The organism is Bradyrhizobium sp. NBAIM18, from assembly GCF_020193825.1.
Taxonomy (GTDB): Bacteria; Pseudomonadota; Alphaproteobacteria; order Rhizobiales; family Xanthobacteraceae; genus Bradyrhizobium; species Bradyrhizobium yuanmingense.
The window spans coordinates 1-56,443 of sequence record NZ_JADYVO010000001.1; the positions used below are offsets into that span (position 1 = coordinate 1).

52 protein-coding genes (1 of these 52 cut by a window edge) are annotated in these 56,443 nt (G+C 65.1%); 24 read left to right on the top strand and 28 right to left on the bottom strand.

The genetic code is table 11. The features are described 5' to 3' along the window. Positions 1-222: 222 nt before the first annotated feature. Positions 223-1,497, bottom strand: coding sequence for an acyl-CoA dehydrogenase family protein (locus I6F17_RS00005; RefSeq protein ID WP_225132210.1), 1,275 nt, complete (start codon positions 1,495-1,497; stop codon positions 223-225). Between the two features lie 211 nt (positions 1,498-1,708). Here I6F17_RS00005 and I6F17_RS00010 point away from each other — a divergent pair, with 211 nt between their 5' ends. Next, the gene (locus tag I6F17_RS00010; protein WP_036016254.1) at positions 1,709-2,488 is read left to right on the top strand and encodes an enoyl-CoA hydratase-related protein; all 780 of its coding nucleotides are present in this window, start codon (positions 1,709-1,711) and stop codon (positions 2,486-2,488) included. 252 nt (positions 2,489-2,740) lie between these two features. On the opposite strand, the gene I6F17_RS00015 is transcribed toward I6F17_RS00010, so the two are convergent. From I6F17_RS00015 to I6F17_RS00025, 3 genes are read right to left on the bottom strand one after another with little or no spacing between them, the layout of a single operon-like run. Further along, a complete protein-coding gene (locus I6F17_RS00015; RefSeq protein WP_036016253.1) occupies positions 2,741-3,118 on the bottom strand; it encodes a DUF6285 domain-containing protein in 378 nt (125 codons plus the stop codon). A gap of 3 nt (positions 3,119-3,121) precedes the next feature. Beyond that, complete coding sequence (locus I6F17_RS00020) at positions 3,122-4,108, bottom strand: phosphotransferase family protein (RefSeq protein ID WP_225132209.1); 987 nt, start codon at positions 4,106-4,108, stop codon at positions 3,122-3,124. After that, a complete protein-coding gene (locus tag I6F17_RS00025) occupies positions 4,105-4,893 on the bottom strand; it encodes an enoyl-CoA hydratase/isomerase (RefSeq protein WP_225132208.1) in 789 nt (262 codons plus the stop codon). Before I6F17_RS00025 ends, I6F17_RS00020 begins: the two co-directional genes overlap by 4 nt. A gap of 166 nt (positions 4,894-5,059) precedes the next feature. Here I6F17_RS00025 and I6F17_RS00030 point away from each other — a divergent pair, with 166 nt between their 5' ends. From I6F17_RS00030 to I6F17_RS00045, 4 genes are all read left to right on the top strand, one after another. Beyond that, positions 5,060-5,839, top strand: a complete 780-nt coding sequence (locus I6F17_RS00030; protein ID WP_036044683.1) for an SDR family oxidoreductase — start codon at positions 5,060-5,062, stop codon at positions 5,837-5,839. 106 nt (positions 5,840-5,945) lie between these two features. Further along, positions 5,946-6,326 (top strand): VOC family protein, encoded by a 381-nt coding sequence (locus tag I6F17_RS00035; protein WP_036023004.1) that lies wholly within the window; start codon positions 5,946-5,948, stop codon positions 6,324-6,326. A gap of 376 nt (positions 6,327-6,702) precedes the next feature. Beyond that, positions 6,703-7,980: an acyl-CoA dehydrogenase family protein gene (locus tag I6F17_RS00040; RefSeq protein WP_027571275.1), complete on the top strand. Its 1,278-nt coding sequence runs from the start codon at positions 6,703-6,705 to the stop codon at positions 7,978-7,980. Positions 7,981-8,093: 113 nt separating this feature from the next. Continuing rightward, entirely contained in the window at positions 8,094-8,708 is a 615-nt protein-coding gene (locus I6F17_RS00045; protein WP_225132207.1) for a flavin reductase family protein, read from the top strand. Positions 8,709-8,902: 194 nt separating this feature from the next. Here the strand turns inward: I6F17_RS00045 and yghU are convergent, their stop codons facing one another. Next, a complete protein-coding gene (gene yghU, locus I6F17_RS00050) occupies positions 8,903-9,775 on the bottom strand; it encodes a glutathione-dependent disulfide-bond oxidoreductase (protein ID WP_036044691.1) in 873 nt (290 codons plus the stop codon). A 283-nt stretch (positions 9,776-10,058) separates the two neighbouring features. Between yghU and I6F17_RS00055 the strand changes: the two genes are divergently transcribed. Both I6F17_RS00055 and I6F17_RS00060 read left to right on the top strand, forming a co-directional pair. Next, positions 10,059-11,192 (top strand): nitronate monooxygenase, encoded by a 1,134-nt coding sequence (locus I6F17_RS00055; RefSeq protein WP_225129504.1) that lies wholly within the window; start codon positions 10,059-10,061, stop codon positions 11,190-11,192. A 122-nt stretch (positions 11,193-11,314) separates the two neighbouring features. Further along, positions 11,315-12,823: an acetyl-CoA acetyltransferase gene (locus tag I6F17_RS00060; protein WP_225129502.1), complete on the top strand. Its 1,509-nt coding sequence runs from the start codon at positions 11,315-11,317 to the stop codon at positions 12,821-12,823. Positions 12,824-12,835: 12 nt separating this feature from the next. Here I6F17_RS00060 and I6F17_RS00065 read toward each other — a convergent pair whose 3' ends face one another. From I6F17_RS00065 to ltnD, 6 genes are all read right to left on the bottom strand, one after another. Next, the gene (locus I6F17_RS00065; protein WP_225129500.1) at positions 12,836-14,530 is read right to left on the bottom strand and encodes a methyl-accepting chemotaxis protein; all 1,695 of its coding nucleotides are present in this window, start codon (positions 14,528-14,530) and stop codon (positions 12,836-12,838) included. 228 nt (positions 14,531-14,758) lie between these two features. Further along, complete coding sequence (locus I6F17_RS00070; protein ID WP_225129498.1) at positions 14,759-16,447, bottom strand: CHASE3 domain-containing protein; 1,689 nt, start codon at positions 16,445-16,447, stop codon at positions 14,759-14,761. Between the two features lie 278 nt (positions 16,448-16,725). After that, positions 16,726-18,417 carry a methyl-accepting chemotaxis protein gene (locus tag I6F17_RS00075; protein ID WP_225129496.1) on the bottom strand — a complete coding sequence of 564 codons (1,692 nt, stop codon included), beginning with the start codon at positions 18,415-18,417 and terminating at the stop codon, positions 16,726-16,728. A 168-nt stretch (positions 18,418-18,585) separates the two neighbouring features. Further along, positions 18,586-19,860, bottom strand: coding sequence for a 3-oxo-tetronate kinase (gene otnK, locus I6F17_RS00080; RefSeq protein WP_036043198.1), 1,275 nt, complete (start codon positions 19,858-19,860; stop codon positions 18,586-18,588). After that, on the bottom strand, positions 19,857-20,639 hold the full coding sequence (gene otnI / locus I6F17_RS00085) for a 2-oxo-tetronate isomerase (RefSeq protein ID WP_036043197.1): 783 nt from the start codon (positions 20,637-20,639) through the stop codon (positions 19,857-19,859). The genes otnK and otnI overlap by 4 nt, the downstream gene beginning before the upstream one ends. Before the next feature lie 13 nt (positions 20,640-20,652). Further along, positions 20,653-21,570 (bottom strand): L-threonate dehydrogenase, encoded by a 918-nt coding sequence (gene ltnD / locus I6F17_RS00090; protein ID WP_225129494.1) that lies wholly within the window; start codon positions 21,568-21,570, stop codon positions 20,653-20,655. Between the two features lie 106 nt (positions 21,571-21,676). Here ltnD and I6F17_RS00095 point away from each other — a divergent pair, with 106 nt between their 5' ends. Beyond that, the gene (locus I6F17_RS00095) at positions 21,677-22,351 is read left to right on the top strand and encodes an aldolase (RefSeq protein WP_225129492.1); all 675 of its coding nucleotides are present in this window, start codon (positions 21,677-21,679) and stop codon (positions 22,349-22,351) included. Positions 22,352-22,532: 181 nt separating this feature from the next. Here I6F17_RS00095 and I6F17_RS00100 read toward each other — a convergent pair whose 3' ends face one another. From I6F17_RS00100 to I6F17_RS00125, 6 genes are all read right to left on the bottom strand, one after another. Then, positions 22,533-23,237, bottom strand: a complete 705-nt coding sequence (locus I6F17_RS00100) for an ABC transporter ATP-binding protein (RefSeq protein ID WP_225129490.1) — start codon at positions 23,235-23,237, stop codon at positions 22,533-22,535. Continuing rightward, positions 23,221-23,952: an ABC transporter ATP-binding protein gene (locus I6F17_RS00105; protein WP_225129488.1), complete on the bottom strand. Its 732-nt coding sequence runs from the start codon at positions 23,950-23,952 to the stop codon at positions 23,221-23,223. Before I6F17_RS00105 ends, I6F17_RS00100 begins: the two co-directional genes overlap by 17 nt. Further along, a complete protein-coding gene (locus I6F17_RS00110; protein ID WP_225129486.1) occupies positions 23,949-24,932 on the bottom strand; it encodes a branched-chain amino acid ABC transporter permease in 984 nt (327 codons plus the stop codon). Before I6F17_RS00110 ends, I6F17_RS00105 begins: the two co-directional genes overlap by 4 nt. Continuing rightward, a complete protein-coding gene (locus I6F17_RS00115; protein WP_225129484.1) occupies positions 24,932-25,810 on the bottom strand; it encodes a branched-chain amino acid ABC transporter permease in 879 nt (292 codons plus the stop codon). Before I6F17_RS00115 ends, I6F17_RS00110 begins: the two co-directional genes overlap by 1 nt. Before the next feature lie 171 nt (positions 25,811-25,981). Next, positions 25,982-27,226 (bottom strand): ABC transporter substrate-binding protein, encoded by a 1,245-nt coding sequence (locus tag I6F17_RS00120; RefSeq protein WP_036043192.1) that lies wholly within the window; start codon positions 27,224-27,226, stop codon positions 25,982-25,984. 89 nt (positions 27,227-27,315) lie between these two features. Beyond that, positions 27,316-28,131, bottom strand: a complete 816-nt coding sequence (locus tag I6F17_RS00125; RefSeq protein WP_225129482.1) for a putative hydro-lyase — start codon at positions 28,129-28,131, stop codon at positions 27,316-27,318. 120 nt (positions 28,132-28,251) lie between these two features. Here I6F17_RS00125 and I6F17_RS00130 point away from each other — a divergent pair, with 120 nt between their 5' ends. The 5 genes from I6F17_RS00130 to I6F17_RS00150 all read left to right on the top strand — a co-directional run bounded on the left by I6F17_RS00130 (position 28,252) and on the right by I6F17_RS00150 (position 33,265). Next, on the top strand, positions 28,252-29,169 hold the full coding sequence (locus tag I6F17_RS00130) for a LysR family transcriptional regulator (protein ID WP_036004923.1): 918 nt from the start codon (positions 28,252-28,254) through the stop codon (positions 29,167-29,169). Positions 29,170-29,201: 32 nt separating this feature from the next. Further along, entirely contained in the window at positions 29,202-30,452 is a 1,251-nt protein-coding gene (locus tag I6F17_RS00135) for a Zn-dependent hydrolase (protein WP_225129479.1), read from the top strand. Between the two features lie 12 nt (positions 30,453-30,464). Next, on the top strand, positions 30,465-31,376 hold the full coding sequence (locus I6F17_RS00140) for an NAD(P)-dependent oxidoreductase (protein WP_225129477.1): 912 nt from the start codon (positions 30,465-30,467) through the stop codon (positions 31,374-31,376). Positions 31,377-31,387: 11 nt separating this feature from the next. Beyond that, complete coding sequence (locus I6F17_RS00145) at positions 31,388-32,461, top strand: malate/lactate/ureidoglycolate dehydrogenase (RefSeq protein WP_225129475.1); 1,074 nt, start codon at positions 31,388-31,390, stop codon at positions 32,459-32,461. A gap of 165 nt (positions 32,462-32,626) precedes the next feature. After that, positions 32,627-33,265: a suppressor of fused domain protein gene (locus tag I6F17_RS00150; RefSeq protein WP_225129473.1), complete on the top strand. Its 639-nt coding sequence runs from the start codon at positions 32,627-32,629 to the stop codon at positions 33,263-33,265. 18 nt (positions 33,266-33,283) lie between these two features. Here the strand turns inward: I6F17_RS00150 and I6F17_RS00155 are convergent, their stop codons facing one another. After that, positions 33,284-34,357 carry a tartrate dehydrogenase gene (locus I6F17_RS00155; RefSeq protein WP_036004872.1) on the bottom strand — a complete coding sequence of 358 codons (1,074 nt, stop codon included), beginning with the start codon at positions 34,355-34,357 and terminating at the stop codon, positions 33,284-33,286. Positions 34,358-34,510: 153 nt separating this feature from the next. Between I6F17_RS00155 and I6F17_RS00160 the strand changes: the two genes are divergently transcribed. Together I6F17_RS00160 and I6F17_RS00165 are read left to right on the top strand one after the other, a co-directional pair. Then, positions 34,511-35,287 (top strand): SDR family oxidoreductase, encoded by a 777-nt coding sequence (locus tag I6F17_RS00160; protein WP_225129471.1) that lies wholly within the window; start codon positions 34,511-34,513, stop codon positions 35,285-35,287. 116 nt (positions 35,288-35,403) lie between these two features. After that, positions 35,404-36,822 (top strand): amidase family protein, encoded by a 1,419-nt coding sequence (locus tag I6F17_RS00165; RefSeq protein WP_225129469.1) that lies wholly within the window; start codon positions 35,404-35,406, stop codon positions 36,820-36,822. A 114-nt stretch (positions 36,823-36,936) separates the two neighbouring features. Here I6F17_RS00165 and I6F17_RS00170 read toward each other — a convergent pair whose 3' ends face one another. The 3 genes from I6F17_RS00170 to I6F17_RS00180 are packed head-to-tail and all read right to left on the bottom strand — an operon-like array spanning position 36,937 to position 40,767. After that, positions 36,937-38,442 carry a hypothetical protein gene (locus I6F17_RS00170; protein ID WP_225129467.1) on the bottom strand — a complete coding sequence of 502 codons (1,506 nt, stop codon included), beginning with the start codon at positions 38,440-38,442 and terminating at the stop codon, positions 36,937-36,939. 31 nt (positions 38,443-38,473) lie between these two features. After that, positions 38,474-39,583 (bottom strand): amino acid ABC transporter permease, encoded by a 1,110-nt coding sequence (locus tag I6F17_RS00175; protein WP_225129465.1) that lies wholly within the window; start codon positions 39,581-39,583, stop codon positions 38,474-38,476. Positions 39,584-39,585: 2 nt separating this feature from the next. Then, positions 39,586-40,767 carry an ABC transporter permease subunit gene (locus tag I6F17_RS00180; RefSeq protein ID WP_225129463.1) on the bottom strand — a complete coding sequence of 394 codons (1,182 nt, stop codon included), beginning with the start codon at positions 40,765-40,767 and terminating at the stop codon, positions 39,586-39,588. Positions 40,768-40,856: 89 nt separating this feature from the next. Here I6F17_RS00180 and I6F17_RS00185 point away from each other — a divergent pair, with 89 nt between their 5' ends. The 4 genes from I6F17_RS00185 to I6F17_RS00200 all read left to right on the top strand — a co-directional run bounded on the left by I6F17_RS00185 (position 40,857) and on the right by I6F17_RS00200 (position 44,906). After that, a complete protein-coding gene (locus I6F17_RS00185) occupies positions 40,857-41,729 on the top strand; it encodes a MurR/RpiR family transcriptional regulator (RefSeq protein WP_225129461.1) in 873 nt (290 codons plus the stop codon). A 3-nt stretch (positions 41,730-41,732) separates the two neighbouring features. Next, positions 41,733-43,082 carry an aspartate aminotransferase family protein gene (locus tag I6F17_RS00190; RefSeq protein WP_225129458.1) on the top strand — a complete coding sequence of 450 codons (1,350 nt, stop codon included), beginning with the start codon at positions 41,733-41,735 and terminating at the stop codon, positions 43,080-43,082. 12 nt (positions 43,083-43,094) lie between these two features. Further along, positions 43,095-44,105, top strand: a complete 1,011-nt coding sequence (locus tag I6F17_RS00195) for an amino acid ABC transporter substrate-binding protein (protein ID WP_225129456.1) — start codon at positions 43,095-43,097, stop codon at positions 44,103-44,105. A 162-nt stretch (positions 44,106-44,267) separates the two neighbouring features. Beyond that, the gene (locus I6F17_RS00200; RefSeq protein ID WP_225129454.1) at positions 44,268-44,906 is read left to right on the top strand and encodes an aspartate/glutamate racemase family protein; all 639 of its coding nucleotides are present in this window, start codon (positions 44,268-44,270) and stop codon (positions 44,904-44,906) included. Here the strand turns inward: I6F17_RS00200 and I6F17_RS00205 are convergent. Next, complete coding sequence (locus I6F17_RS00205) at positions 44,903-45,550, bottom strand: TetR/AcrR family transcriptional regulator (RefSeq protein ID WP_225129452.1); 648 nt, start codon at positions 45,548-45,550, stop codon at positions 44,903-44,905. The two genes, I6F17_RS00200 and I6F17_RS00205, sit on opposite strands and share 4 nt — an antisense overlap. Before the next feature lie 137 nt (positions 45,551-45,687). Here I6F17_RS00205 and I6F17_RS00210 point away from each other — a divergent pair, with 137 nt between their 5' ends. The 4 genes from I6F17_RS00210 to I6F17_RS00225 all read left to right on the top strand — a co-directional run bounded on the left by I6F17_RS00210 (position 45,688) and on the right by I6F17_RS00225 (position 49,173). Then, positions 45,688-45,897: a ferredoxin gene (locus I6F17_RS00210; RefSeq protein ID WP_018648108.1), complete on the top strand. Its 210-nt coding sequence runs from the start codon at positions 45,688-45,690 to the stop codon at positions 45,895-45,897. Positions 45,898-45,954: 57 nt separating this feature from the next. Next, a complete protein-coding gene (locus tag I6F17_RS00215) occupies positions 45,955-47,178 on the top strand; it encodes a cytochrome P450 (RefSeq protein ID WP_225129450.1) in 1,224 nt (407 codons plus the stop codon). A gap of 86 nt (positions 47,179-47,264) precedes the next feature. Further along, entirely contained in the window at positions 47,265-47,924 is a 660-nt protein-coding gene (locus I6F17_RS00220; protein WP_036043160.1) for a sulfite oxidase-like oxidoreductase, read from the top strand. A gap of 25 nt (positions 47,925-47,949) precedes the next feature. After that, entirely contained in the window at positions 47,950-49,173 is a 1,224-nt protein-coding gene (locus tag I6F17_RS00225; RefSeq protein WP_225129449.1) for a bifunctional alpha/beta hydrolase/OsmC family protein, read from the top strand. A gap of 10 nt (positions 49,174-49,183) precedes the next feature. Here I6F17_RS00225 and I6F17_RS00230 read toward each other — a convergent pair whose 3' ends face one another. Continuing rightward, on the bottom strand, positions 49,184-50,629 hold the full coding sequence (locus I6F17_RS00230) for a PLP-dependent aminotransferase family protein (RefSeq protein WP_225129447.1): 1,446 nt from the start codon (positions 50,627-50,629) through the stop codon (positions 49,184-49,186). An 83-nt stretch (positions 50,630-50,712) separates the two neighbouring features. Here I6F17_RS00230 and I6F17_RS00235 point away from each other — a divergent pair, with 83 nt between their 5' ends. After that, the gene (locus I6F17_RS00235; protein WP_225129445.1) at positions 50,713-51,627 is read left to right on the top strand and encodes a DMT family transporter; all 915 of its coding nucleotides are present in this window, start codon (positions 50,713-50,715) and stop codon (positions 51,625-51,627) included. Here I6F17_RS00235 and I6F17_RS00240 read toward each other — a convergent pair. From I6F17_RS00240 to paaE, 5 genes are all read right to left on the bottom strand, one after another. Further along, positions 51,606-52,661: a YeeE/YedE family protein gene (locus tag I6F17_RS00240; RefSeq protein ID WP_225129443.1), complete on the bottom strand. Its 1,056-nt coding sequence runs from the start codon at positions 52,659-52,661 to the stop codon at positions 51,606-51,608. The two genes, I6F17_RS00235 and I6F17_RS00240, sit on opposite strands and share 22 nt — an antisense overlap. 2 nt (positions 52,662-52,663) lie before the next feature. Beyond that, positions 52,664-53,665, bottom strand: coding sequence for a zinc-binding alcohol dehydrogenase family protein (locus I6F17_RS00245; RefSeq protein WP_225129441.1), 1,002 nt, complete (start codon positions 53,663-53,665; stop codon positions 52,664-52,666). A 64-nt stretch (positions 53,666-53,729) separates the two neighbouring features. Further along, positions 53,730-55,061, bottom strand: coding sequence for a phenylacetate--CoA ligase PaaK (gene paaK / locus I6F17_RS00250; protein WP_225129438.1), 1,332 nt, complete (start codon positions 55,059-55,061; stop codon positions 53,730-53,732). Positions 55,062-55,099: 38 nt separating this feature from the next. After that, on the bottom strand, positions 55,100-55,549 hold the full coding sequence (gene paaI, locus I6F17_RS00255) for a hydroxyphenylacetyl-CoA thioesterase PaaI (protein WP_036043143.1): 450 nt from the start codon (positions 55,547-55,549) through the stop codon (positions 55,100-55,102). Positions 55,550-55,650: 101 nt separating this feature from the next. Next, positions 55,651-56,443, bottom strand: the 3' portion of a protein-coding gene (gene paaE / locus I6F17_RS00260; protein ID WP_225129436.1) for a 1,2-phenylacetyl-CoA epoxidase subunit PaaE. Its footprint extends 290 nt past the window's final position; only the last 793 of its 1,083 coding nucleotides appear in the window; the start codon falls outside the window, past its right edge — the gene reads right to left on this strand; the stop codon is at positions 55,651-55,653.

The window sequence follows — 56,443 nt, forward strand, 5'->3', positions numbered from 1 at the left end:
CTTCAAGGCTTCGGTGGGCATCGATCCGATCGATCGGCGGCCCAGTTCGGGTGGCCACCCGGGCTGGGCCATTCCTCATGGAACATGGCCATCCTAACCCGGCGCGCTAATACAAGGGTGGGCAAAGGCGCGCCCTTCGCGCGCCGTGCCCACCGTTCTTACGATGCGACGGAGTGGTGGGCACGCTTCGCTTTGCCCACCCTACGAGAGCGGTGCGAGCCTCTAATGCTTCCCCGGCCCCATATACCCGAACAGGAATCCCGCCACCTTCCGCATCTGGATCTCCTCGCTGCCTTCGGTGATGCGGTAGCGCCGATGGTGGCGATAGATGTGCTCGAACGGCTTGTGGCGTGAGTAGCCCATGCCGCCATGGACCTGCATGGCGCGGTCGGCGGACTCGCAGCAGAGGCGGTTTGCCCAGTAGTTGCACATCGAGACCCGGTCAGACAAGGTGCGCTCGATCTGCTCCTCGTCGAGCTGGTCCATCTCCCAGGCGGTCTTGCGGATCAAGAGGCGCAGCATCTCGGCTTGGGTCGCAAGCTCGACCAGCGGGAACTGGATCGCCTGGTTCTCGGCCAGAGCCTTGCCGAACGGCTTGCGCTCACGCGCGTATTTCACACTCTCGTTGATGCAGTAGACCGCGGCGCCGAGCGAGCTTGCCGCTTGCCGGATACGGTTCTGGTGGACGAAGCATTGCGCCAGCGACAGGCCGCGGCCGACCTCGCCGAACAGCGCATCCTCCGGCACGAAGACGTCGGTGAAGCTGACGCGCGGATGGTCGGTCGGCATGTTGAAGGTCCACATGTACTCCTCGACCCTGACGCCGGGACTCTTGGCCGGCACCAGGAAGCAGGTGATGCCGCCGGCATCGCCATCGTTGCCGCTGGTGCGCGCGAACAGCGCGCAGTGCGTGGCGACGTGCATGCCTGTCGTCCACATCTTCTCGCCGTTGATGATCCAGCCCTTGACGTTGTCGCGGGTAGCTGCCACCGCGCGCGTCTCCATATGGGTGGCGTCCGAGCCGTGATGCGGCTCGGTCAATCCAAAGGTGATGCGGTACTTGCCTCTGATCGAGCCGTCGATCATCGCCTTCTGGTCGTCGCGGCCGTAGCGGTCGAGCATGGTGACGACGGGGAAGTTGCCGACGACGGAATGCTCGTTCTGGAGGTCGTTATGCAGGCCGAGGCCCTTTGCGGCAAAATGCTCGCGGATTACGGCCATCCAGAGGTTGGAGCCGTCCTTGCCGCCGTATTGCTTCGGCACCGGAAAGCGCAGATGCCCGGCGGCGTCCGCGAGGTCCTTGGCCTTGCGCAGCAAGGCCTCCCATTCATGGCGCGGCAGCCCGCCATTCTCGAAATCGGTGCGCGCCCATTCGCGGCGATGGTCGAAGAAGCGGATGTTGTCATCGGCCTGTTCCAGCGGCTTGATCTCACGTTCGATGAAGCGGTCGAGCTCTCCGAGATAGGCGACGAGATCGGCAGGCAATGAGAAATCCACAGGTTCTCTCCCGGATTGATTTTATCGTTTTGCGTTAAGGCGCTGGGCGCATTCTTGCTTGGTGCGATTAAGGTGAGAAGAGCGCGTGCAAGTCAAGCAAGCCGAGATGTGGGGAGCGCAAGGCGCGCCCGCGCAATTCGATGGTGCTCTGGCGCTCCCGCACGGTAGTATGGCGCCAATATTCCTTCGAAAGAACATCCGGGAGCGCGCGATGGAGCTGAAATTCTCAAAGGTGGAACGCAAGGGGCCGATCACGATCGTGACGCTGTCGCGGCCCGAGGTCTACAACGCGCTGCACACCGATGCGCACTTCGAGCTTCAGAAGGTGTTTGACGATTTCTCCGCCGATCCCGAGCAGTGGATCGCGATCGTCACGGGCAGCGGCGATAAGGCGTTCTGCGCCGGCAACGATCTGAAGTGGCAGGCAGCGGGGGGAAAACGCGGCTGGGACAAGGGCGGCTTCGCCGGCCTCACCTCACGCTTCGACTGCGACAAGCCGATCATCGCAGCCGTGAACGGCGTCGCCATGGGCGGCGGCTTCGAGATCGCGCTGGCCTGCGACCTCATCATCGCCGCGGAGAACGCGACCTTCGCCCTGCCCGAGCCGCGCGTCGGCCTTGCCGCGCTCGCCGGCGGCCTGCACCGGCTGCCGCGGCAGATCGGGCTGAAGCGCGCCATGGGCATGATCCTCACCGCGCGCCATGTCAGCGCCAAGGAAGGGCTCGAGCTCGGTTTCGTCAACGAGGTGGTGCCGCAGGGCGAGGCGCTCGCGGCCGCGCTGCGCTGGGCCGAGATGATCGCCAAGAATTCGCCGATGTCGATCCGGGCCTCGAAGCAGGCGATTCAGAAGGGGCTTGGCGTGTCGCTGGAGCAGGCGATCGCGGAGCAGCGGGATTATCCGGCCGTGCAGGCGATGGTCGCCTCGCAGGATTACATCGAGGGCCCGAAGGCATTTTCCGAGAAGCGGCCGCCGAAATGGGTGGGGAAGTAGGAAACGGGTCTCCCCACTCGTCATTCCGGAGCGCGCCGACAGGCGCGAGCCCGGAATCCATTGAGCGACAGAACGTGCGGATGAATGGATTCCGGGTTCGTCGCTTCGCGACGCCCCGGAATGACGGCGGAGAGAGGAGCGCCCCCTCTCTCAACACTGTCATTGCGAGCGTAGCGAAGCAATCCAGGCTGCCCAGCAGAGACAGTCTGGATTGCTTCGTCGCAAGGGCTCCTCGCAATGAGGGGGAGAGACCTACCCGCTTCGTCCTAGTTCGCGCTTGTACGAGGCATAATTCGGCTGATCGACCGCCAGCTTGTCCATCGTGGTTGCCCACAGGTGCTCGGCGAGGCCTGGGGTCGCGAGATCCATCTCCCCGCTCGCGATGCGATGTGCGAGAACACGGTTGAGCTCCATGACCGAGCCGTCGATGCCGAGCAGCGCTCGCAGGCGCTCCACCTCCTTCGCATCGCTTCCCTCCTCCCGCGTCAGCTGCCGCGTGACGAGGTCGAGGATGTTGATGGCGACGCGCAGCTTGAAGGCTTGGTGGCCGGAGATCAGCGGCGTGATGTCGCTGCGGAGGAAATCGGCGACTGCCTTGGTCAGCTCGATCGGGGTCGGCTCGTCCTGCATGTGTCAGCTCCCGCGCGGCGCCAGAAGCCGCAACAGATCGATCTCGGTCTCGCTGGCGCGGCGGCCGATCATGGCGCGCTCCATGGAATGGTCGGGCCCCTCGCGAAAGCGCTGCATCATGCCGCCGCACATGATGCCCCAGCGCAGCGTGCCCATCACTTCCCAGAACTTGACGCGCTCAGGGTCGACCTTGCGGCCCGAAGCCTCGTAACCGGCGAACAATTCCTCGCGCGAGCCAAAGCCGCCGACGGGCTTGTCGATCTCGCCGAAGCGCCAGGAGTTCACGCAGACCCAGCCGAGGTCCTCCATGGGATCGCCGAGATGGGCGAGTTCCCAGTCGAGCACGGCGCGAACGCCATCCGCGCCAATGATGAGATTGCCGTTGCGGAAATCGCCGTGCACCAGCGTGGTCTCGACTGAGGGACCCGGATCGTGGTCGCGGAGCCAGCGCAGCGCCAGCTCGAACACGGGCTTGGGCCAGTTCAGGCTGCGATAGTCGCGCTCGAACTCGGCGATCTCCTGGGTCGCGCCCCTGCTGCGCAACGCAGGCAATTTGTCCTGTGGCAGCCGATGCAGACCTGCGAGAATGCCGCCGATCTGCCGCGCCAGACGCGGCCGCGCCGCCGCATACTCTTGATCGCGAAGAATCTTGCGCGCGATGGTCTCGCCCTCGACGCGCTGCATGATGAAGCCGGTGCCGAGATCGTCCTCCGGCACCAGCACATGCAGGACGCGGGGCGACGGCACGCCGGCCTCATAAGCGAGCTGCATCAACTGCGCTTCCGCGGCAAGACCGGCCGCGCGGGTCGGCGCGGCGCCATAGCCCTTTGGTGAGCGCCGCAGGATCGCGCCGATCGGCCCGTCGGGATGGGAGATGTCGAAGCGCCAGGTTTCCTGGCTGGCGCCGCCCGACAATTTAGCCGCCCCGGTGACGCCGGTCGCCCCTTTGCACCAGCGCCGGACGCTGCGTGAAAGCGCCGCCTCGATCATTTGCCCTTGAACTGCGCGGGCCGCTTCTCGAGGAAGGCGCCGACGCCCTCGCGGAAATCCTCGGTGTCGCCGGCGCGGAGCTGGCACTGGAATTCCAGATTGAGCTGATCCTCGAAGGAATTTTCCGGGCTGTCCCAATAGAGCTTGCGGATCAGCGACAGCGCCACAGTCGGCCCGCTGGCGAGATCGCGCGCCAGCTTCATCGCTTCCTCCATCAAGACGCCGTCATCATAGACGCGGTTGACAAGGCCCCATTCCAGCGCCTTCTCGGCCGGCAGGCGCTCGCCCATCAACGACAATTCGATCGAGCGCGCGCGGCCGACGAGGCGCGGCAACAGCCAGGTCGAGCCGCAATCCGGCACGAGGCCGATGCGGCGGAAGGCCTGCAGGAAATAGGACGAGCGCGCGCATAGGATCATGTCGCCGAGCAGCGCGAAGCTCATGCCGGCGCCGGCGGCCGGGCCATTGACCGCGGTGACGATCGGGCAGTGCAGGTTGCGGATGCGGCGCAGGAAGGGATGAAAGCCGGTCTCCAGCGTAAGGCCGGCCTTGGTCTTCTTCGCCTGGTTGTTGCGGCCTTGCAGATTGGCGCCCGTGCAGAACGCCCGCCCCGCACCGGTCAGCACCACGCAGCGCACCTCGTCCTTCTTCTCCTCGATCGCATCGAGCGCCTCGGAAAGACCGCCCAGCATGTCGACGGAGACCGCGTTCATCACCTCCTGATGGTCGAGCTTGAGGATCGCGACCGAGCCATCGAAGTCGAGCGTGACGTGTTTGAACTCCATGGTTTCCTCATCAGTTGCGGCCCGCACCAGTTTCGCAGGCCGGAATTCGTTTTGCCGGGGCGCATATTTGATTTTTGGCGCGGTCTTGTCCATGGTGATCGGAGCATAGCAAGCAATCTTGTGCGCAGCGGCTGATGCGCCGCAGTCAAAAAACAGGAAACGCGCCATGAACCTCTTCGACCTTTCCGGCCGCGTGGCCGTGATCACCGGTGGCAATGGCGGCATCGGGCTCGGTATCGCGCAGGCGCTCGCGGGCCAGGGCTGCAACGTCTCGATCTGGGGCCGCAATGCTGACAAGAACAAGGCCGCTGCCGCGAGCATGGAGGGCCTGTCCGGCAAGGTCGACAGCCGCGTCTGCGACGTCACCGATCCGGCCTCGGTCGCTTCAGCGATGAAGGCGACGCTCGACACCTTCGGCCGGGTCGATGGCTGCTTCGCCAATGCGGGCATCGGCGGCGGTGGCCGGCGCGCCTTCATCGAGCGCACCGAGGAGGAATGGCGCACGATGTTCGCGACCAATCTCGACGGCGTGTTCCACGCGTTCCAGGCCGCCGCCAAGCACATGACGGATCGCGCCAATGCCGGCGATCCCTTTGGCCGGCTGGTCGCGACCTCGAGCCTCGCCTCGATCTTCGGCACGGCGCGCAACGAGCATTATGCCGCGACCAAGGCCGCCATCAACGCGCTGGTGCGCGCGCTCGGCGTCGAGCTGGCACGTCACGGCGTCACCGCCAATGCGATCCTGCCGGGCTGGATCAAGAGCGACATGACCGCAGGGCTCATGGCGAACGACAAGTTCGTAGCCAACGTGATGCCGCGGATTCCGATGCGGCGCTTCGGCGAAGCCTCCGATTTCGGCGGCATCGCGGTGTATCTGATGAGCAAGGCGTCGTCGTATCACACCGCGGATACGTTCGTGATCGACGGCGGCTATACCGCGTTTTGATTCTCGTAGCCCGGATGGAGCGCAGCGAATCCGGGACGGCCAAAAGCAAGCAAGACCCGGATTTCGCTCTGCTCCATCCGGGCTACAACACTGAGGGAACGGGCAAATGTTTTCACACGTCATGATCGGTACCAACGACCTGGACAAGGCCAAGGCGTTCTACGACCAACTGCTCGGCACGCTCGAGGTGCGGCCGGCCAGGGTCGACGGCCACCGCATCTTCTACATCACCAAGACCGGAGTGTTCTCGGTATCGAAGCCGATCAACGGCGAGCCGGCGACCTGCGCCAACGGCGGCACGATCGGCTTTGCCGCTAATTCGCCGGAACAGGTCGATGCGTGGCACGCGGCGGGCGTTGCAGCCGGCGCAAAATCGATCGAGGATCCGCCCGGCATTCGCCAGGGCCCGGGCGGCAAGCTCTATCTGGCCTACCTGCGCGATCTCGATGGCAACAAGATCTGCGCGATGCATCGGATGGCGAACTAGCCACATCCACTGCTGTCATTCCCCGCGACCCGGCTACGCCAAGGCTTCGCCAGGGTTGAGGTCCAGGGGCGCCGAAGCTTTAGCGTAGGCGGCAGGCGGGGAATCCAGTACGCCGCAGCTACTCTGTTCAATCACTGCCGTCTCGGAGTACTGGATCGCCCGCCCCAGTGCGCAAGTGCGCACAAGGCGGGCGATGACGGCGGAGAGCGTGGCGCGGGCGTGCCCAGTGCGCCGCGCCCATTCAAACAACATTTCAAACGGCCTTGCGATATTCCATCGCATGGCATGGCCTCACGCGTGAAAATGCGCCCTCGCACTTTGCCGGCGCTGCGACTATTCTTGCGCACAACACATTCTAGCGATCCCGGGAGGACCAATGACAAAACACACCTACATTCCCCGCACCACCAACTACACGCTCAATCCCGGCGACGAGCTCAACGACTTGCGGATGTCGGACCAGGTCCGGCCGCTTTACGATCACGTCAAGAAGTTCATCCGCGATACCGTCGAGCCGATGTCGATCGAGTTCGCCAAGGCCGGCGAGGGCAAGGAAGATCGCTGGAGTTTTACGCCGAAGCAGCTCGAGGTGCTGGAGAAGGCCAAGAACAAGGCCAAGCAGGAAGGCCTCTGGAACTTCTTCCTGCCCGATGACGAGACCGGGCAGGGCCTGAAGAATCTCGACTACGCCTATATCGCGGCAGAGCTCGGCAAGAGCCCGCTGGCCTCGGAGACCATGAACTGCTCGGCGCCCGACACCGGCAACATGGAGGTGCTGGAACGGGTCGGCACCAAGGAGCAGAAGGAGAAATGGCTGAAGCCGCTGCTCAACGGCGAGATCCGTTCGGCCTATGTCATGACCGAGCCGAACGTCGCCTCCTCCGACGCCAAGAACATCTCGACCACCGCAAAACTCGTGGGCGACGAATGGGTGATCAACGGCGAGAAGTATTACATCTCGGGTCTCGGCGATCCCCGTTGCAAGATCCTCATCGTGATGGTGAAGACCAACCCGGACGCGCCGCCGAGCAAGCAGCAGTCGCAGATCCTGGTGCCGCGCGACACGCCCGGCGTCGAGGTGCTCGGTCCCATGTACGTGTTCGGCCAGGACCACGCCCCGCGCGGCCACATGCACATGCGCTTCAACAATGTGCGCGTGCCGAAGGAGAACATCCTGCTCGGCGAAGGCCGTGGCTTCGAAATCTCGCAGCTCCGCCTCGGCCCCGGCCGCATCCATCACTGCATGCGCACCATCGGCAAGGCCGAGAAGGCGCTCGACCTGATGGTGCAGCGTGGCCTCACCCGCGAGGCGTTTGGCAAGAAGATCGCTCATCTCGGCGGCAACATGCAGATCATCGCGCAGGCGCGCTGCGAGATCGAGGCGATGCGGCTGATGGTGCTGAAGGCAGCGAAGGCGATGGACGTGCTCGGCAACAAGGAGGCCCGCGTCTGGGTCTCCATGGTCAAGGCCATGGTGCCCGAGCGGGCCTGCAAGATCATCGACCAGGCCATCCAGATGCACGGCGCCACCGGCATCTCGCATTGGACCCCGCTCGCCGAGATGTATCAGGACGTGCGCCACCTGCGCTTCGCCGACGGTCCGGACGAGGTGCACTGGATGGTGGTGGGCCGCCACGAGCTGAGCATGGCGTGATCTCTCCTCGTCATGCGCGGGCTTGACCCGCGCATCCATCGAAGAGAACATTTTTTCGAAATTGATGGATTGCCGGGTCAAGCCCGGCAATGACGACTTGCCGAGGAGCCCCAATGGACTACGCCGCCAACGAGCTGACGCCACGCGAGCGCTACAAGGTGCTGACGTCCTTCATTCTGCCGCGGCCGATCGCGTGGGTGACCACGCTCGGGCCGAGCGGCGTGGTCAACGCCGCCCCGTTCAGCTTCTTCAACGCCTTCTGCGAGGATCCGCCGCTCTGTATGTTCGCGGCCAACCGCAAGCCGAACGGCGAGGACAAAGACACGTTTCTCAACATCCAGCGCACCGGTGAATTCGTGGTCAATCTCACGGACGAGCCGCTGGCGCGGGCGATGCACGAGAGCAGCGGCGATTTTCCGCCTGAGATCAGCGAGCCCGATTATCTCGGGCTGAAGCTTGCGCCCTCGACGAAGATCGCGGTGCCACGGCTAGCTGACACGCCCTGGGCGATGGAGTGCAAACTCTGGAAGCTGATCGACGTCAACGACGATCGCCGGCTGATCATGGGCGAAAGCCTCCACTTCCACATCCGCGACGAGCTCTGGGACGACAAGGCGATGCGGGTGCACATGGACCGCTATCACCCGATCGGCCGCATGTTCGCCGACCGTTACTGCCGCACCGATGACCGGGTGGTGTTTCCGGCGGCGGAGGGCATGAAGAAATAGGCCGCAGCAACGGTGCGCTCCCTCGCCCCATTCTTACGGGACCGCGACGAGCTTCGCTCGCGCTGAGAGGGTTGGAGTGAGGGGCCTATCTCCACGCGTGAGACTGTCGAGCGACCTGTACCCCTCACCCGAATTCGATCTGCGATCGAATTCGACCTCTCCCCGCAAGCGGGGAGAGGTGAAGAAGAAAGCTCCTACGTCGCGGGCACCAGCTTGTCCTGGGTCTTGGTCTCGAAGTCGCTCGCGTCGTGGCGCTCGTGGAGCTGGCTGGCGGGATCGCCGGAGACGCGGTTGACCATGCGGCCGCGCTTCACGGCCGGACGCTGCGCGATCTGGTCGGTCCAACGCTGCACGTTCTTGTAATCCTGCACCGAGAGGAATTCGCCGGCGCCATAGACCAGCCCCTTGGCGAGCGCGCCATACCAGGGCCACACCGCCATGTCGGCGATGGTGTAGTCCTTGCCCGCGAGATATTCGTTATCGGCGAGACGCCGGTCGAGCACGTCGAGCTGGCGCTTGGTCTCCATTGCGAAACGGTCGATGGCGTATTCGATCTTGGTCGGCGCATAGGCGTAAAAATGGCCGAAGCCGCCGCCGAGATAGGGCGCGCTGCCCATTTGCCAGAACAGCCAGGACATCGCCTCGGTGCGGGCCTTGACGTCCTTCGGCAGGAAGGCGCCGAACTTCTCGGCGAGGTAGAACAGGATCGAGCCTGACTCGAATACCCTGACAGGCTCGGGGCCGGAGCGGTCCATCAGCGCCGGGATCTTGGAATTCGGATTGATGTCGACGAAGCCGCTGCCGAACTGATCGCCATTACCGATCCTGATCAGCCAGGCGTCATATTCGGCGCCCTTGTGGCCGAGCGCCAGGAGCTCCTCCAGCATCACGGTGACCTTGACCCCGTTCGGCGTCGCCAGCGAGTAGAGCTGAAGCGGATGCTTGCCGACCGGCAGCTCCTTGTCGTGGGTGGGGCCGGCAATCGGGCGGTTGATGTTGGCGAATTGCCCGCCGTTCTCCTTGTTCCAGGTCCAGACTTTGGGCGGCACGTAGGGGGCGTCGGTCATGCGGGGCTCCGGGCAAAAAGATGCGTCTGCATTAATTAGCCCGCAAACGGCCGATGACAAGGGCGCCGCAATGCATTGCCGGATGGGACAACTCTGCGTTTTGTCATGGCAGCCCCTCCCCTCCGTCATTCCGGGGTGCCCGCAGGGCCTGCGGCCCGCGGATAGAGCGCGACGTCTACACACAAGATGCCTCGTCAGATCCGGCATGTCATCGACCGCTAGCGTCACTTTGCTTTGCCAGCGAAAGCAACGAGAATGCGAAGCCTGCCGCCGGGAGAGAGCCATGAAATCGCCGATCTGCGACATGCTGGGGATCGAATTCCCGCTGCTCGCCTTCAGCCATTGTCGCGACGTCGTTGCCGCCGTCAGCCGCGCCGGCGGCTTCGGCGTGCTGGGCGCGACCGTGCATACGCCGGATACGCTCGAGCGTGAGCTGAAATGGATCGACGATCACGTCGACGGCAAGCCTTACGGCATCGACGTGCTCATCCCGGAAAACATCTCGACAGCCGGCGAGAAGGACGTAACCTGGAAGAGCCTGGAAGCCCGCGTGCCTCAACAGCACCGCAACTACACGCGCGACCTCCTGAAGAAGTACGACATCGAGCTGACCACCACGGAGGTCGCGGACAACCAGCCGCAGCCGTTCGACGGCAAGACCGCGCTCCAGCTGCTCGAGGTGTCCTTCAATCATCCGATCCGCCTGATCGCCAATGCGCTGGGCGTGCCGCCGAAGGCGATGATCGAGATGGGCAAGAAGCACGGGGTGCCGGTTGCAGCGCTGGTCGGCGCCAAGGAGCACGCGCTGCGCCAGGTCGCCGCCGGCGTCGACATCCTCGTGGTGCAGGGCACCGAGGCCGGCGGCCATTGCGGCGAGGTTTCGACCATGGTGCTGGTGCCGGAGGTGATCAAGGCGATCAAAGAGATCCGCGACGTGCCGGTGCTGGCGGCCGGCGGCATCATGACGGGACGGCAGATGGCGGCCTGCATGGCGATGGGCGCGGCGGGCGCCTGGACCGGCTCGGTGTGGCTTGCGACCGTGGAAGCCGAGACCACGGAGATCTTTCGCGAGAAGATGATCGCGGCCTCCTCGCGCGATGCAGTGCGCTCGAAGGGCCGCACCGGCAAGCCGGCGCGGCAGCTCCGCTCGGTCTGGACCGATGCCTGGGACCGCGCGCCGGACAGCCCGGGCGCGCTGCCGATGCCGCTGCAAAGCATCATCAGCCGCGATGCCTTCCATTCGATCGACCGGGCCGCCGCAAGCGGCAACGCGAGGGCGCGCGATCTCGTCAGCTATTTCGTCGGCCAGGGCGTCGGCCTGATCGACAGCGTGAAATCGGCGGGAGCGGTGGTACAGGAGTTCAAGCAGGATTTCGCCGAAGCCGTCGAGCACATGAATGCGCTGGTGGCGGAGTAGTCACTACATCGTCATTGCGAGCGCAGCGAAGCAATCCAGACTGCAGCCGCGGAAAGATACTGGATTGCTTCGCTGCGCTCGCAATGACGAACAACTGACATCGTGAATTGAAGCAAGAAGAGATGACCAATATCCCCGAAGACCGCATCCCCGTCATCGTCGGCATCGGCGAGATCGTCGATCGCCCCAAGGAGATCGCCGAGGGTCTCGAACCGCTCGACCTGCTCGAACAGGCGCTGCGGCGCGCCGAACAAGACACCGGCGCAAAACTGCTCGGCGAGGTGCAATCGCTCGACGTCGTCAATTTCCTGAGCTGGCGCTATCGCGATCCGGAGCAGCTTTTGGCGCAGCGCCTCGGCATCTCGCCTGCGCATTGCTATTACGGCCCAGTCGGCGGCGAGAGCCCGATCCGCTACATCCACGAGGCGGCCAAGCGCATCGCGCGCGGCGAGTGCAGCGTGGCGGCGATCTGCGGCGCGGAAGCGCAATCGAGCGCGACCAAGGCTGAGCGCGCCGGCGTCAAGCTGCCGTGGACGCCGTTCGCTCATGACGTCGAGGAGCCGAAGCGCGGCGCGGCGTTCCAGAAGCCGCTGGCGGTGAAGCTCGGCGTATTTCGGCCTGTGACCGTCTATCCGTTCTACGAAGCGGCCTCCTCGGCGCATTGGGGGCAGACGCCGCGCGAAGCCATGGCGGAGTCAGGCACGCTGTGGTCGCGCTATTCGGAAGCCGCCGCGCAAAATCCAAACGCCTGGCTGAAGCGGCGTTACGCGCCTGAGGAGATCACGACGCCGACCGCGGACAACCGGCTGATCGCCTGGCCCTACAACAAGCTGATGGTGGCGAACCCCAGCGTCAACATGGGCGGTGCGCTGCTGCTCACCAGTCTCGCCAAGGCACGCGCGGCCGGGATCGCCGAAGACAAACTGGTCTACCCGCTCGGCGGCGCCTCCGCGGAAGAGCCGCGCGACTATTTGATGCGCGACCAGTTTTACGAGAGCCACCCGCAGAACGCCGTGCTGAAAGCGGCGATGGACCTCGCCGGCGGCGACGGCAAGTCCTTCGACGCGATCGAGCTCTACAGTTGCTTCCCCTGCGTGCCCAAAATGGCGCGGCGGACGCTGGGCTTAGGTGCCGACGTGCAGCCGACCGTGACCGGCGGCCTCACCTTCTTCGGCGCGCCGCTCAACACCTACATGACGCATGCGGCCTGCGCGATGGTGCGGCGACTGCGCGACGGCGCCAAGCTCGGCCTGCTCTATGGCCAGGGCGGCTTCGTCACCAAGCACCACGCGCTGGTGGTGTCGAAGACGGCGCCGCGCGAGGCGCTGGTGCAGGAAACGAGCGTGCAGGCCGATGCGGACCGCAACAAGCGCGCGGTGCCGGAGTTCGTCGCGGAGGCCACTGGCAAGGGCACGGTCGAGAGCTTCACCGTGCTTTACGGCCGCGGCGGCAATATCGAGCATGGCGTCGTGATGCTGCGGACAGAGGACGATCGCCGCACGCTGGCGCGGGTCCCCGCGAGCGACGGCGCGACGCTGGCGCAGCTGCTCGACATGGATCGCACCCCGGTCGGCTCGTTCGGCGACATTGCGATGGCAGAAGATAATGTGCCCGAGTGGCGGATAGCCTAGCGACGTCGCGCCTCACGCCGCGCGAACCGAGTTCAGGAACTTGCCGACCTCGAGCTTGAGGCGGTTGGAATCGCGGGACAGCATCTGGGCCGCCGACAGCACCTGCGTGGACGCTGATCCCGTCTCCGAGGCGCCGCGCTGCACGTCGCCGACGTTGGACGAGACCTGTTGGGTGCCCAGGGCGGCCTGCTGCACGTTGCGGGCGATCTCCTGGGTCGCTGCGCCCTGCTGCTGCACGGCCGTCGCGATGGCCGAGGCGATCTCCGACAGACGCGCGATGGTGCCGCTGATCTCCCCGATGGCGCTGACCGAATCCTGCGTCGCCGCCTGGATGCCGCCGACCTGCTGGCCGATCTCGCCGGTGGCCTTGGCCGTCTGCTCGGCGAGCGCCTTGACCTCGGAGGCCACCACCGCGAAGCCGCGGCCGGCTTCGCCAGCCCGCGCCGCCTCGATCGTGGCGTTGAGTGCCAGCAGGTTGGTCTGGCCGGCAATCGCATTGATGAGCTCGACGACATCGCCGATCCGCGCCGCAGCCCGCGACAGCTCGCTAACACGCTCGGTGGTGGCATGCGCCTGACTGACCGCCTCGCTCGCGATCCGGGAGGAATCCTGCACCTGCCGCCCGATCTCGCGCACTGAGGACGACATCTCCTCGGCAGCCGAAGCCACCGAATGGACATTGCTGGAGGCGGCCTCCGAGCCGGACGCAACTACCGTGGCCAGCTCCTGCGCCCGGCCCGCTGTCGTGGAGAGGGTCGAGGCCGATGCTTCGAGCTCGGTCGCAGCCGAGGAAACGGTCTCGACGATCTCCCCGATCGCGGCCTCGAAGCCGTCGGCCAGCTTTGTCATGTCGGCCTTGCGCTGCGCCTCGGCGCGGCGCTGCACCACCTGCACCTCGTCGCGGCTGAAGCGGATGATAGTCTGCACGGTCTGGAGGTTGCGCAGTGCCTCGCCGATCTCGTCGTCGCGCTCGATGACGATGCGGTTGTCGAGCTTGTCCTGCACGAGGTTGACCAGGGTGTCATTGAGATGCTGCATCGGCCCCTTGATCGCACGCATGGTCGCAAGGCCGGCGAAGCCGACAATTGCGCCGCCGAACAAGGCCAGCAGCGCCAGGACCAGGCTGGTCGAGCCGCCGGTGGAGACCGCGCCGCCGACGCCGAGCGCAAGCATGAACATCGTCTGAAGCACGATCATCGTGACCAGGCGCGCCTTCAGCGTCCCCGTGAAGATGCTGAAGCGGTCGAGCCAAGAGCGGCGGCGGATGATGCCGGCGTCGATACGATAGCCATGCGACTTCTTCTCGCGGATGGCGGCATAGACCTCTTCGGCGAGCTTGCGCTGATCGGCCGGCAGCTTGGTGCGGATCGAAGTATAGCCCCTGACCTCGCCATTCTCGCGGATCGGCGAGGCCGTCGCCAGCACCCAATAGAAGTCACCGTTCTTGCGGCGGTTCTTGACTGCGCCGAGCCAGGGCTTGCCGGCCTTCAGCGTGTCCCAGAGATTGTCGAATGCCTCCGGCGGCATGTCCGGGTGGCGGACGATGTTGTGCGGCTGGCCCATCAGTTCCGCCGACGTGAATCCGGCGGCAGCGAGGAAGTCCTCGTTGAAATAGGTGAGCTTGCCCTTCAGATCGGTCCGCGAAACGATCAACGTCTCATCACTGACCGGATATTCAACGGTGGTGACGGGAAAATTCTTGCGCATCAGAGCCCCCAACAATTCGGTATGCGTTCATTCCAAGACAGGACGGCCGCTGCTCGAGGCGCCTTCCTCCGATTCTCGTGAATCGAATTTAACTATCCATGAAACGGGCGCCCCGTATGTTTACGGGCGGGTCCCCACGATCGTACCGGTGGACGACATCACGCTGCCGAAAAAAAGGAGCGGCGCTTTTGGCGCCGCTCTCGGTTTGATCTATCCTTCGGCCGCGCCTTAGGCGGCGCGGACGTTGGTCAGAAACTTGCCGACCTCATTCTTCAGCCGGCTCGAATCGTTCGACAGCATCTGCGCCGCCGACAGCACCTGCGAGGAGGCGGTGCCGGTCTCGGTCGCGCCGCGCTGTACGTCGGTGATATTGGACGATACCTGCTGGGTGCCATGCGCCGCCTGCTGCACGTTGCGCGCGATCTCCTGCGTCGCGGCGCCCTGCTCTTCCACCGCAGCCGCGATCGCCGACGAGATCTCCGACAGGCGCTCGATGGTCGAGGAGATCTCCTTGATCGCGCCGACCGAATCGTTGGTCGCCGCCTGGATGCCGGAGATCTGCTGGCCGATCTCGCCGGTCGCCTTCGCGGTCTGCTCGGCGAGCGCCTTCACCTCGGAAGCGACGACGGCGAAGCCGCGACCGGCCTCGCCCGCGCGCGCCGCCTCGATGGTCGCGTTCAGCGCCAGCAGGTTGGTTTGGCCCGCGATGGTATTGATCAGCTCGACCACATCGCCGATGCGCGCCGCGGCCTTGGACAGCTCGCTGACGCGCTCGGTGGTGGCGCGCGCCTGGCCGACGGCATCGCCCGCCATCCGCGCCGATTCCTGTACCTGACGGCTGATCTCGCCGACTGACGAAGCCATCTCCTCGGTCGCCGAGGCCACCGATTGCACGTTGGTGGAGGCTTCCTCCGACGCGCCGGCCACCGTGGTCGCGAGCTTCTGGGACCGCTCGGCCGTACCCGTGAGGGTCGTGGCCGATGCTTCCAGCTGGGTCGATGCCGACGACACTGTTCCGATGATCTGGCCGACGGCGCTCTCGAAGTCGTCAGCGAGCCTGACCATGTCGCGTTTGCGCTGCTCGGCATTGCGACGCTCGGTTTCGGCCTGTTCCGCCTTCAGCCGCTCGACCTCGATGGCATTGGTCTTGAACACCTGGACCGCCTGAGCCATCTCACCGATCTCGTCCTTGCGTTCGGTCGCCGACACCACGACCGATGTGTCACCCTTTGCAAGAATCCCCATCTCGGTTGTGATGCGTTGGATCGGGCGGGTGACCGCGAACGCGACGCCGAAGGCACCGACCAGCGAGAGCAGCAGGGTTACGATGCCGCCGATCAACATGGACAATGTTGCATTGCGTGACGCGGCTTCTGAAGCCGCGCCCCGCACCGACAACAGCGCGCGCTCTTCTGCATCCATCTCCTGGACGACCGCACGGAGTCCATCCATCGCCTTCTTGCCGGCACCGGAAGCCTCGAGCTCGCGAGCCTTCGATTGAGTTGCGGGATCCTTCATCAACGAGATTTCGCGTTGCGCGATGCTGGTCATCCACTCGCTCGCGAACGCTTTGACGCGCTCGAGGCGCTTCTGCTGCGCGGCATTGTCCGAAGTGAGACTACCGACCTGCGCCGTTGCCGCCTGAAACTGCTTCTGTCCTGCCTCGTAAGGTCCGAGAAAGGCCGGGTCGCCCGACACCAAGTAGCCGCGCACGCCGGTTTCCGCATTGACCATGGCGCCGACGACGTTGGAAAGCTGCTCGAGAACCTCGTACGTATGGACCGTCATTCTTGCCGTCGCGTTCATCACGCTCAGCGAATTGTAGATCGCCGCGGTGCTCCCGGCAACGACGAGACAAATCGCGGCGAACACCGCCGACACTTTGAGCGAGATCCGAACATTGTTTATCCAAGTCATCAAAGTTCCCCTACGCAGTTCCAGCTGCTCGTCTGATCACCGCCGGCTGAGTCTGATCGCGGCCGACAGAACTCATTAGCGTCCATCTCGACCATTCAGATTAACGGGACTCCGCAAGAGTACTGACTTATCGCACAGCGATGATCCGGACTTTTACGCGAGAGCTGACAAAGTGCCGCACCAGCGGTCCACGTTCCGACCAAGTGATTGGTGCCATGAAACAGAAGAGCGGCGCCTCGACGCCGCTCTTTGCTTGGTCTTGTACGTTGCCGAAGAGATCAGGCGGCGCGGACGTTGGTCAGGAACTTGCTGACCTCGCTCTTCAGGCGGCCGGAATCGTTCGACAGCATCTGCGCCGCGGACAGCACCTGTGAGGAGGCGGTGCCGGTCTCGGTCGCGCCGCGCTGCACGTCGGTGATGTTGGACGACACCTGCTGGGTGCCATGCGCCGCCTGCTGCACGTTGCGGGCGATCTCCTGCGTCGCGGCGCCCTGCTCTTCCACCGCAGCCGCGATGGCCGACGAGATCTCCGACAAGCGCTCGATGGTCGAGGAGATCTCCTTGATGGCGCCGACCGAATCGTTGGTCGCCGCCTGGATGCCGGAAATCTGCTGGCCGATCTCGCCGGTCGCCTTCGCGGTCTGCTCGGCGAGCGCCTTCACCTCGGAGGCGACGACGGCAAAGCCGCGACCGGCCTCGCCCGCGCGCGCCGCCTCGATGGTGGCGTTGAGCGCCAGCAGGTTGGTCTGGCCGGCGATGGTGTTGATCAACTCGACCACGTCGCCGATGCGCGCGGCGGCCTTGGACAATTCGCTGACGCGCTCGGTGGTCGCACGGGCCTGACCGACGGCATCGCCCGCCATCCGCGCCGATTCCTGCACCTGGCGGCTGATCTCGCCGACCGACGAGGCCATCTCCTCGGTCGCCGAGGCCACCGACTGCACGTTGGTGGAAGCTTCCTCCGAAGCGCCGGCCACCGTGGTCGCCAGCCGCTGCGAGCGGTCGGCGGTCGCGGTCAAGGTCGAGGCGGAGGCCTCTAACTGGGTCGAGGCCGATGACACGGTCTGGACGATCTCGCCGATCATCGTTTCGAATTCGCGGGTGATGTCGTCGACGCGGCGGCCGCGCTCGATCTTGGCTTCGGCGTCGGCCGCGGCGGCTTCGTCGGCGGCCTTCTTGGCGATCAACGCCTCCTTGAAGATCTGGAGCACGTCGGCCATGGCGCCGATCTCGGTCTTCTCGCCGCGATGCGGGACTTCGGCGGAGAGGTCGCCTCGGCCCAGGGCCTGCATCGGCAGGGTGATCGAGTTGATGCCGCTAGAGACGTCGCGGACGAGATAGAAGCTGACGGCGATGCCGATGACGATGGCAGCGCCGAGAATGGCCGAGACCAGCATGAAGGCGTAGGCGTAGCTGTCGGCGGCGTCCTGGGCGGCCTGTTCTCCGCCTTTGGTGTTGAGCTCGATGTCCTTGGTCAGGACCTCGTCTGCCTGAAGACCGAGCTTGTTGACGGTCTTCGTATTCAGCTCCCGGGCCTCGTGTGGGATCTTGCCGGCTTCCTTGCGCGAGAGCGCCATCACCTCTTCGGTGCCCCTCTTGTAATCGTCCCAGAGCTTTGCCCATTGGGTGTAGAGCGCCCGCTCCTCCGGCGAGGTGATCATCGGCTCGTAGCGGCTGCGGTATTTGGCAAGCGCCTCGAGCACCGTCACGGCCGTCTTTTCGTTGGCGAGCTTCTCGTCCAGCGTGTCGGAAAGCATGTGCTGGCGGACCACGTTGCGATAGGTGATGACGCTCGCCCGAAGCTCGCCCAGCACCCGCACGCTGGGCATCCAATTCATCGTGATGTCGACCGTGTTGGCGTTCATCGACCGCATTTTCATGATAGCGAGCAGGCCCATGCCGGCCATCGCGACGAGCAGGAATGCCACGACACTGATGATCTTGGCGCGGATGGAAACGTTGGCGAACATAATCGGATCTCGCTGTGCTGGCGCGGATGCGCGTCGAAGCTCTAAGAATCAACCAAAGAGGAGCTGCGGCGACATCTGAGCGCAGTGCACCTGCGCAAATGTTAACTGCGGCTCCGTACGAGTACCGAAGCCGAAAGAAATGAACGATGGACTAAGGAGGCTCTGCGCTCAGCGCATGAGCCTAAGCGCGTCGGAGAAGAAGTCCGGACCGCCAAAGTTTCCAGATTTCAAAGCGAGCAACATCTCGCCGGAGCTTGCACCGACCGCGCGCAGCACCGGGACTCCCGCCGCGATTTCTACTCCTACGAGAAATCCAGGAATTTTCAACCGATCGACCACGGCGCCGGATGTCTCGCCACCGGCGACGATCAAGCGACGGACGCCGGCCTGCACCAGACCCTCGGCGATGCCGGCCATGGCCTGCTCGATCGCGTGGCCTGCGGCATCGCGGCCATGGCGTGCCTGCACGGCCGCAACGGCGTCCGGCGTCGCGCTCGAAGCGATCAGCACCGGACCTTCCGCAAGCCGCGGCCTCGCCCAGTCCAGCGCACGCTGCGCTTCAGCGGCGCCCGCGACGATCCGCTCCGGATCGAGATGAAGCACCGGCATGATGCGTTCGGCGCTGGCGATCTGCTGAAGCGTCGCCTGCGAGCAGCTGCCGGCAAGGCATGCCGCCAGGCCGCCGACGGCCGCGCCGGTTTCGCCGCTCGGCGCCGGCTTCACCTTGCCCGTCGACACCAGCGCGCGCGCAAGCCCGAGGCCCATGCCGGACGCGCCGACCGACAGAAGATGTTCAGCGGCGACGAGACCGATGGTCTCGAGGTCGCGGTCGAATACGGCGTCGATGATCGCAGCACCGATGCCTCTGGCGGCGAGCTCAGCCAGCCGTGCCCGCACGGCCTCCGCGCCGCGCGCGACGGTGGCGAGATCGACGAGGCCGATCTGCGTGCTGCTCTGGCGCGCCAGCACGCGCACCAAGTTGGAATCATGCATCGGGTTGAGCGGATGGTCCTTCAGCGGGCTCTCGCTGAGCGGCACGGCGCCGACGAACAGATTGCCCTGATAGACGGTGCGCCCGGTCTCCGGAAAGGCCGGCGTCACCAGCACGGCTCCCTCGCCGCAATCGGCGCGCAGCGCATCCATGACCGGGCCGATATTGCCGGCGTCGGTGGAATCGAAGGTCGAGCAGATCTTGAACAGCACGTGGCCCACGCCGCGGCCGCGCAGCCATGTTTCAGCGGCGCGCGAGCGCGACACCGCGAGGCCGGCTTCGATCGAGCGGCTCTTCAGCGACACCACGACGGCATCGACCTCGGGCAGCGCGAGATCGTCGGCGGGCACGCCGATGATCTGCACGGTGCGCAGGCCCGCGCGCGTCAGCGTGTTGGCGAGATCGGAGGCGCCGGTGTAGTCGTCGGCGATGCAGCCCAACGCAAGTGTCACGACTTCACTCCCGCATAAGGCTTGAACCAGGCAAGCCCATCGGTGGTCTTGCCGCGGGGATTGTATTCGCAGCCGACGAAGCCGGCATAGCCGAGCCGGTCGAGCTCATCGAACAGGAACGGATAGTTCAGCTCCTCGCCATCGGGCTCGTTGCGCGAGGGAATGCTGGCGATCTGGATGTGGCCGATGATCGGCATCATCTCGCGCAGCCGCATGGTGACGTCGCCATGGATGATCTGGCAGTGATAGATGTCGAACTGGAGCTTCAGGTTCGCAAGCCTCAGCTCCTGGATCAGATCCCGCGCAAAGCCGAAATCGTTGAGGAAGTAGCCGGGCACGTTGCGCGCATTGATCGGCTCGATCACGATGTCGATGCCGTGCGGCGCGAAGAACTCGGCGGCCCAGGCCACCGATTTGTAGAAGGCCTCGATCGCGACGCGCTCGCCGCGATTGGCGATGCCGGCCATCAGGTGCAGGCGCTTGACGCCCGTCGCCTTGGCATAAGGCAGCGCCGTCTCCAGGCTCGCCTTGAGATCGGAAAAGCGCGATGGCAGCGCCGCAAAGCCCTTCTCGCCGGCGTTCCAGTCGCCCGGCGGCAGGTTGAACAGCGCCTGGGTCAGACCGTTGCGCTTGAGCCGTTCGCCGACGGCCTCGGCGGCATGCTCGTACGGAAACAGGAATTCCACCGCGGTGAAGCCCGCTTGCGCGGCGGCGTCGAAGCGGTCGAGGAACGGCACCTCGGTGAACATCATCGAGAGATTGGCGGCGAAACGGGGCATTGGAGATCCTCTGTTACTTGTCGCCGGGCAGCTTGACGCCGGTGACCTGCGCATACATGCGCGCGACCGATGCGTCGTCGTCGCGGCCCATGCCGGCGGCCGATGTCATCAGGAACATCTGGAGCGCGGCGGCGGAGACCGGCACGGGGAATCGGGCGCTGCGCGCCATGTCCTGGATGATGCCGAGGTCCTTGACGAAGATCTCCACCGCGCTTCGCGGCGTGTAGTCGCCGTCGAGCACATGCGGCATGCGGTTCTCGAACATCCAGGAATTACCGGCCGAGGCCGTGATCACCTCGTAGACCTTGCGGATGTCGAGGCCCTGCTTGGCTGCGAACGCCATGGCTTCGCTGGCGGCGGCGATGTGAACGCCGGCGAGCAGCTGATTGATCATCTTGAACGCAGCGCCCTGCCCGGCGGCATCGCCGAGCTCGTAGAGCTTTGCAGCCATGGCATCGAGCGCCGGCCGCGCCTTGGCAAAAGCGGCCGAGCTGCCGGAGGCAAGAATCGTCAATTCGCCTTGCGCGGCGCGCTGCGCCCCGCCGGAGATCGGCGCATCCAGATAGTGCCGGCCGGTCGCCTCCAGCTGCTTGGCAAGACGGCGCGCCACGTCGGGATCCATCGTCGCCGAGGAGACGAACACGCTGTCCTTCGGCATGGTCTCGGCGGCGCCATCCTTGCCGAACAGGATGGTTTCGGTCTGCGCGGCATTGACCACCACGCTGACGACGATGTCTGCGTCCTTGGCCGCTTCGGCCGGCGTCTTGGCCCCCGCGCCGCCGTCCTTCACGAAGCGCGCGACGGCATCCGCCGAGACGTCGCAGCCGGTCACGGCATGGCCGGCGCTCTTGAGCGAGGTCGCCATGCCAAATCCCATCGAGCCGAGCCCGACGACGGCAATACGCTGATTTTGTGAGGTGGAGGCGGACATATGCAACTGACCCTTGCGAGCGTTTCCCGGATGGCCGCCCTTTGCGGCAGCTTGGCAACCGAATAACACGGCTTGGCCGCGCTGCCAAAGCGTGAGACAAGCAAGCATGACGGCCATGAGCAATGAAACACGGCTGCGCGAGGACATCTGCCGCTTCGGACGGTCCCTGTTCGAGCGCGGGCTGACGCCGGGCTCCTCCGGCAATATCAGCGTCAAGATGGACGATGGCGGCTGGCTGGTGACGCCGACCAACGCCTCGCTCGGCTTCCTCGATCCCGCAAGACTATCACGGCTGGACCAGCAGGGCCGGCTGGTTTCGGGCGATGCCCCGACCAAGGAAGTTCCGCTGCACAATGCGCTCTACGACACGCGCGGCAGCGCGCGGGCCATCGTGCATCTGCACTCCACGCATTCGGTGGCGCTGTCGATGCTGCCCGAGATCGATCCGCGCGCCGCGCTGCCGCCGATGACGGCCTATTATTTGATGAAATGCGGCGCCACCGCGCTCGTGCCCTATTACCGCCCTGGCGATCCCGCGGTCGCAGATGCGATCAAGGGGCTGGCTGGGAAGTACTCATCCGTGCTGCTCGCCAATCACGGCCCGGTCGTCGCCGGCGACACGCTGGAAGCGGCGGTGTTCGCGACGGAAGAGCTGGAGGAGACGGCGAAGCTGTACCTGCTGCTGCGCGGAATGAACCCGCGGTACTTGTCGCCGGCGCAGGTGACGGATCTGGTGAAGGTGTTCGGGGTGACGCTGCCGGAGCATGGGCACGAGCATTAGCGACTTGCGGTAACGGGTGGACGAGCGTCGCCTCACCACCGCTGTCATTCCCCGCGAAAGCGGGGAATCCAGTACGCCGCGGCTTCTCCGCATATCTCTGACGTCTCGGAGTACTGGATCGCCCGATCAAGTCGGGCGATGACACCGGGTATGTTGCGCGGGCGTGCCCGATACTATTCGGCTACAGCCCCAGATATGCCTTCCGCACATCCGGATTGCCCTTGATCTCGCTGGCTGCGCCCTGCATCAGCACACGGCCGGTCTGCAGGATGTAGGCGCGGTCGGCGATCTCCAGGCATTCGGCCATGCGCTGCTCGACGATGAGGACGGTCATGCCGGAGTCACGGATGAGCTTCACCGCCTGGAAAATTTCGTCGACCAGCTTCGGCATGATGCCCTGCGAGGGCTCGTCCAGCATCAACAGCCGCGGACGCGTCATCAGCGCGCGGCCGATGGCGAGCATCTGCTGCTCGCCGCCGGAGAGCGTCTCGGCGCGCTGCTCCAGGCGCTCCTGAAGGCGCGGGAAGAGCTTGAAGACGAGATCGAGCGGCTCTTCGCGGTTCGCTTCGCCCCTGTAGAGATAGCTGCCGAGGCGAAGGTTGTCCCGCACTGACAGACGCGGAAACAAACGGCGGTTTTCCGGCACATAGGCGATGCCGGTGGCCGTGATGTAATGCTGCGCCATGCCGTCGAGGCGCTTGCCGTCGAAGGTCACGCTGCCCGAGCGCGGACGCTCGGCGCCGGCGATTGACTTCAGCAGCGTCGACTTGCCCGCGCCGTTGGCGCCGGCGACGCAGACGATCTCGCCCTTCTGGACCTCGATCGAGACCGCGGAGATCGCGACCAAGCCCTGATAGGCGGTGGTGACTTCACGCACCGACAGCATGACGATCTCCCAGATATGCCTTGATCACCTTGGGATCGCGGACGACGTCGGCGGGCTTGCCCTCGACCAGCACCCTGCCGAGATCGAGCACGATCGCGCGATCGACGAGCGGCATCACGATCTCCATGACATGCTCGACCATCAGCACGGTGATGCCGGCATCGCGCACCTTGCGCACCAGGGCCACGCCGGTCTGCGCCTCGGTCGGCGTCAGTCCGGTGAGAACTTCGTCGAGCAGCAGCAGCTTCGGTTCGGTCGCAAGCGCCCGCGCGACTTCGAGGCGGCGCTTCTCGGCCGGCACGAGGTCGCTCGCGAGCACGTCGGCGCGCGCGGCAAGGCCGGTGAACTCCAGCACTTCGTGCGCCTTGCGGCGCGCCTCGCGCATCACGGTGGTACGCACGAGGGCACCGACGATGACGTTGTCTATGACCGTCATGGTCTCGAAGCTCTTCACGACCTGAAAGGTGCGGCCGATGCCGCCCCGGCAGCGTTCGGCCGCCGGCAGTTTGGTGACGTCCTCGCCGTCGAATAGAATTGAGCCTTGCGTCGGCGGCAGCACGCCGGCGATCAGATTGAACAGCGTCGACTTGCCGGCGCCGTTCGGGCCGATCAGGCCGACGATCTCGCCGCGGCCGACCGAGATCGAGACGTCGCTGTTGGCGACGAGGCCGCCGAAGCGCTGCCAGACGCCGCGGGTTTCGAGCAGCGCGCTCATCGGGCAGCTCCCGTCTTCTTCGCGCGTGAAAACAGGCTCAGCAGGCCGCGCGGCAGGGCCAGCGAGATCAGAACGATCAGCGTGCCGTAGACAATGAGGTCGACACCCCGCCCCGAGCCGCCGAACTTGAAGCGCGTCAGCTCAGTCAGCGGGATCAGGATGGCCGCCCCTAACACCGGCCCCCACAGGGTGCCGATGCCGCCCAGCACGGCCGGTAGCGCCATCAGCAGCGAGAACTGAAAGCCCATGACGCTTTCCGGATCGATGTAGGAGACGAACTGGGCGTAGAAGCTGCCGCCCACGGCGACAAGGAAGGCGGAGACCGCGGCCGCACCCATCTTGGAATTGAACACGTCGACACCGAGGCTCTCGGCCGCCTCCGGGTTGTCCTTGACGGCGCGCCACCAAAATCCCCACTTGGAGTTTTCCAGCCACCATGTCACGAACCAGGCGAGGCAGCATAGCGCCAGCGCGAAATAGAAGTAGGGCAGCTTGGTGCGCAGAAACTGGAATTTCAGCCAGCTGTCGCCGCGGATCGGAATGGTGATACCCATCGCAGCGCCTGCCCATTCCCAGTTGTGGAACAGAAGCAAGCCGATTTCGGCGATGACGATAGTGGCGATCACGAAGTAATGGCCGCGCAGGCGGAAGAAGGGATAGCCGAGCCCCATCGCGATCAGCGCCGACACCACCCCGCCCGCCAGCATGCCGAACCAGGGCAGCACGCCGAACTTCGTGAACAGCAGCTCGGTGGTGTAGGCACCCAGGCCGAAATACAGCGCATGGCCGAGCGAGATCTGCCCGCAATAGCCGGACAGGATGTTCCAGCTCTGCGACAGCCCCGCATACATCAGCGTCAGGATCAGGATATTCTGGACGACGACGTCCTTCACGAACAATGGCGTCAGCGCGGCAATGGTGGCGAGCGCTGCGGCGAGGATGAGGTCGCGGCGGCGCCGCGCTGCAAAATCCTTATCCATCACATCGATCCGAACAGGCCGCGCGGCCGGATGAAGACGACCAGCAGATAGACCGAGTAGATGCCGACCGATTTCAGCGACGGCGGCAGCACCAGCGCGGTGATCGCCTCGACGAGACCGACGATGATGCCGCCGGCGAAGGCGCCGAACACGCTGCCGAAGCCGCCGAGCGCCACCGTGACATAGGCGATCAGCGCAAAGGAGGCGCCGACGTCGGGATAGATGTAGAAGAACACCGCCATGATCGCGCCTGCGAGACCGACCAGCGCGGCGCCGAGCCCCCAGCCGAACGCGAAGACGCGGTTCTTGTCGATGCCGACGAGCGCGACTGCACCGGGATCCTCGCGGGTCGCTTCGATCGCGCGGCCGAAATCGGTTCGGTGGATGAAGAAGTAGAGACCTGCAAAAGCGGCGATCGAGACCAGCGCGCCGACCAGTTGCGGCTCCGGCAGGAAGATTCCGCCGACCGAGATGGTTTTGCCGCCGAGCCAGGATTGTGGGATGCTGCGATAGTCCGGCGTGAAGAAATACTGCGCAAGGCCGCGCATGACGATGGCGAGGCCGAAGGTGGTGAAGATCTGCACCATGCCGGCGTTGGCCTTGGCCCGCATGGCGAAGCGTACAAGGAGCAGGTAGACGACCGCTCCGAATATGAAGAGTGCCGCAGCGACCAGCGGCGCCGACAGCAAGGGATCAATCGCGAAGAACGCGAACAGGAAGAAGGACAGATACATCGCGATCATCAGGAACTCGCCATGGGCGAAGTTCGTGACGTCCATCAGGCCGAAGATCAGCGCGAGGCCGACCGCGATCAATCCGTAGAGCAGGCCCATCAGAAGGCCGCTCGCGAGACTCTGGATAATGGCTTGGGCTGTCAACTCTGGTCCCCCGTTCGAAACGTCACGACAGGCTTCGTCATTGCGAGCGAAGCGAAGCAATCCAGAAATGTTTCCAGGGAAGCAGTCTGGATTGCTTCGTCGCTTCGCTCCTCGCAATGACGGTGGGAGCAATTTGCTCCCACCCCGCCTGCTCCGCTGCCCTCCGCAGCTTTACTTCATCGGCCAGATCGCCTCGGCGATCGCGGCCTGCGGCGGGAAGATGGTGACGAACTTGCCGCCGACATATTGCAGCAGCACCGGATCAGCGTCGTTGTTCTGGCCCATCTCGTCGAACTTGACGCGCTTCCAGGGCATGATGGTCTTTTCGCCCGGGATGTCGGTCGCGGCAAGCGCGTCGCGGATCTTCTCGCCGTCGGTCGACTTGGCGCGGCTGATGGCGTCGGCGAGGATGATCAGGCCCATGAACTGCCGCGAGGTGAGGTCGTTGAAATCCTTGCCGGACCTGGCCTTGAACATCTCGTTGATCTTGCCGACCATCGGCCGCTTCTGCGCGAGGTCGAGCGAGAAGGTGCCGCGCGAGATCACGCCTTCGAGCTTGTCGCCGACGGCATCGTAGAGCGCCTTCTCGGAGAAGCCGGCGTCCTGCGCCACGATCGCATTCGGCTTGTAGCCGAGCTCGGCCATGGTCTTGACCAGGAGGATGCCGTCGGTGGTGTAGCTCGACGGCATCAGCACGTCGGCATTGGCGGTCTTGAGCTGCTGCACCTCGGCAGAGAGCGAGGGCGAGTTGGCGCGATACTTGATGTCGGTGACGATCTTGTAGGCGCGCTCGCCGGCGATCTTGGTCTGGGCATTGCCGGAATCGGTGCCGAAGATGGTGTCCTCGTGGAACAGCGACAGCGTCTCGATTTTGGTGCCCTTCTTCTTCATGGCGTCGAAGAAGTCGAACATCGCAGCCGAGTACATCTCGTCGTGCGGCGAGGCGCGGAAGTAATATTTCAGGCCGCGGCGGTGCAGGCTCGGCGAGGAATTGTCGGCGGACAGGAACGGGACCTGATAGCGCTCGCAGATCTGGCTGACGGTGACGGCCACCGCGCTCTGGTAAGTGCCGATGACGGCGCAAACCTTCTCCTGCGTGATCAGGCGCTCGGCCTCGGCGCGGCCCTTCTGCGGATCGGCCTGATGGTCGGCGAACACGAGGCGGATCTTGGCGCCACCGAGGCCCGGCAGGCCTTCGCCCTTCGCCAGCGGCAGGTCGAAATCGCTGTCCTTGTTGATGACTTCGAGCGCGGTCTCATAGGCCTTCTGCGCGTCGACGCCCTGCTGCGCGCTGCCGCCGGAGAAGGGATAGATCACGCCGATCACGACTTCCGAGCTCTGTGCGCGCGCTGCCAGCGGCACTAGGGCGGCAGTGGCGGTGGCCCCCAACAACACGTCGCGGCGAGTGATCGTCATGGCAAAGTCCCCTGTTACTGAATTTCGGCTGATCGAATGAAGCGATTGGTGGATGCGGTAAAGCCTGAAGAAGCAGCAGACGCTGCCCACTAAATCACGGCCATGTTTCTGTTCTTGAGATCGGTCACCAGCATCAGGCCGGGCGAATGCGTGATTGCGAACGGCAGCTTCGCGGCGTTGATGACCGATTGCGGCGTTACCCCGCAGGCCCAGAACACCGGGATCTCGTCATCGGCGACCGGCACCGGATCGCCGTAGTCGGGCTTGGCGATATCTTTGATGCCGATCAGGTGCGGATGGCCGAGATGCACGGGCGCGCCGTGCACGGCGGGATAGCGCGAGGTGATCTGTACCGCGCGGATCGCATCGGCCGGCTTGAACGGACGCATCGACACTACCATGGGGCCGGCGAACGGACCTGATACACCGCAGGCGATGTTGGTGCGGTACATCGGCACGCGCACGTTCTTTTCGATGTGCCTGATCGGCATGCCCTCCTCGAGCAGCGCCTCCTCGAACGAGAACGAGCAGCCGAGTACGAAGGTGACGAGGTCGTCGCGCCAATAGCTCTTCACGTCGGTCGGCTCGTCCACGACCTCGCCGTCGCGCCAGACGCGGTAGCGCGGCACGTCGGTGCGGATGTCAAGATCGGCGCCGAGCGAGGGGATGTAAGGGCTGCCGACATCGGACATGCCGATGATCGGGCACGGCTTGGGATTGAGCTGGCAGAAGCGGTGGAACGCACCGGCATATTCCGCCGGCAGGATGGTCAGATTGCCCTGGACATATCCGGGAGCGACGCCGGCGGTGGAGGCGACCAGCCCCCCGCGGTAGGCGAGCCGGGCCTTGCGGCTCGGGAGAGCGTCGGGTGTTTCAGTTTGCTGCGCTGCCACCAAAACAGTCATGTGATCGACCTGCCTATAAACTCGACAAAGACAAGCCAACACCAAGCGTGCTATAAAGTCTAATCTTCGTTTCTAATCAATCTCGATAAATCTGATTTATCGATTGGGAAAATCCTTCCAATGCTGGACTTCAGGTCGATCGAGACATTCCTATGGGTCGTGAAGCTCGGCAGCTTTCGTGGCGCCGCGCAACGCCTCAACACCACCCAGCCGGCGATCTCCCAGCGCATCGCCCAGCTCGAGCGCGAGATGGGCGTGAAGCTCCTGAACCGCGACCATCGCATCGCCTCCCCGACGCCGAGCGGCCGGCAGATGATGGTCTACGCGGAGAAGCTGATCGGCCTGCGCGCTGCGATGATGGCGGAGATCGGCGATGCTTCGGCGATGCGCGGCGTGATGCGGCTCGGCGTCGCCGAGACCATCGTGCACACCTGGCTGCCGCGGCTCGTCAAGAGCGTCAACGAGGTCTATCCGAACCTGTCGCTGGAGATCGAGGTCGACATCACGCCGAACCTCACCGCGCGCCTGCTCGCACAGGAGATCGAGCTCGCCTTCGTGGTCGGACCGCTGTCCGCCTCCGGCGTGCACAACCGCGTGCTCGCCGATTATCCGATCGGCTTCCTCGCGAGTCCCTCGCTCGGGCTCGGCAAGGGCCCGGTGACGCCGGCGGACCTCGCGCGGTTTCCGATCATCACCTTCCCGCGCAAGACCAAGCCCTACGAGGTCGTGCGCGAGGTGTTCGACCGGCCGGAGCTGCCGCCGATCCGCCTGCATGCGTCCGCTTCGCTGGCGACCGTCATCCACATGGCGGTCGAGGGCCTTGGCATCGCCGTGATCCCCGACGCCATCGTCGAGAACGAGCTCGCCGACGGACGGCTGCAGCTGCTCGACACCGATCTTTCCATCGCGCCGCTGACCTTCACCGCGAGCTGGCTGGCCTCGCCCGATGTCGTCGCTGTGGAGCGCGTCGCCGAGCTTGCACGGCAAATTGCGCAGAGCAGCCTCGCGGTTGACGCGCCCGCACAGGCGCGTCATTGAAAAAGGCGCCGGACAAAAGAGAGAACGACCGCATGAGCCGAGCCGCGACCAACCTGCAAATCGATTCCGCCCGCCTGTGGGGCTCCATCCACGAGACCGCGCAATTCGGCGCGACGGCCAAAGGCGGCGTGCGGCGGCTGACGTTGAGCCGTGAAGACAAGCAGGTGCGCGATTGGTTCCGCAAGGCCTGCGAGGATGCCGGACTGGAAGTCCACGTCGACGCGCTCGGATCACAGTTCGGCCTGCGCAAGGGCCGCGACATGTCGAAGCTGCCCGTCGGCATCGGCTCGCACCTCGACACCCAGCCGACCGGCGGCAAGTATGACGGCATCCTGGGAACGCTCGGCGCGCTGGAGGTGATCCGCACGCTGAACGATGCCGGCATCGAGACCGAGGCGCCAATCTGCGTCGTGAACTGGACCAACGAGGAAGGCTCGCGCTTCGCACCGGCGATGATGGCTTCCGCCGCCTATGTCGGCGACTTCACCACAGACGACATTTTGTCGCGCAAGGACGCCGAGGGCACCACCGTCGGCCAGGCGCTCGACGGCATCGGCTATCGCGGCGACAAGCCGGTCGGTTTCCAGAAGCTCGGCTGCTTCGTCGAGCTGCACATCGAGCAGGGGCCGATCCTGGAAGCCGAAGGCAAGACCATCGGCGTGGTCGATTCCGGCCAGGGCGTGCTCTGGTACGACGGCAAGATCTCCGGCTTCGAGAGCCATGCGGGCTCCACGCCGATGCCGCTCCGGCGCGATGCGCTGGCGACCTTGTCGGAGATCGTGTTGGCGATGGAGTCGATTGCGACGAAGCACGGACCGAACGCCGTCGGCACGATCGGCGAGGCCGTCATCGCCAATCCCTCGCGTAACGTCATTCCCGGCGAGATCGCCTTCACCATGGACTGCCGCAGTGCCGATGGCGCCATCATGGATGCGCTCGACCGCGATCTGCGGGCGGCAATCGCCGAGATCGCCGCGCGCCGCAAGGTCGAGGTCAAAATCGATCTGGTATGGCGCAAGCCGCCGACGCATTTCGATCCGAAGCTGATTGCTGCCGTCGAGAACGCCGCGAACACGCTCGGCTATTCCTCGCGCCGCATCACCTCCGGCGCCGGCCACGACGCCTGCAACCTCAACACGATCATGCCGGCGGCGATGGTGTTCGTGCCCTGCAAGGACGGCATCAGCCACAACGAGCTGGAGGATGCGACGCAAGGCGACTGCGCCGCGGGCACCAACGTCCTCATGCATACCGTGCTGGCAGTCGCCGGCGTCGCATCCTGAGCGGAGAGAACCATGCGCGGAGTTTTCGTCGACGCCAATGAATCGCTGGCCGTGATCATGGAGCGGCTGGAAAAGCCTGACGATCCCAAGGTGCGGATCAACAGGAATCCCGACATCACGCCCGAGCAATATCCTGATATTCTCGACGGCGCCGAGATCGCGATCGTCGACCACACCGCACTTCCGACCGAGGTCGCGAAGAGATGCGCCGGGCTGAAGCACGTCGTGTTCCTCGGCACCGGCGCGCGCAGCTACATGAATCCGGAGGAGCTCGCCGAGCTCGGCATCTCCGTGCATCTGATCAAGGGCTACGGCGACACCGCGGTCGCGGAATCCGCGATCGCGCTGATGTGGGCGTCGGCCCGCGTCATTGCGATGATGGACCGCGAGATGCGCGCCGGGAACTGGCTGCGGGAGGACGGCATGCAGCTCACCGGCAAGACGCTCGGCCTGATCGGCTTCGGCGGCATCGCCGCGGAGGTCGCGCGCATCGCGTCCGGCAGCGGCATGAAGGTGATCGCCTGGAACCGTTCGCCGAAGAGCCATCCGGGTGTCGAGTTCACCGATCTCGATACGGTTCTGGCACGAAGCGATGTGGTGTCGCTGCACCTGCTGCTCAACGACGAGACGCGCGGCATGATCACCCGCGAGAAGATTGCGAAAATGAAACCGGGCGTCATCTTCGTCAACACCGCGCGCGCCGCGATCGTCGACGAGGCCGCAATGATCGAGGCGCTGAAGTCGGGCCACATCCGTCATGCCGGACTCGACGTCTTCAACACCGAGCCGCTGCCTGCGGACCACCCGCTGACGAAGATTCCAAACGTGACGCTGTCAGCGCATTCGGCGTTCCGCACGCCAGAGGCGAGCGAGAACCTGATTGAAGCGGCATTGGTCCATTGCCGCCGGATCGTGAAGGGATAAGAGCAACAACAATGGCCGACTATCGCATCATCAAGGCTGAGCCGCTCACCAAGGCCATCCATGCCATCGTCAGGGCCGGCGGCTCCTCGGACCGCGAGGCCGAGCTCGTGGCTACCAATCTCGTCGAAGCCAATCTGAAGGGACACGACTCGCACGGCGTCGGCATGATTCCGCGCTACGTCCAGAGCGTCACCAATGGCGGCCTCGCCGTGAACTCGCACGTCAAGATCGTGCTCGACACCGGCCCACTTCTCACCCTCGACGGCCTCACCGGCTACGGCCAGGTGATCGGCCATGAAGCGATGGAGCTCGCGGCCGAGCGCGCAAAGAAGAACGGCGTTTGCCTCGTCGGCCTCTCAAATTCGCACCATATTGGCCGCATCGGCCACTGGGCCGAGCAGTGCATCGACCACGGCCTGGTCTCGATCCACTTCGTCAACGTGATCTCGCGGCCGATCGTCGCGCCCTGGGGCGGCAGCGACGCACGCCACGGCACCAACCCGTTCTGCGTCGGCATCCCGCGCGCCGGCAAGGATCCCATTGTGCTTGACTTCGCCACCAGCAGGATCGCGCAGGGCAAGACCCGTGTTGCACATAACAAGGGTGTCGAGCTCGAGGCCGGTACGATCATCGATCACGAAGGCAAGCCCACGATCAATCCGCGCTACACCGTGATCCCGCCCTACGGTGCCATCCTCCCCTTCGGCGAGCACAAGGGCTCGGGCCTTGCGCTGGTGTGCGAAATCCTCGGCGGCGCGCTCTCCGGCGGGCAGGTGGTCAAGGGCTCGTCCGACGGCAGGCACAACGTCCTCAACGGCATGCTCTCGATCGTCATCGACCCCGGCAAGCTCGGCACCGGCGAGAACCTTGCACGCGAAGTCGAGAGCTTCGTCGCCTGGCACACCGGCTCGCCGCCTGCCCCCGGCGTCGACAAGGTCAGAATCGCGGGCGAGCCGGAGCGCGAGATCAAGAAGAAACGTCTCGCCGAGGGAATCCCGGTCGACCCAACCACCTGGCAGGAGATCCTAGATGCCGGGAAGAAGTTCGGTCTGGACCAGGCGGCGATCGAGAAGATCGCGAGCTGATGGGAACGAGGCGCGTTCCTCCGCGCCGCCTCGCTCCTCGTGCATAATCGCGCAAGCGAGGATGGACGGCGGCGAACTGTCGAGGTGCGCACGGGACGGGTTTGAACCGCCCCGCATGACCTTGCGACAACGCGGATATATCGACCACATCCGCCCGAGGTTCGCATGCTCTCCCGTCTCGCAAAGTTCGTGTCCGGCTCAAACCGGCCGTCCGGATCCGATCTCTTCCAGCAACGGCTCGCCATCTATGAGAGCGAGCTCGGCGAGCCCGAGCACACATTCACTGATAACGCCGAGCGCCGCATCGACATCCACGCCTTCGGCCGCGATTTCGTCCCGGTCTGCCAGGAGGGCTCCGACGAAGGCTATGTCCTCCTGACCAACGGCATGAGCGAGCAACGGATGCATGGCGTCCCCGGGGACGCCAAGCCCCGGGCCGAGCTGATGTGGTACGTCCGCGAGCCGACCGAAGAGATTTGGGCCAATCTGCGCTGGCTGGCCAATCTGCCGTTCATCGACACGACCTGGTTCGGCTTCGGCCATCGCGTCGCGCTTCCGTGGCCGCCGGTTGCAGGAACGGACTTCCAGACGTTCCTGTTGCTCACACCGATCATCGGCCCCGACAAGGAGATCGCCGAGGCCCTGAAGATCGCCGGCGATCCCGTGGAGATCCTGACCGTGAACCTGATCTCGCATCAGGAGCTCGCGTTGATCAAGTCCGAGGGGCTGGATCCCTTCCTCGATCTGCTCGATGACAACGACTACCCGCCGATCTTCGATCCGGCGCGGAAGTCGTATGTGTGACCATAGGATCCCACCGCGCTAATCCACCATATCCGCCACGGCCTTGCCGCACGCCGTGGTGTCGGCATTGCCGCCGAGATCCTTGGTGCGCAGCGTCCGTTCGGCGAGCGTACGCTCGATCGCCTCGACGATCGACTTGCCGGCTTCCTTCTCGCCGAGATGCTCGAACATCATCGCGCCGGACCAGATCATGCCGATCGGGTTGGCGATGCCCTGGCCGGCGATGTCGGGCGCCGAGCCGTGCACCGGTTCGAACACGGATGGGAAATCGCCCTCCGGGTTGATGTTGCCGGACGGAGCGATGCCGATGGTGCCGGTGCAGGCCGGGCCGAGGTCGGAGAGGATGTCGCCGAACAGGTTGGAGCCGACCACGACGTCGAACCAGTCCGGGTGCAGCACGAAGTTCGCGGTGAGAATGTCGATGTGGTACTTGTCCCACTTCACGCCCGGAAACTTCTTGGCCATCGCCTCCACGCGCTCGTCCCAATAGGGCATGGTGATCGAGATGCCGTTGGACTTGGTCGCCGAGGTCAGGTGCTTCTTGGGCCGCGACTGCGCGAGCTCGAAGGCGAATTTCAGGATACGGTCGACACCGGTACGGGTCATCACCGTCTGCTGCGTCACGAACTCGCGGTCGGTGTCCGGGAACATGCGGCCGCCGACCGAGGAATATTCGCCTTCGGTGTTCTCGCGCACCACCCAGAAATCGATGTCGCCGGGCTTGCGCCCCGCCAGCGGCGACGGCACGCCGGGCATCAGCCGCACCGGGCGCAGGTTGACGTACTGGTCGAACTCGCGGCGGAACTTGATCAGCGAGCCCCACAGCGAGACGTGGTCCGGGATCTTGGCCGGCCAGCCGACCGCACCGAAATAGATCGCATCGTGCTTGCCGATCTTCTCCTTCCAGTCGTCGGGCATCATCTGGCCGTGCTTCTCGTAATAGTCGTAAGACGAGAAGTCGAAATGGTCGAAATGCAGCGAGACGTTGTGCTTCTTCGCCGCCGCCTCCAAAACGCGCAGGCCCTCGGGCATCACCTCCTTGCCGATGCCGTCGCCGGGAATGACCGCGATCCGGTATTGTTTCTTGCTCATCGAGAACGTCCTTGGTTGGTCCGGCAGTCGCCGCCTTCTGACTGCACTGCAATGGACCAAACGCGGCGGCAGTGCAACGCTGCACTGCAATGTTGACCATGGCGCGGGCGAGCGCCTACTGATTTGATCCTGTTCCCACGAACGAGTACCCCCATGGATCTGCATCTGCGCGGCAAGCGCGTCCTGATCACCGGCGCGTCCAAGGGCATTGGCGCAGCCGCCGCCGAGGCGTTCGCCGAAGAAGGCGCGCATCTCCTCCTCGCAGCGCGCAGCGGCGATCAACTCAAGGCGCTGGCCGATCGCTTGCGCGCCTCCCACCAGATCGACGCCGCAACCAGCATCGTCGATCTGCGCAAGGAGGACGACGTGGCCCGGCTGGCGAAAGAAGCCGCCGACATCGACGTGCTCGTCAACAATGCCGGCGATATCCCGGGCGGCTCGATCGACAAGATCGACGAGGCGACCTGGCGGCACGCCTGGGAATTGAAGGTGTTCGGCTATATCAACCTGACGCGCTACATCTACGCTCAGATGAAAGCCAGGGGTGGCGGCGTCATCGTCAACGACATCGGCGCGGCCGGCGAGAAGTTCGACGCCAACTACATCTGCGGCAGCGCCGGCAATGCCGCGCTGATGGCGTTCACACGTGCGCTCGGCGGCAAGAGCCTGGCCGACAACATTCGCGTGGTCGGCATCAATCCCGGCCCCGTCGGAACCGACCGCCACGTCACCCTGCTCAAGACGCGGGCCAAGCACCAGTTCGGCGACGAGAGCCGCTACAAGGAATTCCAGAAGAGCCTGCCGCTCGGGCGCCCTGCGCATGCGCGCGAGATCGGCGACCTCATGGCGTTCCTGGCCTCGGATCGCGCCGGCTATACGTCGGGCGTGATCTACACCGTCGACGGCGGCATCAGCGCCGGATGGGGTTAACTCTATTCTCGTCATTGCGAGCGCAGCGAAGCAATCCAGGAATCTTGCCGCAGTGACAGTCTGGATTGCTTCGCTGCGCTCGCAATGACGACACAACAAGCACGGGAGTAAGATAGTTGTCTCAAGACCTGATCCGCGAAACCGCCTGCACCGTCATCGACAAGCTGCGCTCCGGCGACGTCTCGCCGCTCGAGCTCTTGGACGTGCTGGAGAAGCGCATCAAGGAGGTCGACGGCAAGGTCAACGCGCTGCCGACGCTGTGCTTCGATCGCGCGCGGGAGAGTGCGAAGACACTGATGCAGAAGCCGGCCGGCGCGCGCGGGCTGCTCGCCGGGCTGCCGGTGCCAATCAAGGATCTGACCGACGTTGCAGGCGTGTTGAACACGCAGGGCTCACCGATCTTCAAGGACAACATCCCCGCGAAGTCTGACCTCATGGTCGAGAACCTCGAGGCCAATGGCGCGGTCGTCTACGCCAAGTCGAACACGCCGGAGTTCGGGGCCGGTGCCAACACGTTCAACGAGGTGTTCGGCGCGACGCTCAATCCCTGGGACACGACGAAATCAGCCGCGGGCTCCTCCGGCGGCGCGGCGGTGGCGCTGGCGACCGGCATGGCCTGGCTCGCCCAAGGCTCCGACATGGGCGGATCCTTGCGCAGCCCCGCGGCCTTCTGCGGCGTCGTCGGCATGCGGCCGAGCATCGGCCGCGTCGCGCATACCCCCAAGTCCGGCATCGATCGCAATCTCGGCGTGGTCGGCCCGATGGCGCGCAACGTCGAGGATCTCGCGCTGCTGCTGGATGCCATGAGCGGCGACTATACCGACGATCCGCTGTCGCTGCCGGCTCCCGCAACCTCATTCCTGTCGGCGGCCCAGGCGGGCAAGCGGCCGAGGCGCATCGCCTATTCGCCCGATCTCGGCATCACCCCGGTCGATCCCGAAGTGAAGGCGATCACACGAAAGGCCGCCGAACGTTTCGCCGAAGCCGGCGCCATCGTCGAGGAGGCGCATCCGGACTGGCGCGAGGCGCATGAATGCTTCCACGTGCTGCGCGCCTTCGACTTTGCGATCACCAAGGCCAATCTGCTGCGCACCAAGCGCGACCTGCTCAAGCCCGAGGTGATCTGGAACATCGAGGAGGGTCTCAAGCTCACAGTCGAGCAGCTCGCGCGCGCCGAGGCGCAGCGCGTCGGCATGACGGCGCGGGCAGTCGAGTTCTTCAAGAGCTACGATCTGTTGCTGACGCCGACCACGATCGTTCCGCCCTTCCCGATCGAGCATCGCTATGTCGCCGAATGCGCCGGCAAGAGGTTCGACAATTACGTCGAGTGGCTCGGCATCGTCTACGCCATCACGCTGGCCTGCTGCCCGTCTCTCTCCCTGCCCTGCGGTTTCACGGCCTCGGGCCTGCCGGTCGGCGTGCAGGTGGTCGGCGCGCCGCGCGCCGACGCGCAGGTGATCGCCGGAGCGAAGGTGCTGGAGGATATTCTGGGCCTGCGCGGTACGACGCCGATCGATCCGAAGGTGAAGGACTAGCCTCACTCTCGTGTCCCGGACAAGGGGCAGCGCGCCAGCGCCGCGTCGCAGAGCCGGGACACGAGACCTCACCTCCCGCTGGCCGCCTCCAGGCTGGGACGGTTGCTCGGTTCGCTATTTGGCGATCGGGCAGGAGCCGGGATTAGCGCAGCGAGGAGGCGTCGATCGCGTGGTGCCGGTCGCCTCCTCGGAGCTCGGGCCCACCGCCCCGTTCAGAATGACCGAGACACGCCATCGATATGTTGTTTGCGGCGTCAGACCGGAATCCCCAAAGCTCGCGCCCGTCACGTCGCCAACCGATTGGAACGCACCATCGGGTCCCGCACGCGAAACCCGGTAGGTTGTTCCGTCGTCTCCTGGAGACCAGGCCAGGTCAGCGCCGCTATCCGAAGTATCGATCACCGTGAGCGACTGCGGCGCCGATAGCGAGGGCGCGGTCGCGCCGGCGGGCGCCGCAGCAGCGGCCGTGAGCGCATCCAGCATCGCCTTGATCGCCTTGATTTGCGATCCGGACTTCGTCACGTAGCTATCCTGATGGTTGACGTAACTCCACCAATCCCAACAGGCCTGCGGATTGCTTGGCCAGTATGGGCTGGTCTTGGTCTGCGGATAGAGAATGATCATGCGGTTCGTGTCCGCCCACTCATTGCAGCCGGCCTCATCCACGAATTTGCGTCCGATATCGGCGACGTCCTGCTTGCATCCGTGGAGCGCGACGTGGACTCGACACGGACTGCCCTGCTCGCAATCCCTGGGTACGAACACATAGCCGGTATCGCCCATGCTCAACGCGTCGGGCAGATGCGGCGTGGTATAGATCGATTGATCAAAGCTCTTCACCGAACCTGCAAGCTGCGCGGCATTGGGCGGATTCAAGCGGCCGTAAATATGCTGCAGGATGACGCCGGCCTGGTCATAGCCGCATTGGTCGATATAGGGCGCCGTGTTGGCCTTGCACTCGTTGAGCCCGGGTGCGCCCTGCTTCGCCACGACGAACGAGTGGCCCGCGCCGAGCGTGGCCTGATAGAACAAGTTGCCGCGATTGGCATCCCCCAGATAATGGCGATAGAAATCGGCGGCCGCATCGGTCGCGGCCCTGTCGACGATCGCGTCATTGTAGCCGTGAAAGAGATAGATCTTCTGCCTGCCGACATTGCTGAGAGGGTCGATCTCGCCCGCTGCGGCCTTCGCGTCGGCCTTTGCCGTAAAATCCTTCGGATTCAGATCCGACGCCGGCCCTTTCATGCATGCACCCGTGGCCCGCCGGATCGGCCCCCAGTACCAGGTGACGGCATCAAACGCATCCGCCTTTGCGCACCAATAAGGGCCGCCCGCGACCACGCCGACGCCCTTGATCACCGACGACCATGCCGTGCCGAACTGAACGGCCATGAACGCGCCCGACGAAATTCCCGAAATCGAACTCTCACCGATCGGCGCGCGATAGCGCCGCAACCCCTCGGCGGCGCACGATGACACGCCGAGAGCGGTTGTGAAGATCAGGACGCAAATCTGGGCGGCGGTGAATTGCCGCAAAACGGCCACGCGCATGACAGCCTCGCCAAATCGACCGCAGGAGCAACCTCTGGTATTAGAGATCAAGATCGGAAATCGGCGCAAGCGCAAACAAGCGGCACCAAACGAGAAACCGTCACTTCGGCGTTGTCGGCGCCTCCAGGCTCCGGCTGTAGCGCGACATCGCGAAACAGAAGACGAAGTAGATCGCGGCCACGAAGATGTAGACCTCGACCGAAAACTGCTGCCAGGCGGGATCGATGATCGCGGTCTTCGCCGTCGTCAGCAGGTCGAAGATGCCGATGATTAGCACCAGGCTGGTGTCCTTGAAGAAGGCGATGAAGGTGTTGACCAGCGGCGGGATGACGTGGCGGATAGCCTGCGGCAGGATGATCAGCCGGTGCTTGCGCCAGTAGGACAGGTCGAGCGCGTCGGCGGCTTCATATTGCCCGCGCGGCACGGCCTGAAGCCCGCCGCGGATCACTTCGGCGAGGTAAGCACCGGCGAACAGGATAATCGCGATCTGTGCGCGCAGCAGCTTGTCGATGTTGAATCCGGCCGGCATGAATAGCGGAAACATCACGCTCGCCATGAACAGCAGGCTCACCAGCGGCACGCCGCGGATCAACTCGACATAGAGCACGCTGAGCGAGCGGATCGCCGGCAGCTTCGAGCGCCGCCCGAGCGCGACCAGGATACCGAGCGGAAAGCCGACAGCGAGGCCGAACGTCGCCAAGATCAGCGTCACGGGCAAGCCGCCCCAGCGGTCCTGCGAGACGAAGGACAGGCCGAGCACGCCGCCCCACATCAGCACGCTGATCAGCGCCAGTGCACCGATCCAGAGATAGACCAGCTCGCGCCGCCACAGCGCGCGGCGGGTCGAGAGGTAGTACAGTGCGATGAACAGCACGACCGACAGTGCCGGCCGCCACTGCTCGTCGAACGGATAGGTGCCGAACAGGATGAAGCGATACTTCTCGGGGACGATGGCCCAGCAGGCGCCGAGGCCACGCGCGGCGCGACAGGCGCTGGAATCGTTGGTGGGCGTCAGCCAGACCGCATTGGCGATGCCCCATTGCAGGAAGCTGAAAATGCCCTTGGCGAGCAGCACCATTAGCAGGACGGTGATGATCCCATTCGGGATCGAGGAGAACAGGTTCTTGCGCAGCCAGTGCAGCGCCGGATTGCCCAGCTGCGGTCGGCGAGCGGTCCGGGGTGCATCGGGGATGTCCGTGATCGCGGTCATGATCAGCGCTCCACCAGCGCGATGCGCGCATTGTACCAGTTCATGAAGAAGCTGATCGAAAGGCTGATGGTCAGGAACACCGCCATGATCAGCGCGATAGCTTCGATGGCCTGTCCGGTCTGATTCAGCGTTGTGTTGGCGATCGAGACCACGTCCTGGTAGCCGATCGCGACCGCGAGCGAGGAGTTCTTGGTCAGGTTGAGATACTGGCTTGTCATCGGCGGCACGATGACGCGCAGCGCCTGCGGCAAGATGATCTGCCGCAGCATGAAGCTGCGACGCAGGCCGAGCGCGTTGGCGGCATCCCATTGCCCGCGTGGCACCGACTGGATGCCGCTGCGCACGATCTCGGCGATGAAGGCGGAGGTGTAGGTCACCAGTGCGATCAGCAGCGCGAAATATTCCGGCGCGAGCGTCAGCCCGCCGACGAAATTGAAGCCGCGCAGCTGCGGCCACTCGACCGTCCAGGACACGCCGAGCACCAGCGAGATCGCCGCCGGCACCACGACGATGAGGCCGAGCGCAGACGGCCAGGCCGGCCGCGGCTTGCCGTCGCGCATCTGCTGTGCGACCAACCAGCGACGGAAGAGGAAGAACACCGCACAGCCCAGCACCGCGGTGCCGAGCACCGTGAGCTGCGGCGGGCCGAACGGGATCGCCGGCAGGATCAGGCCGCGATTGGACAGGAATATGCCCTCGACGGGCCGCCAGGCGGCTCGTGCAGCCGGCAGCGCCTGCATCAGCACGTACCAGAACAGCAGCTGGAGCAGCAGCGGGATGTCGCGGAGCGTTTCGACGTAGACCGCGGCAAGCCGCGACAGCAACCAATTGGCCGACAGCCTGGAGATCCCGATCAGGGTGCCGAGGATCGTCGCGAGCAAGATGCCGATCACGGCGACGCGCAAGGTGTTGGCGACGCCGACGACGAAGGCCCAGAGGTAGGTATCCCCGGGATTGTAGGCGAGCAGGCTGTCGGCAATCGGCATGCCGGCCTCGCGGCCGAGAAAGGCGAAGCCGGTCGTGATGCGGCGGGCCGACAGATTGGTGACGGTGTTGGACAAGAGGAAGGCGATCACTGCGATCGCGATGCCGACCACCAGGACCTGCCAGAACAGGCCCTTCAATTGGTTGCAGCCGAGCACGAAGCGGCGGCGCGGCGGCGGCCTGGGATGATCGGCGATCACAGCACAAAAAATCCTTCGTCGAATGCAGCGATTTCCGGCGACGCACGTCAACTGTTGCACCGAACTCAAATTCATGCAACAAATGTTTCATGGCCGAGCCCGCGAAATCCTCGCCCCTGAGCGAACTGCGCATCGCATTGCCGTCGCTCCCCCTGCGCTTACAGGAGGTCGGCCGTTTCGTCGCCGCCAACGACTACGATGCCACCACCCGCTCGATGCGCGATCTCGCGGCGGAAGCCGGTGCCGATCCCGCCGCGTTCACGCGGCTTGCGAAAGCGATCGGCTATTCCGGATGGGACGAGCTGCGTGCGGCGCTGACCGAGGCGCGGCGGCCGTCGCCGACCGCGCCCTTCTCCGGCCGCACAAGAGGCCGCCGTCACGGGCCGAACGCCGATGTTACGCTCATCCTCGACAAGCTCGAGGCCGAGGCCGCCGGCCTTCCGCGCATCCCGGCACAGCCGATCGCGGAAGCGGCGCGCGCGCTGCACGAGTCCAAGCGGATCTGGATCGCGGGCTATCGCAGCTGCCGCAGCGTCGCCGAACTCCTGAACTACGAGCTGCGCCTGTTCCGGCCCGAACAGGTGCAGCTCGTCGGCACGTCCGGGCCCGACGACCTTGATCTCGGCGCGTTCCGGCCAAGCGAAGCCGTCATTGTCATCGGCTTCCTGCCTTACACGCATGCGAGCGTCCGCGTCGCTCAGGCCGCGCATCGCAGCGGCGCGACGCTGATCGCGATTGCGGACAGCCTGTCGGCACCGATGGCCGAAGGCGCCGACCATGTGCTGCTATTCGAGGCAGCCTCGTCGCCCGGCTTTTTCCCCAGTCTCACGGGCGCGATCGCGATCGCGCAGTCGCTCGCGGCGGTCACATTCTCGCTCGGCGGCGCCGCCGCGAAGAAGCGGCTGGAAAACACCGAGGCGCGGCTCACTGCTGCCTCCACCTACGTCCCGGAGAAAGGTTGACCCATGAGCACTCGCACCAGCCGCGTGCTGCATCGCTCGCTGCGCGAAACCCCGCCCAAGGCGATCGGCGGCGAGGGCGTTTATCTCCTCGCCGAGGACGGCCGGCGCATCATCGATGCCTCCGGCGGCGCGGCAGTCTCCTGCCTCGGCCACCAGCATCCGCGCGTGATCGCGGCGATGGCCAAGCAGGCGTCCACCCTCGCCTATGCGCATACTGCTTTCTTCTCCTCCGAGCCGGCGGAAGCACTTGCTGAAATACTGGTCGGGCACGAGCCCGGCGGGCTCGCCTACGCCTATTTCGTCAGCGGCGGATCGGAGGCGATCGAAGCCAGCATCAAGCTGGCACGGCAATATTTCATCGAGCGCGGCGAGCCGCAGCGGCAGCACTTCATCGCGCGTCGGCAGAGCTATCACGGCAACACGCTCGGCGCGCTCGCCGCCGGCGGCAATGCCTGGCGTCGCGCGCCCTATGCGCCGCTGCTCTCGACCGCGTTCAGCCACGTCACGCCGGCGTTCGCCTATCGCGAGAAGCGCGAGGGCGAGTCGGACGCGCAGTTCGTCGCGCGCCTCGCCGCCGAGCTCGAAGCCGAGTTCCAGCGGCTCGGCCCCGACACCGTCGCCGCCTTCCTCGCCGAGCCCGTCGTCGGCGCCACCGCCGGCGCCGTGACCGCCCCGGACGGCTACTTCAAAGCGATGCGCGAGATCTGCGACCGTCACGGTGCGCTGCTCATTCTCGACGAGGTCATGTGCGGCATGGGCCGCACCGGCACGATGCATGCGTGGGAGCAAGAAGGTGTCGCCCCCGACATCCAGGCGATCGCAAAGGGGCTCGGCGGCGGCTATCAGCCGATCGGTGCGATGCTGGCAAGCGGCAAGATCATCGACACCATCCGCGCAGGCTCGGGCGCGTTCCAGCACGGCCACACTTATCTGGCGCATCCCCTCGCCTGCGCTGCGGCGCTCGCGGTGCAGGATGTGATCCGCGAGGATGGCCTGCTCGACCGCGTGAAGGAGCGCGGCAAGCAGCTCGAGCAGCGCCTGACCGAACGCTTCGGCAATCATCGCCATGTCGGCGACATCAGGGGCCGCGGCCTGTTCTGGGCGATCGAGCTGGTTGCCGATCGCGCTAGCCGCATCTCGTTCGATCCGGCCCTCAAGCTGCACCAGAAGATCAAGGCGGAGGCCTTTGCCGGTGGCCTCGGCTGCTATCCCAGCGGCGGTACCGTCGATGGCGTGCGCGGCGACCACGTGCTGCTGGCACCGCCCTATATCGCCTCGGCGGACGAAATCGACCTGATCGTCGACAAGCTGGGCACGGCCGTCGACAGCGTGTTGCGTAGTGTCAATCAGTGAGGGGAGAGTAGTATGAGGAAAGTGGTTATCGCAGCGGGCCTGCTCGCGGCATCGACGGTGATCGCAGCGGCGGCGACGCTCGATACGGTGAAGAGCCGCGGCACGCTGGTGTGTGGCGTCAGTGCCGGTTTTGCCGGCTTCTCGGCGCCGGACTCGCAAGGCAATTACAGGGGTCTCGACGTCGATTATTGCCGCGCGCTGGCGGCCGGCGTGCTCGGCGACCCTACCAAGGTGCGCTACGTCTCGCTGACGGCTCAGAACCGCTTCACCGCCCTGCAATCGGGCGAGATCGACGTGCTCTATCGCAACTCGACGCAGACCTATTTGCGCGGCGTGACGCTGGGCCTGCGGCAGGGGCCGATCAACTTCTACGACGGCCAGGGCTTTGTCGTGAAGAAGGACCTCGGCGTCAAGGAGCTGAAGGACCTCAAGGGCGCCACCGTCTGCGTCGCGCAGGGCACCACGCAGGAGGTCACGCTCGGCGATTACGGCCGCGCCAACGGCATCGACTGGAAGCCCCTGGTGTTCGACCGCGTCGACACCATGTACCAGACCTTCTTCGGCGGCCGCTGCGATGCGATGACCCAGGACGCTTCGGCCCTCGCCGGCGCGGTGACCACGGCCGCGCCGAACGCAGCCGACTACATTGTGCTGCCGCAGACCATCAGTAAGGAGCCGCTCGGACCCTTCACCCGCAACGGCGACGAGGTCTGGAGCGACATCATCACCTGGCTGCATTACGGCCTGATCGAGGCCGAGGAGCTCGGCGTCACGCAAGCCAATGTCGAGGAGATGACGAAGTCGCAAACGCCTGCGATCCAGCGGCTGCTGGGGGCCAGCGGCGACCTCGGCTCGCGGCTCGGGCTCGACAACAAATGGCTGGTCAAGGCGATCAAGGCCGGCGGCAATTACGGCGAGATTTTCGAGCGCAATGCCGGCAAGGCCAGCCCGCTCAAGCTCGATCGCGGCCTCAACGGTCTCTGGAGCAAAGGCGGCTTGATGTACGCCATTCCGTTCAAGTAAAGCTGCCCTGTGTCCCGGACGCGCCGCAGCGTGCAACGCTGCTGCGCAGAGCCGTGACCCAGTAGCCACAATGGGTCCCGGCTCTGCAGCGCAATACTTCACATTGCGCTGCGTCCGGGGCACGGGACCGGTCAGGCAACCACCTTCGAGTCAATGCCCCCCATGCGCATCGCCCTTATCCACGCCCTCAAGCATTCGATCGCCCCGATCGAGGCAGCGTTTGCGCAGGCGTGGCCCGAGGCGCGGCTGATGAACCTGCTTGACGACAGTCTCTCGGCGGATCTCGCCCGCGACGGGCAACTCAACGATGCCATGACGGAACGGTTCCTCGCGCTCGGCGACTACGCAGCGGCCACGGGAGCGGATGGAATCCTGTTCACCTGCTCCGCCTTCGGCCCGTGCATCGAGGCCGTCGCGCGCGCGCATGCGCCGATGCCGGTGCTGAAGCCGAACGAGGCCATGATCGAGAGGGCGGTGACCATGGGCCGGCGCATCGGCCTGCTCTCGACCTTTCCGCCGACGCTGGCGTCGATGCCGCCCGAGTTTCCCGCCTCCGTCGAGGTGGTGCCGAAGCTCGCCGACGGCGCGCTGGCCGCGCTCGACCGAGGCGACCGCGCCATGCATGACCGGCTGATCGCGGAGGCCTCACAGAGCTTGCGCGATTGCGACGTCATCGCGCTGGCGCAATTCAGCATCGCCGCGACGGCGCCGCTGGTCGCGGAGGCCACCGGCCGCCCCGTCGTGACTACGCCGGACAGCGCGGTCGAAAAGCTGATGAAGCTGCTGAAGGCGAAGCCCTAAGCGCCGGCCTTGGTCCGACGTCGCGCATCCTTGATCGCGACCGCAAGCGCAGCCTTCGTCTCGTTGACGAAATCCTCGACCAGCTCCTCGCGCGTGGCATGCGCCGCCTCGCCGGTGAACAGGCCCTGCTCGGCCAGCATCACCACCCCGTGCAGCGCCGCCCAGATCTTGAGCGCCTGCCGTTCGCGCAAATAGCCCACGGCGGGCGCTTCCAGAGCTTCGAGCACGAGCGCAAAGGTCTCCCGCGTCGCCTCGTGCAGCTCGCTGCCCTTGGCCGCGCAGGACACCGTGCGCGAGGCGAACATCAGGCGGTAGATGCCATTCCGGCGCAAGCCGAAATCGAGCGTCGCCTGTGCGAGCCGCGAGAGCTTCGATTGCTGCGACGGCTTTGCCATCGCATCACGCAAGAGCGCCGAGAGCTGCCGGAATGCTTGCGCGGTGACGGCGGCGAGCAGCGCCTCGCGGTCGGCAAAATGCCGGTATGGCGCCGGCTGCGAGACCCCGAGCTTCTTGGCAAGCGCCTTGATGCTGATTGCCTCCGCGCCGCCCCGCTCTGCCTCTTGCAGCGCGGCGTCGATCAACGCATCGCGGAGATCGCCATGGTGGTAGGTCTTCGCGGGCTTGCGGGCTGGTCGTGAACGCATGTCGGGGTGAAGCCTACAAGTTCCCGCTTGACAAGGGAAGCCCGCCGCGAATGTAATAGCATATAACTTAAATAGAACGAGATGAGGAAACGCGCCGCCTTCGGGCCCTCGCGCGCACACGACCAAGGAAGCCGAGAATGGCAGAGCGACTGAAGGTTCACGTCGATCCCGACAAATGCCAGGGCCATGCCCGCTGCAAGGCACTCGCGCCGGAGCTTTTCGAGCTCGACGAATACGGCAACGCGCACGAAGCTGGTGACGGCACCGTCCCGCCAGGACTCGAGGACAAGGCCTGGCTTGCGAAATCCAACTGCCCGGAAATCGCAATCGATGTGATCGAGGAATAGTGCGGCCGTTGCCGCCCCGCATGCGTTCAGCGAATACGAGCCAAGGGATTCCCTGCCATGTCCGACGTCGACCAGCCCGTCGCCCATCCGCCCGTCACCGACTGGGTTCATGATTTCGACCACACCGATCCGCAATGGACCGAGGACCCGTTCCCGATCTGGGACGAGCTGCGAGCCGTAAGCCCCGTGGTGCACACGAAACGCTTCCTCGGCTGCTATTTGCCGACGACCTATGAGGCCGTGCGCGAGATCGCCAACGACACCGAGCACTTCTCCTCCCGCCGCATCATCGTCCGCGACGTACGGCCGGAAATTACCAGCAGGAACGCAGCCCCGCCGATCACCTCCGATCCGCCCGAGCACAAGCCGGCCAAGCAATTGCTGCTGCCGCCGTTCACCCCGGACGCGATGAAGAAGCTCGAGCCGCGCGTCCGCGCCATCTGCAACGAGCTGATCGACGACTTCATCGCCGAGCAGAGGGTGGACGCTGCGGCGCGCTACACCAAGCACATCCCGGTTCGGGCGATCGCGCACATGCTCGGTATTCCCGAGAGCGACAGCGACCTTTTCATCAATTGGATCCACATGATCCTCGAGCTCGGCATCAAGGACGAAAGCAAGCTGCTCCAGGCAGTGCAGGAGATGACGGCCTATTTCGGCGGCCACATCGAAGCGCGCAAGAGCAAGCCCACCGACGACCTGATCTACTACCTGATGAACGCCAGGGACAAGAACGGCAATCCGCTCGAGGACACCCATGTGATGGGCTCGCTGCGCCTGCTGCTGATCGCCGGCATCGACACCACCTGGAGCGCGATCGGCTCCTCGCTCTGGCATCTTGCGAAGACGCCGGCCGACCGCGAGCGGCTGATCGCCGAGCCCGGACTGATTCCAACCGCCGTGGAGGAGCTGCTGCGCGCCTATTCGCCGGTAACGATGGCGCGCGAGGTGGTCAAGGAGACCACGGTGTCCGGCTGTCCGGTCAAGCCGGGCAACATGGTGCTGCTGTCGTTCCCGGCAGCCAACCGCGACCCCAAGGTGTTTCCGGACGCTGACAAAGTCGTGATCGACCGGCGCGAGAACCGCCATGCGGCCTTCGGCCTCGGCATCCACCGCTGCGTCGGTTCCAACCTCGCGCGCATGGAAATGCAGGTGGCGCTGGAGGAATGGCTGAAGCGGATTCCCGACTTCCGGCTCGATCCGGCAGGCACGGTGACTTGGTCGCAAGGAACGGTGCGCGGCCCCCGCCAGTTGCCATTTTTGCTCGGAAAGGCGATGTAAGGCCTTCCCAAAGGAAGCGGACAGGCCTTTCATGGCGTGCGCGACACCAAGCACGCCTCAGCCATGCATCGCCACGAGCACAGGCCATGACCGACGAGACGCCATCCGACAGCAAGCTGACGCGCACCAAGGAGAAGTGGGCGCGCGAGGGCCGCTTTCTCACCGGCAAGATGACACGCCCGGAGGATCAAAGGCTTCCGCCCGGGCAGCACCTCACCAAGGACTGGCCGGTACTCGATCTCGGGGTCACGCCGCCGGTCTCGCGCGAGCGCTGGCGGCTCGACGTCTATGGCGCGGTCGAGACCCCCGTTTTCTGGACCTTTGCCGAATTCGCCGCGCAGAAGCAGTCCCGGTTCACCTCGGACATCCATTGCGTCACGACCTGGTCGCGCTATGACAACGAATGGGAAGGGCTCGCCACGCGCGAGCTGCTGGTGGCCTGCCAGCCGCGCGAGGATGCCCGCTTCGTCGTGCTGCATTCCTATGACGGTTACACCACCAATCTCGCGCTGGAGGATTTTGCCGCTGAGGACGCGCTGCTCGCCCACAGCTGGTCCGGCCAGCCGCTGACGGAGGAGCATGGCGGCCCGGTGCGGCTGGTCGTGCCGCACCTCTATTTCTGGAAGAGCGCGAAATGGCTCCAGGCCATCGAATTCCTGACCGAGGACGCGCCGGGCTTCTGGGAAGTCCGCGGCTATCACAACCGCGGTGATCCCTGGGTCGAGCAGCGCTATTCGGGCGATTAGGTTCGAGCAAGACGGGGGGAAGCCCATGCCGACGGAACGCTTTCAATTCACCGGCGAAGGCGGCCATCAGCTCGCGGCCGCGCTGGAGCTGCCTGACGGCGAGCCCGCGGCTTTCGCGCTGTTCGCGCATTGCTTCACCTGCGGCAAGGACACGCTGGCAGCCAAGCGCATCTCGGTCGCGCTCGCCGCCAAGGGCATCGCGGTGCTGCGCTTCGACTTCACCGGGCTCGGCTCCAGCGGCGGTGATTTCGCCAACTCGACGTTCTCCTCCAACGTTGCCGATCTCGTGCGCGCGGCCGATCATCTGCGCGAGACCTGCAAGGCACCCTCGATCCTGATCGGCCATAGCCTCGGTGGCGCCGCGATCCTAGCCGCTGCCGGACAAATTCCCGAGGCACGAGCGGTGGCCACCATCGCAGCGCCCTCGGATCCCGCCCACGTCACCGGCCTGTTCAGGGAGCATATCGACAACATCCGTGCGCAGGGCGAGGTCGAAGTCTCGCTCGCGGGACGCCCGTTCCGGATCAAGCGCGAATTCCTTGACGACATCGCCGAGCACGAGCTGATGAAGGACGTCACCGGCCTGCACAAGGCGCTGCTGGTGATGCATTCGCCCCTCGACGACACCGTCGGCATCGACAACGCAACGAAGCTCTTCGTCGCGGCAAGACACCCCAAGAGCTTCGTCTCGCTCGACCATGCCGATCATCTTCTGACCAAGCCTGCCGACGCGCTCTACGCCGCCGACGTGATCGTGGCCTGGGCCAGCCGTTACGTCGATGCAGCGACGCCCGCGAAGGCGATGGATCTGCCGGAGGAGCCGCGCAAGGTCGTGGTGCAGGAGACCCGCAAGAGCAAGTTCAACCAGACCATCACCGTCGGCCCGCATCATTTGGTGGCGGACGAGCCGCTCGCGGCTGGCGGCGCGGATGCCGGACCCGGCCCGTACGATCTCCTGCTCGCCGGCTTAGGTGCCTGCACCTCGATGACCATGCGTCTCTATGCCGACCGCAAGTCGCTGCCGCTCGACCGCGTCACGGTGACGCTGAAGCATTCCAAGATCTACGCCAAGGATTGTGCGGAGTGCGAGACCCGCGAGGGCATGCTCGACCAGATCGAGCGCAACATCGCGATCGACGGCGCGCTCGATGCCGAGCAGCGCAAGAAGCTGATGGAGATCGCCGACAAGTGCCCGGTGCACCGGACGCTGACATCGGAGATCCGGATCGTGACGAAAGCGGTGGAGTAGCGATGCTCCACTAGAAGCACGACGCCATCGTGCGCACGGCCGCGCTGATCTCGTTTTCGCGCCACGCCGCAAAGCCGAGCAGCAGGCCGTGATCGCGCGGCTTGCCGAGCGCCAGGCTGGACAAGGCGCGCGTTTCGACGCCCGCCTCGACCAGCCGCTTCACCGCCGCCCGATCAGTGCGGCCGCGCTCGAGACGGGCGACGAGCTGGATACCGCCGGGGGGCACCTCGACCAAGAGCATGCCACCGAGATGCCGCTGCAGCTCCTCGACAAGATGATCGCGGCGCGCGTGATAGAGCCGGCGCATGCGGCGCAGATGCGCGAGGAAGTGCCCATCGGCGATGAATTCGGCCAGCGCCTCCTGAATGTGGCTGGCGGCGATCAGTCCCATGTGCTGCTGCGCGATCTCCAAGGTGCTGACCAGCGCCGCCGGCGCTACCAGATAGCCGAGCCGGATGTCCGACCTCATCGCCTTCGAGAATGTGCCGACATAGAACACACGGCCATGGGCATCTAACCCCTGCAAGGCCGGCACCGGCCGGCTGTCGTAGTGGAATTCGCCGTCGTAATCGTCCTCGACGATCCAGGTCCTGCCGGGCCGGCTTGCCGCGAGAAACTCGGTTCGGCGGGCTAGCGACATCAACCGGCCGGTTGGGTGCTGATGCGACGGCGTCATGAAGATCAGCCTGGGAGCTCCAAGGCCTGGCATTCGCTGCATGCCCTGTTCATCCAGCCTGATGCCGGTCAGGCGCGCGCCGGATGCGTGAAAGGCAGCCGCCGCGCCGGGATAGCCTGGGTCTTCAACCCATACATGATCGCCCGGTGAAATGAGTGTGGCAGCAATCAAGGTCAGCGCGGCCTGCGCGCTCGGCAGGATCATGATCTGCTCCGCCGTGGCGCGGACGTCCCGGTTCGTCGCCAGATAATGCGTCAGCGCCTCCCGCAGGCGCAGCCGGTTGACCGGTCCCAGCTCGCGCCTGCCTGCATGCACGGCACTGCGACGCAGGCAACGTGCCCAGACCTCGTTTGGAAACTCCCTGAAATCGCCCAGCCCCGGGCGCAGCGGTTTGAGCTCCCCCCGATAAGACATCGGCCAGTCGGCCTGCTGGAGCTTCGTAGCCCAAGGCGAGAGCTGCAGTTTGCCGACGCATTCGTCCGCTGCGACGGCGCCCCGTTCGCTGCGTTCGTGGCCGTCGATCATGACCACGGGACGGCGGCCACGAGACGCTGCGACATATCCCTCGGCCGCGAGCTGCTCGAACGCGTATGTGACGGTGTTGCGCGAGACGCCGAGATCGCTCGCAAGCCGTCGGCTCGACGGCAGCACGCGGCCTTTGCCGAGGCGGCCGGTCGCGATCAGGCCTCGCAGCTGGCTCGTCAGTTGCGCCACCAGCCCCTCGCCATCGGTCCGCTTCAGCTCGATCAACGCGGAGATCGTCGTGTCGGATACTGGCACTCTCTTCTTCTCCAATCTGGCACTTTTTCAAATGCCAGTCGGGATGCTATCCGGCGGCTCGGACTGCTTCAAGGACCTGCGACATGAACACCCTGTCACCCCGTGCGGCCATCGGCCTGTTCCTCATCGTGGTGCTGGCCTGGGGCGTGAATTGGTCGGTGACCAAACAGCTCGTGCAGTTCGTCCCGCCGCTGTGGAGCGCGGCAATCCGGAGTTGGATCGCGCTGGCTGGATTGTTCGTGCTGCTCGGACTGAGCAACAATCTCGTGATCCCGGAGCGACGCGACTTTCCCGTGATCCTGAGCGTGGCGCTGCTGCATATGACGCTGTTCTCGATCCTGGTTGCCAGCGGCCTTCGCTTCCTGCCCGCAAGCAAGGGCATCGTGCTCGGCTACACCACGCCGCTCTGGGTCGCACTCGCCGCGCCCCTTTTCGGCAAGGACACGCTGACGGCGCCGAAGCTCGCCGGCGCTCTGCTCGGGCTGATCGGCCTTGCCGTCATCCTGAATCCATCCTCGATCGACTGGACCAACCCAAACGTGCTGCTCGGCGCCGGCATGGTCATCCTGGCCGCGATCTCTTGGGCTGCGAACATCATCTATATCCGCACGCATCGCTGGATCGGATCTCCGCTTCAGCTTTTGCTTTGGCAGGTGCTCGTGGCAACGATCGTGCTGTCGGTCGGCGCGACAGCTGTGGATGGCCTCCCGCATGTGGAGTGGTCGTGGAGGCTCGTACTGTTGTTTCTCTATTCGGGCCTGGTCGGAACGGTCCTGGCTTATTGGGCGATGTCGATGGTCAACAAGAGCATCTCAGCCCTGACGACGTCGCTCGGCACCACCGGGACACCGCTCGTCGGCATCGCCAGCGCTGCGATCCTTCTGGGTGAACCCATCGACGCGAGCCTTGCCGTCGCGGCCGCGCTGATCGTCTCCGGCATCGGCCTTGCGACGCTGGGCGATTGGTTATTGCGCAGTCAGGCCACCGCGAGAGGCTGAACCCGCAGAACCCCGCGCAGGCCCGCCGCGGTGCCAAGCAGGATGCCGGCGACTGCGACGAACGAGCCCAGCGCGAGCGTAGACACGCCCGTGAGCCCCTGCCCGATCGAGCAGCCGAACGCCATCACGCCGCCGATCCCCATCAGCGCGGCACCCGTCCCTGAGCGGAGCATGTGGCGCGGCGAGGAATAGCCTTCGAGCTTGAAGCGGCCAGTTGCGAGTGCCGTCACCAGACTGCCGGCGAAGACGCCGGCCACCGTCGCGATGCCGAAGTTGAGCGTCAGTCCGGTCGAGAGCATGGCATATTGCAGGCTATCGGCGATCGGCGCGACGAACGTAAGGGAGGTCACGGGGACCGGATTGAAGTCGTCGGCACCGAGATAGCCGGTGGCCAGCCAGCCGCCGGCAACGAGCAGGCCGACGATGATGCCCGCTACGACCTGGCCGGGCGAGCGACGGAACGCAGGATGCGCGAAAGCGAACAGGCTCAACGCGACGGTTGTCGCGGCCGCGGCGAGCGCGCGCGAAAGCGATTCCGTGAAGCCCAGCGTCGCCAGCAACGACGGCAGCGAATTGGCAGGGCCCGTGGCTTGCGTTGCCTGGACCAGCGCAATGCGCGCGGGTGCGATGAGGCCCTTCAGCGTCATCTGCGCGGCAATCGCGAGCACGATCACGACAACGAAGGAGCGGAGATTGCCGCGGCCGAGCAGCACCAGCGCCCGCGAGCCGCAGCCGTTCGACAGCACCATGCCGTAGCCGAACAGCAGGCCGCCGAGGAACAGCACCGCCGGCGAAAACGACGGCTGCAGATAGATCGACTTGCCGAGATCGACCATGCCGCTGCCGCCAAGGAGCTGGCTCGCCGCGATTGCAACCGCGATTGCGAGCGCGTAGGTCCGCACCAGCCGCCCGTCGCCCTCCGCCAGAAACCCGCGCATGCTGCTCATCAGGCAGAAACCACTGAGCAGGCCAACGGCGCCGTAGACGAGACCGATGGCAAGGCCAGCGAGGATAACGAGCTGCGTGGATTCCATGGTTACGACTTCAGGATCACCCGGTCACGTGACGAGCCGGCGACCGCAACATACGCTTCCTTCGCGCGCTCCAGCGGATAGATCGCATTCGCCCTGATCGGAAACGGCTTCAGATGGCCGCTGGCAAAACCCGGCCCGAGGTCGCGCAGCACCGCACCCGTCGCGCCCGACGATAAACCCAGCGTGTCGATGCCGACATAAGTGTGCTGGCCCCGATAGAATTCGAGGATGTTGAACTGCACGATGGGGTCGATCGCGGCGATCAGGATTTGGCGGCCGCGAAGCGCGAGCGATTTGTGTGCGGCCTGGAAATAGGGATCGCCGACCGTGTTGAAGACGACGTCGGCGCCCTTGCCGCCGGTCAATTCGCGCACGCGCGCGGCGATTTCGGTGGCGGAGGCGTCGATCACCTCGATGGGCGCGTTTGTGTAGCCTTCATAGGCTTCCGCCCTGCGCACCACACCGATCACGCGCGCGCCCTGCCAGGTCGCGATCTGCACCGCGGCCTGGCCGACCTTGCCATTCACGCCGAAAACCAGAACGGCCTCGCCGCTCTTCGGCACGCCCGCCCTGCGAAAGCCTTCCATCGCGGTGACGAAGGGCACGCCGATGCCGGCGGCCTCCTCCCAGGACGCAGTCTTCGGCTTCTCCACGACCGCATCGGCTTCGACCACGAGATGGCTCGCATGAGTGCCGTCACGACGAATGCCGAGGTCGCCGGACGAGCCGAACACTTCGCGCCCTATTGTGCCCGCGGGCCCGTCGATCACCACGCCGGCGTAGTCGCGGCCGGGGGTCCGGGGGAACACGGCATAGGGCATCAGCCCGGTCGCAGCCTTGACGTCGGAGGGATTGACCGCGGCAGCCTTCACCTCGATCAGAAGATCGTTCGGCCCGCGCGCAAGCATCTGCCGCTCAATTGTCGGCGCAAGCGTAGCGGCATTTTCAGCTTTGGCGTCGAGGCGCACGCAGCGAGCTTCGACGGTTTTGGCATCGGCTGACATGAAAAGACCCGCGATTTCTCGCGGGCCTTGTCGCCTCTGGCGCCGGTCGAGTCAATCCGTCCGGTCAGTCCTTTGGCCGCTTGTCGAAGAGCCGCTTGGCCTTGCCGAGCGAGCGCTCCAGCGTGGCCGGCGCAACCACCTGCACCCTGGAGCTGACGCCGATCTTATTCTTGATGTGGGTCGAAATCCGATCCGCATGGTCGACAAGGCCGCGGCCGTCCCAGCTCTCGGGCCGCGCCTCGGCGATGATGGTGAGCTCGTCCATGCGGCCCTCGCGGGTGAGTTCCAGGATAAAGTGGCCGCCGCACCAGTCGGTCGCGAGCAGCACCTCCTCGATCTGGGTCGGGAACAGATTGACGCCGCGCAGGATGATCATGTCGTCCGAGCGCCCGGTCACCTTTTCCATCCGCCGCATACCCGGCCGTGCTGTGCCCGGCAGCAGCCGCGTCAGGTCGCGGGTGCGATAGCGGATCACGGGAAAGGCTTCCTTGGTGAGCGAGGTGAAGACCAGCTCGCCCTTCTCGCCATCGGGCAGCACCGCGCCGGTCTCGGGGTCGATCACTTCCGGATAGAAATGATCCTCCCAGATGTGCAGGCCATCCTTGGTCTCGATGCATTCCTGAGCGACGCCCGGGCCGATCACCTCGGACAGGCCATAGATGTCGGTCGCGTCCATGTCGAAGGTGTCCTCGATCTCGACGCGCATTGCATTGGTCCAGGGCTCGGCGCCGAAGATGCCGATCTTGAGCGAGCACTGGCGCGGATCCAGCTTCTGGCGCTTGAACTCGTCGAGGATCGCCAGCATGTAGCTCGGCGTCACTGTGATGATGTCGGGGCGGAAATCGTTGATGAGCTGCACCTGCCGCTCGGTCATGCCGCCGGAAATGGGCACAACCGTGCAGCCGAGCTTCTCGGCGCCGTAATGCACGCCGAGACCACCGGTGAAGAGGCCATAGCCGTAGGCATTGTGGATGATCATGCCGGTGCGGCCGCCGGCGGCGCGGATCGAGCGCGCCATCACCTCGGACCAGGTGTCGATGTCGCGCTGCGTATAGCCGACCACGATCGGCTTGCCAGTCGTGCCGGATGAGGCATGCACCCGCACCAGCTTTTCACGCGGCACGGCGAACATGTTGAAGGGATAATTGTCGCGCAGGTCCGTCTTGACCGTGAACGGGAATTTGGCGAGATCAGAGAGCTCGCGAAAGTCGGACGGGTGCACGCCCGCCTTGTCGAAAGCCTTGCGGTAATGCGCGACATTGTCGTAGGCGTGCTTCAGCGACCACGCCAACCGCTGCTTCTGCAGCGCCATGATCTCCTCGCGCGAGGCGCGCTCATGCGCATCCATCTCGGCGCTATAGGCGTTGCCACCTTCCTTGAGCCTCGTCAGAGCCATCCTCGTTTCCCCCATTGCCTGTTCTTTTTTGTTTGGTTTTATTGATCTTGCGCCGGCAGCCATTTGCCGGGAATGACGCGGGAATGTCCGCGGAATTCCGCGATGACGACCTCGCCCACCGTGACACGCACGTCGTAGATGCCGGAGCGGCCGCCGCGGGTGACCTCCCGCGCTCTTGCAATGAGACGATCGCCAAGCTTGCCCGGCTTGATGAAGGTGATCTGACCCTGCGCCGCCACGACGCGCTCATTGTGCGAGTTGCAGGCGAATGCGAAGGCGGAATCGGCGAGCGTGAAGATGAAGCCGCCATGAGCAATACGCTGGCCGTTGACCATATCAGGCCGCACCGTCATGGCGAGCGTCGCAAAGCCCGGGCCGATCTCGACGATCTCCATGCCGAGACCTTTGGAGGCATCGTCCTCGGCCCACATCGCATCGGCGCAGGCGCGGGCGATATCCTCAGACGACAGGGCGGCTTTCACGTTCACGCGCTTCTCCCGGCCAGACGTTTGCTCATGATGTTGTTCTGGTTGGCTCACACTGTCAAATATTGCGACGCATTTGCATTGCGGAGCCGCAGAACGCCTGATCAGACATGATCATAATCGACCACGACGCGCTCGGTGGAGGGCTTGGCCTGGCAGGTGAGAACAAAACCGGCCTCGAGCTCCCACGGTTCCAGCGAATAGTTGATGTCCATCGGCGCCTCGCCTTCGACCAGCTTGGCGCGGCAGGTCGAGCACATGCCGCCCTTGCAGGCGAAGGGCAGGTCGACGCCGGCGCGCAGCGCGGCATCGAGGATGGCCTCGTCCTCGGCGACGGGCACGTCGCGGCGCTTGCCGTCGATGATCAGCGAGGCGATCGCCTTCGGCGGCGCGTCGGGCGCAACCGCCTTTTTCGGCCGCGGCTTGCCGCCGAACTCGGAGACGAAGCGCTCGACATGGATGCGCTCGTCCGCGATGCCGAGATCGCGGCAGGTCGCCTCGATGTCCTCACTCATGCCAAGAGGACCGCAGATGAAGACGTGATCGACGCTGGCCGCCGGCACCAATGCGCGGAGCAGCACCCTCACCTTGTCGCCGTCGAGCCGGCCATGCAGGATCGGAATGTCCTGCTCCTCGCCGGAGAGCACGTAAAAGATCGAAAGACGATCGATGAAGCGGTCCTTGAGCTCCTCGAGCGCTTCGAGGAACATGATGTTGTCGGTGGTGCGGTTGCCGTAGAACAAAAAGAAGCGGCTGCCCGGCTCGCGCGCGAGCACGCCCTTCACGATCGACAGGATCGGCGTGATGCCGGAGCCGGCGGCGAAGCCGACATGAACGCGCGCACGATCCGCCGGCGGGACCAGACCGAAGCGGCCGGTCGGCGTCATCACGTCGAGC

What these genes read in the sequence shown, in the direction of transcription:
- I6F17_RS00175 (WP_225129465.1), bottom strand. Translation starts at nt 39,583, where the DNA reads ATGACCGCGATCACGGACATCCCCGATGCACCCCGGACCGCTCGCCGA.
- I6F17_RS00140 (WP_225129477.1), top strand. Translation starts at nt 30,465, where the DNA reads ATGCGCGGAGTTTTCGTCGACGCCAATGAATCGCTGGCCGTGATCATG.
- I6F17_RS00210 (WP_018648108.1), top strand. Translation starts at nt 45,688, where the DNA reads ATGGCAGAGCGACTGAAGGTTCACGTCGATCCCGACAAATGCCAGGGC.
- I6F17_RS00125 (WP_225129482.1), bottom strand. Translation starts at nt 28,131, where the DNA reads ATGACTGTTTTGGTGGCAGCGCAGCAAACTGAAACACCCGACGCTCTC.
- I6F17_RS00235 (WP_225129445.1), top strand. Translation starts at nt 50,713, where the DNA reads ATGAACACCCTGTCACCCCGTGCGGCCATCGGCCTGTTCCTCATCGTG.
- I6F17_RS00130 (WP_036004923.1), top strand. Translation starts at nt 28,252, where the DNA reads ATGCTGGACTTCAGGTCGATCGAGACATTCCTATGGGTCGTGAAGCTC.
- I6F17_RS00060 (WP_225129502.1), top strand. Translation starts at nt 11,315, where the DNA reads ATGACCAATATCCCCGAAGACCGCATCCCCGTCATCGTCGGCATCGGC.
- I6F17_RS00195 (WP_225129456.1), top strand. Translation starts at nt 43,095, where the DNA reads ATGAGGAAAGTGGTTATCGCAGCGGGCCTGCTCGCGGCATCGACGGTG.
- I6F17_RS00055 (WP_225129504.1), top strand. Translation starts at nt 10,059, where the DNA reads ATGAAATCGCCGATCTGCGACATGCTGGGGATCGAATTCCCGCTGCTC.
- I6F17_RS00200 (WP_225129454.1), top strand. Translation starts at nt 44,268, where the DNA reads ATGCGCATCGCCCTTATCCACGCCCTCAAGCATTCGATCGCCCCGATC.
- I6F17_RS00245 (WP_225129441.1), bottom strand. Translation starts at nt 53,665, where the DNA reads ATGTCAGCCGATGCCAAAACCGTCGAAGCTCGCTGCGTGCGCCTCGAC.
- I6F17_RS00205 (WP_225129452.1), bottom strand. Translation starts at nt 45,550, where the DNA reads ATGCGTTCACGACCAGCCCGCAAGCCCGCGAAGACCTACCACCATGGC.
- I6F17_RS00190 (WP_225129458.1), top strand. Translation starts at nt 41,733, where the DNA reads ATGAGCACTCGCACCAGCCGCGTGCTGCATCGCTCGCTGCGCGAAACC.
- I6F17_RS00100 (WP_225129490.1), bottom strand. Translation starts at nt 23,237, where the DNA reads ATGCTGTCGGTGCGTGAAGTCACCACCGCCTATCAGGGCTTGGTCGCG.
- I6F17_RS00070 (WP_225129498.1), bottom strand. Translation starts at nt 16,447, where the DNA reads ATGACTTGGATAAACAATGTTCGGATCTCGCTCAAAGTGTCGGCGGTG.
- ltnD (WP_225129494.1), bottom strand. Translation starts at nt 21,570, where the DNA reads ATGTCCGCCTCCACCTCACAAAATCAGCGTATTGCCGTCGTCGGGCTC.
- I6F17_RS00220 (WP_036043160.1), top strand. Translation starts at nt 47,265, where the DNA reads ATGACCGACGAGACGCCATCCGACAGCAAGCTGACGCGCACCAAGGAG.
- I6F17_RS00110 (WP_225129486.1), bottom strand. Translation starts at nt 24,932, where the DNA reads ATGGATAAGGATTTTGCAGCGCGGCGCCGCCGCGACCTCATCCTCGCC.
- I6F17_RS00145 (WP_225129475.1), top strand. Translation starts at nt 31,388, where the DNA reads ATGGCCGACTATCGCATCATCAAGGCTGAGCCGCTCACCAAGGCCATC.
- I6F17_RS00030 (WP_036044683.1), top strand. Translation starts at nt 5,060, where the DNA reads ATGAACCTCTTCGACCTTTCCGGCCGCGTGGCCGTGATCACCGGTGGC.
- I6F17_RS00095 (WP_225129492.1), top strand. Translation starts at nt 21,677, where the DNA reads ATGACGGCCATGAGCAATGAAACACGGCTGCGCGAGGACATCTGCCGC.
- I6F17_RS00020 (WP_225132209.1), bottom strand. Translation starts at nt 4,108, where the DNA reads ATGATCGAGGCGGCGCTTTCACGCAGCGTCCGGCGCTGGTGCAAAGGG.
- I6F17_RS00040 (WP_027571275.1), top strand. Translation starts at nt 6,703, where the DNA reads ATGACAAAACACACCTACATTCCCCGCACCACCAACTACACGCTCAAT.
- paaK (WP_225129438.1), bottom strand. Translation starts at nt 55,061, where the DNA reads ATGGCTCTGACGAGGCTCAAGGAAGGTGGCAACGCCTATAGCGCCGAG.
- I6F17_RS00015 (WP_036016253.1), bottom strand. Translation starts at nt 3,118, where the DNA reads ATGCAGGACGAGCCGACCCCGATCGAGCTGACCAAGGCAGTCGCCGAT.
- I6F17_RS00160 (WP_225129471.1), top strand. Translation starts at nt 34,511, where the DNA reads ATGGATCTGCATCTGCGCGGCAAGCGCGTCCTGATCACCGGCGCGTCC.
- I6F17_RS00105 (WP_225129488.1), bottom strand. Translation starts at nt 23,952, where the DNA reads ATGAGCGCGCTGCTCGAAACCCGCGGCGTCTGGCAGCGCTTCGGCGGC.
- I6F17_RS00075 (WP_225129496.1), bottom strand. Translation starts at nt 18,417, where the DNA reads ATGTTCGCCAACGTTTCCATCCGCGCCAAGATCATCAGTGTCGTGGCA.
- I6F17_RS00135 (WP_225129479.1), top strand. Translation starts at nt 29,202, where the DNA reads ATGAGCCGAGCCGCGACCAACCTGCAAATCGATTCCGCCCGCCTGTGG.
- yghU (WP_036044691.1), bottom strand. Translation starts at nt 9,775, where the DNA reads ATGACCGACGCCCCCTACGTGCCGCCCAAAGTCTGGACCTGGAACAAG.
- I6F17_RS00215 (WP_225129450.1), top strand. Translation starts at nt 45,955, where the DNA reads ATGTCCGACGTCGACCAGCCCGTCGCCCATCCGCCCGTCACCGACTGG.
- I6F17_RS00035 (WP_036023004.1), top strand. Translation starts at nt 5,946, where the DNA reads ATGTTTTCACACGTCATGATCGGTACCAACGACCTGGACAAGGCCAAG.
- I6F17_RS00010 (WP_036016254.1), top strand. Translation starts at nt 1,709, where the DNA reads ATGGAGCTGAAATTCTCAAAGGTGGAACGCAAGGGGCCGATCACGATC.
- I6F17_RS00065 (WP_225129500.1), bottom strand. Translation starts at nt 14,530, where the DNA reads ATGCGCAAGAATTTTCCCGTCACCACCGTTGAATATCCGGTCAGTGAT.
- I6F17_RS00120 (WP_036043192.1), bottom strand. Translation starts at nt 27,226, where the DNA reads ATGACGATCACTCGCCGCGACGTGTTGTTGGGGGCCACCGCCACTGCC.
- I6F17_RS00240 (WP_225129443.1), bottom strand. Translation starts at nt 52,661, where the DNA reads ATGGAATCCACGCAGCTCGTTATCCTCGCTGGCCTTGCCATCGGTCTC.
- I6F17_RS00150 (WP_225129473.1), top strand. Translation starts at nt 32,627, where the DNA reads ATGCTCTCCCGTCTCGCAAAGTTCGTGTCCGGCTCAAACCGGCCGTCC.
- otnI (WP_036043197.1), bottom strand. Translation starts at nt 20,639, where the DNA reads ATGCCCCGTTTCGCCGCCAATCTCTCGATGATGTTCACCGAGGTGCCG.
- I6F17_RS00025 (WP_225132208.1), bottom strand. Translation starts at nt 4,893, where the DNA reads ATGGAGTTCAAACACGTCACGCTCGACTTCGATGGCTCGGTCGCGATC.
- I6F17_RS00185 (WP_225129461.1), top strand. Translation starts at nt 40,857, where the DNA reads ATGGCCGAGCCCGCGAAATCCTCGCCCCTGAGCGAACTGCGCATCGCA.
- I6F17_RS00225 (WP_225129449.1), top strand. Translation starts at nt 47,950, where the DNA reads ATGCCGACGGAACGCTTTCAATTCACCGGCGAAGGCGGCCATCAGCTC.
- I6F17_RS00045 (WP_225132207.1), top strand. Translation starts at nt 8,094, where the DNA reads ATGGACTACGCCGCCAACGAGCTGACGCCACGCGAGCGCTACAAGGTG.
- I6F17_RS00155 (WP_036004872.1), bottom strand. Translation starts at nt 34,357, where the DNA reads ATGAGCAAGAAACAATACCGGATCGCGGTCATTCCCGGCGACGGCATC.